The sequence below is a fragment of the Bradyrhizobium elkanii WSM2783 genome, from assembly GCF_000472865.1.
GTDB lineage: Bacteria > Pseudomonadota > Alphaproteobacteria > Rhizobiales > Xanthobacteraceae > Bradyrhizobium > Bradyrhizobium elkanii_A.
The window spans coordinates 57,672-113,848 of record NZ_AXAP01000021.1; the positions used below are offsets into that span (position 1 = coordinate 57,672).

The following is a 56,177-nucleotide window of genomic DNA, read 5'->3' on the forward strand; positions in this document are numbered from 1 at the left end:
TTCATGCCATGATCTGGTGATGGCGCGTGCATCCGAATCGGGCTAGTCGCGCCACGTTCCAAGGCTGGAGACTGTGCGTTGCAGCAAGCGAAGATCCGTCGTGGTGAGATCAGACATCGCCCTTGGCCGTTGTCACAAAGACCTGGGTTCCTGATCCGGCGCCTGCATCAGATCCACGTCGCGCTGTTCCAGGAAGCGTGCGGCGAATTCGAAATAACGCCACTGCAATACAGCCTGCTTTCGGCGTTGGCGGTGCGAGGAACCGCCGATCAGACCACGTTGGCGGGCGATATCGCGTTGGATCGGACCACGACGACCGGCGCGCTGAAGCGGCTCGCTGCCCGCAATCTGGTCGAACGGGCCGTCAACAAGGACGACCGACGCGCTCGGCTCTGCCGGTTGACATCGGCCGGAACGGCCCTGCTCTCCCGGATCGAGGCGTCGGCGCGGGCCGCCCATCGCGCCACTCTTGCCGGCTTGACAGAGAAGGAACGCGGCTTGTTCATCGAAATGATGCAACGTATCGTTGCAGGCAACGCCAGTCGCGACAGCGCGACTGCCCTTTTCGACTAGATGGAACACGAGCCGCTGGCTGTCTTTTTGGCGCGGGCTGCACAATCCGTGATCGCACGCTCGCAATTGCGGTCCCGGCTCTGCTGACGCCCGGACTAGCATGACCAAGCGATGCAACAGCCGGCCTGCACGTCGACATCGACCAAGAGCGATGCCGTCTCGGCCTTGAAAAGACAGCGTCAATTCTTCGAACCACCCGCCGCGTCGGCGCGCGAGCAGCAGGCTTCGCGGCTACACCCTACTTCCATGGCACGATTGTTGCTGCGTCCGCCGATTACGAAGCGTGCTTCGTATTGAACGGGGGATGTCATGACGGATTCCGAGCTTCGCGCCGATATTCATAGCATCGAGCCTATTCCTGATGCTGACCGGGACTCCACCGGACCGCAGCAAATGTGGATCTGGGCAGGCGCCAATATCGCGCCGGTCAACTGGGCCCTCGGCGCGCTTGGCATCATCCTGAAGCTCGGCCTTATGGAAACGATCGCGGTGATCGTGATCGGCAACATCATCGGCTGCGCGATCTTTGCGTCCTTCACCGTGATGGGCCACAGGACCGGCGTCAACCAAATGGTCTTGAGCCGTTCGGCCTTCGGCGTTCGCGGCGCCTATCTGCCGAGCATCCTGATGTTCCTGATGACGCTGTGCTGGATCGGCGTGAACACCTACTTCCCCGTGAAGATCGCAGTCGCCATCCTTGGTCAGTTCGGCATTCCCGACACCTGGCTGGTCGAGATCATCATCATCACGCTGGTGATGGTGCTTCAGGTCGGGATCGGCGTGTACGGCTTCTACGCGATCCGGACCTTCGAGAAGTACACGGTGCCAGCGACGGTTGCCATCATGATCCTGATGAGCGTGCTGGCGTGGTCGCGCCCGGGCGTCGTCAACTGGGGCCTCACCACGTCCCTTTCGGGTGGCGCGCATCTGGCGATGCTGACGCTGCTGATGACAGCGATCGGCGTCGGCTGGGGCATCTCCTGGGTCACCTGGGCTTCGGACTATTCGCGCTTCGTGCCGAAGAGCGTGCCCTCGAGCTCCGTGTTCTGGTACAGCTATGTCGGCATGTTCGTCCCGAGCGTGTGGCTCGCCATCCTGGGCGCGACGATCGCCAGCACGACACTGGATACCGATCCGGCCAAGATGGTCAGCGCGGTGTTCGGCGGTCCGACCAGCATCCTGGTGCTGCTGATGGTGCTGCACGGACCGATCGCGACCAATATCCTCAATGTCTATTCGGCTGCGCTCGCCGCGCTTAGCGCAGGCTTCAGGCTCTCGCGCGTCGCGCTAGCGATCATCGTCGGCATCGCCGGCTATCTGGTCACGCTCTACTTCATCTTCGCACCGTCCTTTGCGAAGGCATTCGACAACTGGATGATCAGCCTGTTGTTGTGGATGAGCCCGTGGGCCGGTGTCGTGCTCGCCGACTTCTACATCAAGCGAAAGGGCCAGATCGACGTCGCCGAACTCTACCGCTCGCCGGAAACCAGCGCCTATGGCGATATCAATTGGGGCGGAATCATCGCCTTCCTGGCAGGTCTCGTTGCAGGCTGGTCGGTCGAAGACGGCCTCGTCAGCGCGTTGCAGGGACCAATCTCGACGGGTCTGCTCGGCGGCGCCGATCTCAGCTGGCTCTTTGGCATCGGCGTATCGGCTGCGGTATATCTGGCGGTCGGCAAGCGGGCGACCGCCACAACGCCTGTTGCCGCGACCAGCGCGAGCCAGTGAAGGGGTAATGGATCGCCACCTGACGTCGCGCCCTGGCAAGGCCAAGCCTGCGTCCGCTTCCGATCGCTGTGGATCCAAGGTCCGCAGATGGAGCAGGCCTGTGTTCTCGCGACAGGCTCGGCTGACCGAGGCTTCCCGTATCGGCTGCCAACTATGCCACGAGCAGCGCGAAGGAAAAGGTAGCGCCACCTTCCGGTTCATTGGCAGCGAATAGTTCGCCGCCATGTTGGCGTACGATGCCGTAACTGATCCACAGGCCGGGCCCCGGATCGGCGACGACGGCACGACCCAGGGCGGCTCACTCGGTGGAAAACTGCGCCATCGTTGCTTTTGCGCTTCTCAGGTCCGAAATCTCGAACCCCTCGGTGAACTTTCCGTACACGGAGGCAAGGATGTGGTGCGCGTTGGCAGGACGGTCCTGAGTGGCTCTCAATCGCGCAAAACTGATTGCCGTCCTCAGCTCCCAAAACAGCGCGCCCTGGCTGCGCGCCACCTGTAGCGATCTGTCGAAGGACTGCTCGGCGGCAACAACCGAACGATGTTCACCGGCGTGGAGCAGCAGCTCGCCTTTGATGCGCAACAGCTCGGCCTGGTACCATTGCTCTTCCCTCGCCTCGCAACGCGCAAGCGCCTCATTGACGGCAATAAGCCCCTGCGCGACGTCGCCTGCCTCGCCGAGACAGATCGCCAATTCGCCAAGAGGAAGCAGGAAGCGCGGCAAAAACCGCGCCTCGCCCGCCAGCTCGAGCGCTTTCCGCAGCACCGGCAATCCCGTCGCAACGCCGCCGCGCCTAGCCATCACCATGCCTCTGAAGGCGCGGGCCCACAAATTCCACAGGCGGATCGGGTGCCGCTCAGTATGCTCGATCAACAGTGCACAGTAGCGTTCCGCCGCATCGAGGTCGCCGGCAAGGAAAGTGATCGGGCAGGCGCCCTGCCCCAGCACGCTGCAGAACGTCAGCGCGTGGCCGCTCGCTCGGCCTTCCTCGATGTTGTGTTCGACCACGCGCAAGGCCTGGTCGGCTAGCCCCATGAGCCACAGGATGCGAGCCTGGAAATAGTGCGCCGATACTCTTAGGTCGAAGCGAAAGCGGATCACCTGCGGCTTTGGCGATAGATCCGAAAGGCGCGACAAGGTCCGCGTGATGTAATGATGCGCGAGGTTCTGGTCGCCGAGGTAGTGCAGCGTGGTAGCCAGCAGCCGATCGGCCATCATCAGGTCGACGGAGTTGCTCGAGCCACCTGCGATTTCGGCGAAGCGGAGCGCAAACTCCAGCGCCTTGCGAAATTCTCCGTTGTTGAACTGATCGATGCACAGTCCCCACAGCGCGCGCAGCAAATAATCGGCGTCGCCGAGTTGCTCTGCGAGTTGCAACGCCAAGGCCCAGGCGGGACCGGCCTCGCGGGCCCTACCGACGCCATACATCAGCGACCAGGCGTGTGCGGCCGAAAGCTGCATGCGCAGGCGCAATGCTTCTGGGCAAGCTTCATCGATCCTTGCCAGCGCCAACTCGGTGCGCTCGCGGCACTCCGCGAGCAGCGACAGTTGTACCCAGAGCGGCACCGCGGCCGCGGTCAATGCCACACCAATCTGCGCATCGCCGCTGGGGGAGAATGCCCAATCAAGGCTGGCACGCACGTTGTCGATATGCCGGCCGTAAATGGCAAGCCACTCCGCCTGCGGCTTCAACTCGCTTTCGGCTTCTGCATTGGCGAAGAAGACGCGATAATATTGCGCGTGACGGCGCGCTGCATCGAAATATTCCCCTGAGCCATGCAGCTTTTCCAGCGCGTAAGCGCGCGTCGTATCCAGCAGGCGGTAGTGCGGCCGGTCGCCACGAATGTCGGCGACGGCAAGGGATTTTGCGACCAGATTGGCGAGGTGGTCGGTGACTTCGCCCTTCTCGTGATCGCCGGCAACCGCAATCACTGCGTCGAGCAGGAAATCGCCGGCGAAGATGCCGAGCCGCCGCAGGACCCGCGCCTCCGCCTCCGGCAGCAGGTCATAGCTCCAGTCGAGCGTCGCGCGCAGCGTTTGCTGCCGGGGCAGCGCTGTGCGCCGGCCCGTCGTGAGGAATTTAAATCTGTCGTCCAGAAGCGCCGCGATCTTGGGCGGACCAAGCATCGCCGCGCGTGCCGCGGCAAACTCAATGGCGAGCGGAATGCCGTCGAGCCGGCGGCAAATAGCGGCGATGGCGCCAAGATTCTCCTCGTCGCGCTCGAAGCTAGAACCCTGCGCCTTCGCCCTGGTCATGAACAGTTCGACTGCGGTGTGTTCAAAGATGGCGTCCGGTGCGAGCAGAGGCTCAGGCGGCACTTCCAGTGGAGGCACGCGATAGACATGTTCGCCATCGATACGCAGGGCCTCGCGGCTGGTCGCGACAATGGTCGTACCGGGGCAGCGGCTGACGATCGTCTCGGTCAGCCTAGCTACGGCACCAATGACATGCTCGCAATTGTCGAAAACGACCAGCAACTCTCGCGCTCCGATGGCACGCGCGATGGCCTCTGCGCAGATATCTTCACCTTCCAGTTTGATGCCGAGCACGCCGGCAACCGCTGAAGGCACGAGTTCGGGATTTGAAAGCGAGGCCAGTTCGATGAGGAACCGGTCGGCCGTCAGTCCGGCCGGCGGCGACCTGGCCGCCTGCAGCGCCAGCGCTGTCTTGCCGATCCCGCCAGGCCCGACGAGACTCACGACTCGATAGGCCGACAGAAGCTCCCATAGGTGAGCGATCGCCGTAGCGCGACCGATGAGATTGAACGTCGCGGCCGTAATGTTGGTCGACGGCGACAGTTCAGGCGCAGCCGGCTGAGCCGGCGCATCGACATGCCGGATCTGCCATGATCCCAGAAGGCGATATCCCCGGCCGACCGTCGTGGCCAGCATGTCGCGATCCGAACCGAGGGCCTTGCGGATCGCCGCGATGTGCACACGAAGCGCGCCCTCCTCGACGAATACCCCCCGCCAGACCCGCTTGGTCAAATCACTCTTGGGAACCAGTTCGCCTTCTGCCTGGACCAATTCCGCAATGATCTCAAAGGCCCGTCCACCCAACGGCACGGCCACTCCCTGAGAGCGCAATTCCCGTCTGGCAAGATCGATTTCCCATCCCGCGCATGCATAGATGGGGCGCAGGCCTGATGCGGCCGTCATTTAGAGAAGCCCCAAGCAGTTGGTAAATTTCCACCCAGGCGACCAGCCTATCATCAGCCCAGTCGAAAGAAACCACCCAGGCGAGAACCAACTGAGGACTGCTTCGCCTGCAGTCTGCCGCACCGGATCGGTTCAGCCTTTTCAAGAACGGAAGCAGGCGCCTGATGAGAACTCCGCGCGCGGCGCATACGTCGACCGTAGCTATCGCACCGCACAACGGCATCCGCGTACGTGGTCCACGGCCATTGAGGTTCCTGGACGGAACCCCATATCTTCGACAAGGGAGTCCTTGCCGTGCAGACCGTAAAGGCGGCCCTCGTTGCGGCGATTGCAATCGTCGCTCTGGTTGTCTCCCTCCTTCCCGGCTTAGCGGAGGAGAACCGCAGTCTTGCACTGACCATTTCGCTCGACGGAGCGATCGGACCGGCGTCGGCAAGTTACGTGAAGGACGCTCTGGCCAAGGCAGCCGAACGACGCGCGGACATTGTCATTCTGCGTCTGAATACACCGGGCGGTCTCACCACCAGCATGCGCGAGATCATCTCGGATGTGCTCGCTTCGCCTGTTCCTGTCGTAGGTTACGTCGCTCCCTCCGGAGCCCATGCCGCAAGCGCCGGGACCTATATTCTCTACGCGACCCATATCGCGGCAATGGCGCCGGGCACCAATATCGGTGCCGCGACGCCAGTGCAGATTGGCGGTCCGATACCGGGCCTGCCGGGCGGTACCCCGGACAAGGACGGCAAAGACAAGAAGGATAGCGACCAACAGCCCGAGCCAAAGGATGCGATGACGGCAAAGGTGACGAATGATGCCGTCGCCCTCATCCGCAGCCTCGCAGAACTGCGCGGCCACAATGCCGACTGGGCCGAGAAGGCGGTGCGCGAGGCCGCGACCCTCTCCGCCAACGGCGCGTTGCAGGAACATGTCATCGATCTCATCGCACGCGATCCGGCCGAACTGCTCGCGAAGGTCGATGGTCGCGTCGTCGAGGTTGCAAGTGGCAAGACGCAACGTCTGGCCACGAAGGACGCGGTCGTCGAAATAATCGATCCTGGATGGATCTCCCGGTTCCTGGCGGTCATCACTGATCCCAACGTCGCGTTCATTCTCCTGATGGTTGGCGTCTACGGGCTCATCTTCGAATTCATGTCCCCCGGCACGGTCGCCCCCGGAGTCGTCGGCACGATCTGCCTGCTGCTGGGCCTCTACGCCCTCAATTTGCTGCCGATCAGCTACGCCGGCCTCGCCTTGATGCTGGTCGGGATCGCGCTTCTTGCCTTCGAGGCCTTCAACCCGACGGTGGTGATCGGGCTCGGCGGAGTCATCGCCTTTGTACTGGGAGCGGTCATGCTCTTCAGGGTCGAAGCGCCCGGCTACCGACTGTCGTGGTGGCTCATCGCCATCGTGACGGCGACGTTCATCGGCTTTGTTCTCGTCGTGCTCGGCTCGCTTCGGCGCGCTCGCAGCGGTCCCGTGCGGGTCGGCGCGCAAGCCATGCGAGGCCTGTCCGCCAAGGTCCTCGATTGGTCCGAGAATGAAGGTCATGTCTTCACGCACGGCGAGCGATGGCAAGCACGCGGCACCGAAACCTTCAGGCCCGGTGAGATGGTTGAGGTCGCCAACATCGTCGATCTGACGCTGGTGGTGCGGCGCGCGCCAGTCCCGACCGGCGAAGGAGGGAAATCATGATGCTTGATTACTTGACCTATGCAGCGCTTGTGCTGGTCGTCATCCTTTTCTTGAGCCAGGCCATTCGCATCCTGCGGGAATATGAGCGCGGCGTCATCTTCACGCTCGGCCGTTTCACCGGAGTGAAGGGCCCGGGCCTCATCATCCTCATTCCGGCCGTGCAGCAACTCGTGAAGGTGGATCTCAGAGTGATGGTGCAGGTCGTGCCGCCCCAGGACGTGATTTCGCGCGACAACGTCTCGGTCAAGGTCAATGCCGTTCTCTACTTTCGCATCGTCGATCCTGAGCGCGCGATCATCAAGGTCGGCGATTACATGGCCGCGACCAGCCAGCTCGCACAAACCACGCTGCGCTCGGTACTCGGCAAGCACGAACTTGACGAGATGCTGGCAGAACGCGACAGGTTAAACGCTGACATCCAGGAGATCCTCGACAAGCAGACCGATGTGTGGGGCATCAAGGTGACGGGAATCGAGATCAAGGATGTCGATATCAACGAAACCATGGTGCGCGCAATCGCCAAGCAGGCCGAAGCGGAACGGCTGCGACGCGCCAAAGTGATCAATGCGATGGGCGAACAGCAGGCCGCCGAGAAGCTCGTCGAGGCCGGCCGGATCCTCGCACAGGAGCCGCAGGCGATGCAGCTACGCTATTTCGCGGCGCTGCACGACATCGCGGGCGAACGGTCCTCGACCGTGGTCTTTCCGCTCCCGATGAATCTGTTTGACCACCTTGCTCGGCGGGAGTCAGCGTGATCTGGCCGTTTTCCTGAAGGAGTACCGATCGTGTGAGGCACGCGCGACGATGATTGTTTCCCAAGATCATCGCGCTTTAGGCTCGACGGCAGGCTCCAGGCTGCGCAGCCAGGCAAGCCGGGCGATGGCACGCTCGGCCAGCATCTGCAGAAGCTCAAGACAGACCGGATCGTCCGTGCGTTCGGCGCCGTCGAGATAGGCGTCGGTCAGAGCCTCGGCGATGGCCTGGGCATCAGTTGCCTGCAGCAGCGCCGGAGAAAAGGATCCGAATCCGGCGGCGCGGGCCGACATCAGTTCGGCCTCTTCGCGAAGCTCGCGAGCGCGGCTGTGCGAACGTCCTTGGACGCGCGCCTTGTGCTCGCAGTGATAGGCGCCGCGGCGTTCCTTGCGCAGGGTCGCCACATGCGCAAGTTCCTCGCGTGCCATGGCTTCGGCCGCCATCCGGATCTCGGGATCTGCGGTGAAGCCGCGACATAAGTCCAGAAGGCAAACGCACGCTCTTCATTGCGCACCGCCATCGCCAGGGCGCGATAGGGGGTCGTCAAACGCGACGCCTTGATCTCCGTCATCGCCTCGTCATCGAAAGTCTCCGGCGCATTCCAGCGCACCAGCGCCGGGTCAGGCGCCTTGCCACGGCGCGAGAGCGACCAACGTGTCACACTATCGCCCGGCCGGCTCACCGCCGGTTCACACCCTCGTCTTCTTGAACGCTGAGAAACTGACGTTGCCTGGCGATCGCAGGATCGCTCGTCGGCGGCCGCCAAGACGCGGGCCGACGAGCCTCCTGCAGATCACTTCGTCTCAACTTCGTTGAAAGCGTCGCGAGCATTGCGGAATGCGTCTATGCCGGCGGGCACGCCGCAATAGACGGCGACCTGTAGCAATATTTCCTTGATCTCGTCCTTGGTAAGTCCATTCTTCAGGGCGCCCTTGACGTGAAGCTTCAGTTCATGCGGCCGATTAAGCGCGCCGAGCATGGCCAGGTTGACGATCGAGCGAGTACGCCGATCGAGCCCGGGCCTTGTCCACAGCGCACCCCAGCAGAACTCGGTCGACCATTCCGCCATCGTCCGGGTGAATTCGTCGGCGCCTGCGATCGATTTGTTGACGTAGTCCTCGCCGAGCACTTCCTTGCGAACTTTGAGGCCCTTTTCGAACAACTCGCTTTTGCTCATAATCGTCCTTTCAGGTTTGGAGAGCATTGCATCAGTTCGGAGATGTCATCGAGCACATCGATTTGCCGGACTGCCTCGATGACGCCGTCCGCGTCCCAATCGCTACCACCGGCCCGCGCGCAGTCGCGTAGCTTGGCTTCGATGTCGCGATCGGTGAGCGGATTGGCCAGACTACCCCGCGGGGACATGACGGTTTCGGTGAAGACTTCGCCGGATGTCAGGCGCACATTCACCCGTGCCGCGCCATCGGGCATCGTGTCGTCACGATCAGCCCTCACCTTCTGTCGCAACTGCACGACGTCGGGTCGGAACACCGTCTCGTGCGCAAATTCCGCAATGCCGGCCGCGCCGATCAGTAGGCCACATGCCACGCAATGATGGATACTCACGCGCGCGTCACGCTCGTTATGTACCGGCCGATTACCTCGCGCCAGTAATAATGCGGAGCCCTGCACCGTCACAGAATCGATTTGATCGGTCCGCCCACCGATCCGATCGCGAAGGCGGAAGCAAGCGTCGATGACGGCATGGAACACGATGCCGGCTGGATAGGGCTTGTAGGTATTTCTTGCGATCTCCCAGGTATTGCCGAGGCCACCAAGCAGACGGTCGAGATCGGGTTCGTCGCCCATGGTGCGCGCCCATCCGAGAGGCCCTTCGATGGCGCGGGGCGCGGCCGCATACCCCTGCTGAGCGAGCAGTGCGGCAAAAAGCCCGTTGCGCGCGGCATTGCCGACGCTCACATTCTTGGCGGCGGTCGGCAGGTTCTCGACATTGCCTGCCGACTGGCTTGCGGCAATCCCGATCGCGTCGGCAATGCCGTCGGCCTGTAGTCTCAGCAGCTTTGCACAGGCGGCTGCCGCGCCAAATATCCCGCAGGTCGAGGTGATATGCCAGCCGCGCGCATAGTGGCGCGGCGAGACCGCATTGCCGATGCGACACTCGACCTCGACGCCGAGGATGAAGGCCGTCAACACATCGCGTCCCGACAGTTTGCGCGCCTGCCCGAGTGCCAGCACCGGAGCTGCAACCGGCGCGGCCGGATGAATGATCGTTTCGGGATGGGTGTCGTCGAAGTCGAGCAGGTTGGCGGAGATGGCGTTGATGAATGACGCGCACAGGGCATCGAGCCGCTCGGAGCGGCCGATGATCGCGGAGGTCTGAGAGCCGCTGAACGGCGACAATGTCTGCAGGGCGGTCGTCACCGCCGGATCGTGGGCCGAACCCAGTGCGGTCGCGAAGAAGTTGAGAATGGACCGTTTGGCGTCGTGACCTTGCCTCGCGACATCCGCCCATGATGTGGCGGCGACAAATTCGCCGAGCGTCCGGCTGACGCTTGAAACCTCGTTTTGTGTCACCTGAGCGGATTCCTCGGTTTTCAAAAACCATAAGCCGACCCGCGGCCAACTGTCGACCACAAAATGTTCTGCTTGACAGATTGACTGACAATCCGAACAGTGAGGACCGCGGGTGCAGGAACTGCTGCCTCGATGACGACAAACGACAACAACAAGAGCGCGTTCGTCCTGGAAACGCGCGGGCACGGGAGTGAACGATGGCGGGAGAGACGCTCGGCGTCCTTGGCACGGGTCGCATGGGCGGCCCCATGGCGGGGCGATTGATGGACGCCGGCTATTCGCTGGTCGTCTACGATACACAGAGCGAAGCGACAGAGCCGCTGGTCAAGCGCGGTGCACAGCTGGCCAAGTCGCCTGCCGATGTCGCCTCTCGCGCGGATATCGTGCTGGCCAGCCTGCCCACTCCAGACGTTGTGAAGGCGGTCGCGCTCGGTCCGGATGGGATCAGCAGCGGGAGCCGCGCGCGAATCGTGATCGATCTGTCCACCACCGGCCCGGGCGCAGCCAAGCTCGTGGCAGAGGGCCTGCAAGCAAAAGGCATGACACTGGTCGATGCGCCCGTGAGTGGCGGCATCAAAGGTGCTGTCAACGGCACGCTGGCGGTCATGGTGTCGTGTCCGCAGACGACCTATGAGACCGTCCAGCCAATCCTGAAGAACTTCGGCAAGCTGTTCTACACCGGCGACAAGCCCGGCATGGCGCAGACAGCCAAGCTCGCCAACAATCTGATGGCAGCAGCGGCTCTGGTCATCACATCCGAAGCCATGGCGATGGGCGTGAAGGGCGGCGTCAACGCCAAGGTCCTGATCGATATCATCAATGCCAGCAGCGGCCGCAACAGCGCATCCGAAGACAAGTTCCCGCGTTCGGTGTTGCCCGGCACTTTCGATTTCGGCTTCACCACCGGCCTCTCCTACAAGGACGTCCGGCTGTGCGTCGATGAGGCCGAAGCCATGGGCGTGCCCATGGTGTGCGGCGCCGTGGTGCGGCAAATGCTCGCGATCACCAATGCCAAATATGGCGCCGCATCCGATTTCACCTCGATCGCCAAGGTGGTCGAGGAGTGGGCCGGAGTGCAAATGCGCGGCTGATCACAACGCTTCAGGGAGCAGCGATTGCGATGACGATCGGCCCGACCGGATCCGGCAAGGCATCGCTCGCGCGGCAGATGGCGCGATCCGCGCTTGCCGTCGATCTCGCGGATTTCGAGCCCGACGTGATCGCGAAAGCAAAGGCCTGCCTGCTCGATTTCCTGTCCTGCGCCTTCGAGGCAGGCACTCACCCCTGGAGCCGTCAGGCTGTCACGATCGCGCACGCCGCTAGCGACGGCGCAACCATCATCGGTAGCTCGCGGCTTGCCTCACCGGCTGACGCGGCTTTCGCCAACGCCGTGATGGGGCATGGGCTGGTGCGAGAAGACATGCATGCCGCCAGCATATCGCATCATGGCGTCGTGATCTGGCCAACCCTGCTCGCGCTATCGGAGCAGGCTCCGCTGCGTGGCACCACCCTGCTCGCCGCCGCCATCATCGGTTACGAGACAGGTGCGCGGATTGGCCGGGCGCTCTTTACGTCCGAGCTCGCACGCTTGTACCGCCCGACGGGGTTGGTTGCACCGCTTGGTGCAGCACTGGCCGGAAGCTTCGCACTCGGGCTGTCCGAGGACGCCGCGACCAGCGCCATGGCCATCGCCGCCAACACCTCAAGCGGCTTGAACCAGTGGCCACACACTGGCGCCTCAGACATGTATTTTCATCCCGGCTTCGCTACAAGCAATGCGGTCAAGGCAATAGGCCTCGCCGCAGCCGGCGCATTCGGGTCGGAGATGATCCTCGAAGGCGAAGCCGGCCTGTTCGCGGCCTATCGGCGTGAGACGGCGCCCATCAGCATCGAACTCTTCGGCGGCGGCGAGTGCGAGATCATGGCCGTCTACAACAAGCCGGCACCGGCCTGTAACTTCGCCCAAACCGCGGCGCAGGCCGCGCTTCGAGCCTCGCACGAACTCGCCGACACGGATGATGTCGATCGCATCATCATTCGCGCTCCGGATGCCGCTGTTCGCTATCCCGGATGCGACTCGAAGGGGCCTTACCGGAACGCACTGCAGGCCAAGATGAGCATTCCGTTCAGCGTCGCAGCGACGCTTGCGCGGGGTGAGATCGAGGAAGACAACTACGCGGAACTGGACGATCCCGAAATCCTCCGTCTCGTTGCAGCAACCAGCCTGCGGAGTGATCCCGGCTTCACCGCTTCTTTCCCCGGCAAGCAAGGCGCGGAAGTGACTGTGTTCCTGCGTGACGGAAGAACGATCAAACACGCCCTGGCCGATGTCGTTCCGGCAACGCCTACAGATATTCGCGCACGTTTTCGAACTGCGGCAACGCGCGTCATCGGCGAAGACCGCGCGCAACGCCTCGAACAACTCGTCGATGGCTGCGAGCAGCTTGGCGATGCCAGCGTGATCGCGGCGCAATGCCGGCTGGACTCGCCGGAGCGGATTTTGCGATCGGCGTCATAGGAAACGCCAGACATTGCGGAGGTGAAATGGCGGACCGGGAGACCAGCGTTGTAGCGACGACAGCGAAGGACGGCCGGCAAAATGGCCTTATCCCTGCGCCGCGGAGATCTTGCTGATGGAAGGATTTCTGCAAGCGCTCGCCGCAGGCCTGCTGATCGGTGCCGTCTACGGCCTGATGTGCGTCGGACTTGGCCTGATCTTCGGCGTCATGCGGGTCATCAATTTCGCCCATGGCGATTTCATGATGCTTGGCATGTATGTCGCCTTCTACCTGTTCACCGCCGCTGGCGTCCAGGCCGTCTTCGGCAATGCTGTCGGACCGTTCATCGCGATCCTGCTGGCCGGCCCTGTGCTCGCGCTGTTCGGCTATGTCGTTCACCTTACCCTGATTTCGCATGTGTCGGGCACACGCACGGCCTCGCTCGAGGGTGAAGGTCACTATGCTCAGCTCATCCTGACGCTTGGCATCGCGCTGATCCTCCAGAATGGCGGCCTCATCATCTTCGGGTCGGTGCTGGCTTCGATCCGCACGCCACTGTCGAGCTCGGCGTGGGAACTCGGCCCGGTCTTCGATATGAGCATCTTCATCAACAAGGCGCGCGGCATCGACGCTGTCGTTTCGCTTTTGATCATGACGCTGCTGTCGCTCTTGATCACGCGGTCGCGAATCGGAAAATCGCTTCGTGCCGCCGCCGACAATCCGACCGCCGCGACCTATATGGGCATTGATGTCGATCGTGCGCACCGTACCGCCTTCGCGCTCGGCTCCGGCATCACGGCCATTGCCGGCGGCCTGCTCGCCACCAACTATCCGTTCCATCCGTTCGTCGGGCTCGAATACGTCATCGTCATGTATGCCGGCGTCGTTCTCGGCGGCATGGGCAGCATCATCGGCGCCTTCTGGGGCGGCATGACGATCGGGCTGGTCCAGCAGATGTCGACACTTATTTTGCCGACGCAGTTGCAGAACGCCGCGATCTTTGTCGTGTTCCTCCTCATCATCTTCTTCCGCCCGCAAGGCTTCTTCGGGCGCATGGTCGAGAGGACATGACCGTGCACCAATTGCGCTCGCTGGTCCCTGCTCTCGTCTTCACGATCACTTATGCGGCGATCTCGCTCAGCGTCACCAACTCGTACTATCAACTGGTTCTGACGCTGGTCCCGGTATGGGCGGTGTTCGGTTTGTCCTGGAATCTGCTGAGCGGATACACCGGGCTGATCTCGTTCGGGCACGCCGCCTTTTTCGGGATCGGCGCCTATACGACAGCGCTCGGACAAATCTACTTCGACCTGTCGCCTTGGCTCCTGATTCCGGTCGCCGCAATGCTTGGTGGCATTGCCGGGCTGCTGATCGGATTTCCGACCTTTCGTCTGCAGGGCCACTACTTCGCGCTGGCGATGCTGGCCTATCCGCTCGCCATTCTCTACGTGTTCGAGTGGCTCGGCTTCCAGGAAGTCACGCTCCCGATCAAGCGCGACGCCCCGATCGCCTATATGCAGTTTGCCGATCCCCGGCTCTACACCTTGCTGGCGCTGGCGATCATGCTTGCCACGATCCTGCTGACGCGGGTCATCGAACGTTCCCGCTTTGGCATGGCGCTGCTGGCAATCAAGCAGAACGAGGCCGCAGCCGAGGCCGCCGGCATCAATACGCTGGCCTGGAAGCTGCGCGCGATCACGCTCAGCGGCGCGATAGCTGCCGCCATCGGTGCGTTCTATGCGCAGGTGCTGCTGGTGGTCACCCCGCAATCGGTGTTCGGCATGCTGGTGTCGGCGCAGGCGCTGACGGTTGCGATGTTCGGCGGCGTCGGCACCGTCTGGGGTCCTGTCATTGGCTCTGTGATCCTGATCCCGCTGGCCGAGATCCTGCATGCCGAGGCCGGAGCACGTTTCCCTGGCATCCAGGGCGTGATCTTCGGATTTGCCATCGTCTGCGTCATCCTGGTCGCTCCGGAAGGACTGTTCTGGAAATTGCGAGATCTCCTGCGCAAGCGGCTGGCGCCAAAAGCGGCCGCGATGGTGGATGGATCGCAAGCTCCGGCGACAACCGTGATGTCGCCGCGGCCCGCCCGACAGCGAGCCGCAACCGGCGAAGTTGTGCTTGAGGTCCGGAACCTCTCTCGCTCTTTCGGCGGCTTGAAAGCCGTCCAGAACGTCAGCTTCAAACTGCACAAGAACGAAATCCTCGGGATCATCGGCCCGAACGGCGCCGGCAAGACGACGCTTTTCAATCTCCTGAACGGCTTCCTGCGACCGAACCAGGGCGAAGTGCTGATCGATGGCCGCAACATGTCCGGCGAGCGCCCGCATACGATCTGCGAGGCCGGCGTCGGCCGCACTTTCCAGGTCATGCGTCCATTCCTGCGCATGTCGATCCTCGACAGTGTCGTGGTCGGCGCCTATGTGCGCGCACGAACTGACGAAGAGGCGCGAAAGCTTGCCGCCGACGCGGTCGCGCGCGTCGGCCTTTCTGCGGTGGCAGACCGCGTCGCCGGCGAGCTCTCGACCAAGGAACTGCGCTTGATGGAGCTCGCGCGCGCACTCGCGGGCCAGCCGCGCATCCTGTTGCTCGACGAGACGCTCGCGGGCCTCGGCCATGGCGAGGCGGATGAGGTCGTCGCCGTGATCCAGCAGCTTGCGCGCGACGGCATGACGATCGCCATCATCGAGCACACGATGCAGGCGATGGTTCGCCTGGTCGACAGCTTCCTCGTGCTCGACCATGGCGCCGTCATCACGGAGGGCGAGCCGGAGGTGGTCACGCGCGATGGCCGCGTGATCGAGGCCTATCTCGGCAAGAAATGGATGGCCCATGCTCCGCATTGAGGGATTGAGCGCGGGCTACTCGGCAAAGCCTGTCTTGAACGGTGTGTCCATCAATGTCGATGCAGGCCAGTTCGTCGCCATCGTTGGACCGAACGGCGCCGGCAAGACGACCCTGTTCAAGACCATTTCCGGCATCTTGAGGCCGAGCGGCGGCGGGATCTTCTTTAACGGTGTCGATCTCCTCGCAGTACCACCTGCGCAGCGCGCCCACCTTGGCATCGCCCACGTCCCGGAAGGCCGCCAGGTTTTTCCTTCGCTCACCGTGATGGAGAACCTGGAAATGGGCGCGATGACAGAGAGCGGCCGGCGCGACTGGGCGGCGAACATCGAACGCATCTTCGCGTGGCTACCGGTGCTCGCGGAGCGCCGCAGCCAGTTCGCAGGCACCCTGTCCGGCGGCCAGCAGCAGATGCTCGCGATTGGACGCGGCCTCGCCTCCTCGCCGAAACTGCTGATGCTGGACGAGCCTTCGATGGGGCTTGCGCCATCGACCGCGGATTTCGTCTTCGAGCGGCTGATCGAGATCCGCCGGCAGTCCGGCCTGACCATGCTGCTGGTCGAGCAGCGCGTGGCGGAGGCGCTGGAGTCCGCAGATCACGGCTATGTCCTCGAGGCCGGACGCGTCGTCCTCGAAGGCAACAACGAAACCCTGCGCGCCGACGACCGCGTGCGCAAGGCCTATCTCGGCATGTGACGAGCCAACGAACAATGGGGAGGGAGAAAACAAGATGAACAAGAGGACCAACGGATTGACCCGCCGCACCGTGCTGTCGGGTGTCGCCGCTGTCGGCCTTACGCAGGTGGCGCGCGCACAGCAACCGGCTGAGGTCAAGGTCGGCCTGATCGTGCCGCTGTCCGGCATCTATACCCGGCCAGGCCAGGTGATGAAGATGGGCGCCGAGATGGGCATCGAGCACATCAATGCGCAGGGCGGCATCAAGGCGCTCGGCGGCGCGAAGCTGAAGCTGGTGGTGATCGACTGCGGCGATACCACCGAGAAGGCCAAGAACGCGGCGCAGCGCATGGTCGCGCAGGAGCCCGACCTCGTCGCCGCCACCGGCGCCTATCTCTCCTCTTTTACTCTGGCCGTCACCGAGGTAACCGAACGCGCCGAGTTGCCGGTGCTGACATTATCCTATTCGGATCTGCTGACCGACCGCGGGTTCAAGTACATCTTCCAGACCGCCGCAACGGCGAGCCGTCAATCCGAACTCGGATTGCCGACGCTGATGAAGCTCGCAGAAGCTGCCTCTGGCAAGCGGCCGAAAACGGTGGCGATGTTGATGGACAACACCGCGACCTCGGTCGCCACAGCCAAGGCGCTCAAGGAGAAGTTGTTTGCACAGGAAGGATTGCAGCTCGTCGTCGAGGAAGTCTGGACGCCACCATTATCCGATGCCACTCCCCTGATCCAGAAGGTCCGCTCCGCGAAGCCCGACCTGCTGCTGTTCATGCCTAACGCCGTCTCGGACGCGAAGCTCGGGCTCGAAAAAATCAGCGAATTCGGCCTCGGCCAGGGCAAGATCCCGACCGTCTCCTTCAGCATCACCATCGCCGAACCGGACATGCTGCAAAGCGTCAGCCCGGAGGTCGTGCAAGGCATCATGACGATCGTCGCCAACTGGGGGTCAAAGGGTCATGAGGACCTGATCGCGGAGCTCAAGGCCAAATACAAGGAGCCCTGGATGACGCAGAACGTCATCTCGACATATGGCGATATGTGGCTGATGAAGGAAGCGCTGGAGAAGGCCGGCAAGGCTGATCGCCAGGCCGTGGCGCAGGCCTTTCGCACACTGGATGCCGGCCCGTCGAAATACTATCCGGGCGGCCAGCTCAAATTCGACGACAAGGGCCGCCGCGTCGGCGCCGGCGTCGTCATCGTGCAGTGGCAATCGGGCGTGCCGGTCACCGTCTATCCGCCCGAACTCGCGCAATCGCAGCCGTTCTGGCCGAAGAAATCCTGACGGCAGCCTCGTGACCATTCGCGGAAGAGAATCGTCATGACTGGAAGGAACCGAACCACAGTGACGCGGCGAACGCTGCTTGTGGGCGCGTCCAGCACGCTGATCGCATCCCGCGCGTGGGCACAGCAGCCACCGGAGGTGAAGGTCGGCTTGCTGGTGCCGATCTCTGGGCTCTATGCCCGCCCGGGCACGGTGATGCGTGAAGGCGCCGAAATGGCTGTCGATCACATCAATGCCCAAGGCGGCATCAAGGCGCTCGGCGGCGCCAAGCTGAAACTGGTGGTGCTGGATTCCGGCGACACCACGGAAAAGGCCAAGAATGCCGCCCAGCGCATGGTGGCCCAGGAGTCCGATCTGGTCGCGGCGAGCGGCGCCTATCTCTCCTCGTTCACGCTCGCGGTCACCGAGGTCACGGAGCGCGCCAATCTGCCCGTCCTCACCCTCTCCTACTCGGACCTGATCACCGATCGCGGCTTCAAATACGTTTTCCAGACCTCGGCAACGGCGGGCTCGCAGGCTCGCCAGGCGCTGCCGCAGATCATCAAGCTGGCGGAGACGGCTTCCGGCAAGCGGCCGAGGTCAGTTGCGATCCTCACCGACAATACGGCGGCTTCCATCGCATCCGCGAAATCGATGCGCGAGGGCCTTTTGGCGGAAAACCAGTTGCAACTGATCGTCGACGAGACGTTCACGCCGCCACTCGCGGATGCGACGTCGCTGGTGCAGAAGATACGCTCCGCGAAGCCCGATCTTCTATTCTTCCTGCCGACCGTGATTTCGGACGCGAAACTGCTGCTGGAAAAGATGAACGAGTTCGGCCTCGGCCAAGGCAAGGTGCCGACCATCTCGTTCGGCATCGCGATCGCCGAACCGGACATGCTGCAGACTGTCAGCCCGGAGCTGCTTCAAGGCGTCCTCACCTGCGTCGCAAGCTGGGGCGCCAAGGGACACGAGGCGCTGATCGCCGAGCTGAAGAGCCGCTACAAGGAGCCATGGATGACGCAGAACGCGATCTCCACCTATGGCGACATGTGGGTGATCAAGGACGCACTGGAGAAGGCCGGCAGCGCTGACCGCGTCGCCGTCGCCGAAGCCCTGCGCAACATGGATGCCGGTCCCTCGAAATACTACCCGCTGGGCGAGATCAAGTTCGACGACAAAGGCCGCCGCGTCGGCGCCGGCATGACCATCGTACAGTGGCAGTCTGGTGTGCCGGTGACGGTGTTCCCGCCGGAGCTTGCACTGGCGCAGCCCTTCTGGCCGAAAAGCTAATAGGGGAAACGCCGCGCGATGAAGGACAAATGGGCACTCGTGACCGGGGCAACCGCGGGCCTGGGATTGGCAGTGGCGGAAAGCCTTGCTGGCGCGGGGGCCAATATTGTCCTGCATGATCTCGTCGCGCCGGACGAATCCGCTGACCGGTTGCGCGCGCAATTCGGCGTCGACGTGATCACTGCGGGAGCCGACCTGTCGCAGCGCTCCGCCATCGAGGCCATGCTGGCCGACCTGCTTCGCCGCTGCGGCGCGATCGATATCCTCGTCAACAATGCCGTGGTCCGGCATTTCTCTGATCTCGAGCACTTTCCACCGGATCAATGGGAGCACGCGCTGGCGGTGAACGTGTCTGCGCCCTTCCACTTGATCCGCCTTACGCTACCCGCCATGAAGCAACGCGGCTGGGGCCGCATCATCAACATGGCCTCCATCTATTCGACCCGCGCGGTCGAAGATCGCATCGACTACGTCACCACCAAAACTGCAATCCTCGGTATCACCCGCGCCGTCGCGCTCGAAACCGCGCGCACCGGAATCACTTGCAATGCGGTCTGCCCAGGGACGCTGCCGACCCCCGCCATCCAGAGCAAGATCGCCTCCATTGCTGCCAAAACCGGCGAGTCCCTGGAGCGCGCCACGGAAAAATACCTCGCGGAGCGCCAGCCGTCCGGCCGGTTCATCGGGATGGAAGCCGTTGGCGCGCTGGTGGTGTTCCTCTGCGGCGCAGCCGCACAGGACATCACCGGGGCCAGCCTGCCGATCGATGGAGGCTGGTCAATCGCATGAATAAAGCCGATTTCGAGAGAGCGACAAATGCTGATTCTGCCGGTAAATCGCTGGTGAACCCGCGATAGAACGAAGGCATCTCGCAAATGGACCGACGCGCCGAACTGCAGTCCACGCTTCGCATCGAAGCCGTCCCGACCGTCAGGAAGATGGTCGCGCAAAAGCTGCGCGAGGCGATCATGTCCGGTACGCTTAAACCCGGCCAGCGGCTGGTCGAGCGCGAGCTGTGCGAGATGATGGGCGTCAGCCGCCCCTCGATCCGGGAGGCGCTGCGGCTGCTGGAAGCTGACGGACTGGTCAACACGGTCCCCCACCGCGGCCCGGTCGTCAGCAGGATCAGCCTCGAGGAGGCCCGGCAGCTCTACGCCGCACGTGCGGTGCTGGAAGGGTTTGCAGGCCGCGAATGCGCCCGTCTGCATGATCCCGAAGTGGTGCGCCGGATCGGCGATGCCTTGACTCGGCTGAAAACCGCGGCCTCGAAACAAGACCTCACCGGCTGTCTCGAGGCCAAGACCGACTTCTACGGCGCGCTGATCAGCGGCTGCCGCAACGCCTTTATCGAGCGCATGCTCAAGCCGTTGCATGACCGGATCACGCTGCTGCGGATCACCTCGATGTCGCAGCCGAAGCGGATCAACAAGAGCTTGCGCGAGGTCACGGCGATCTGGCGCGCGATCCAGAGCGGCAACGAGGAACTCGCCGAACGCTGCTGCGTCGATCACGTCAACGCCGCGGCTGTCGCCGCGCTCGACATGATCGAGCGGACATCAGCCAAGGAAATGACGCTTCCCGACCCATAGGCGAAGCGCAAAGGGAGGGAGTGCGTGATGATGTCTTTGGTACGCTCGCTGGTCTTGCTTATGCTGCTGTCGCCGTGCGCAACGGCATTCGCGCAGGACTATCCCTCCCGCCCTATCACCATGATCGTGCCCTTCTCGGCCGGCGGTCCCGGTGACGTGATTGCGCGAATTCTCGGCAGCGCGATGAGCGCAACGCTGAAACAGTCGATCGTGATCGAGAATGTGGTCGGCGCCGGCGGTACACTCGGCACCAACCGCGTCGCCAAGGCGGCACCTGATGGTTACACGCTGCTGCTGATGCATGTCGGTCAGGCGACCGCCCCGTCGCTCTACGCCAAACTGCCGTTCGATCCGGTCGGCGACTTCGCCATGATCGGCCTCGTCACCGACGTGCCGATGATCCTGGTCGCGCGGCCGAACTTTCCCGCCAAGGATCTGAAGGAATTGGTCGGGCGGATTCGCAGCGACGGCGACAAGGTCACATTCGGCAATGTTGGCCTCGGCTCCGCCTCGCAGCTCTGCGGCCTGATGTTCATGAGCACGACCGACACCAAGCTCACGTCGGTCTATTACAAGGGCGGCGGGCCGGCGCTCAACGACGTCATCGCGGGCCATATCGATGTCTATTGCGATCCGGCTACGGGGCCGACGCCCTATATCCAGTCTGGCACCATCAAGGGCTATGCGATCACCAGCAAGAAGCGCGTCGCCACGCTGCCGGACGTTCCGACTTCAGCGGAAGCCGGCGTTCCCGCCTTCGATGTGACCACCTGGTATGCCCTCTATGCGCCCCGTGGCACTCCGAAGCCCGTGGTCGACGTGCTGGGCAGTGCTCTACAGACGGCACTCAAGGACCCGCCACTCGTCGGCCGCTTTGCGGAGCTGAGCATGACCCCGGTCGAGACCGAACGCGCAACTCCCGAAGCGCTGGAAGCTTTCCTGAAGACCGAAATCGACAAATGGGCGCGGATCATCAAGGCCGCGGGAATCGAGCCGCAATAGGACACTTCCGCTCACGAGGTGGGAATTGCGAGGCGCTCGATGGTTTGGATGTGACGGGCGAGCAAACCACAGGCCTGATCGAGATTACGCGCTCGCAGCGCTTGCAGGATCAAGCGGTGATCCTGATTGGACCGCGGTCGCCAGCCGGCGTTACGGGCCATTGCAAACACCAAGCGAGAATTTGCGAGCTGCAAACCGTCGAGGCTGGCGAGCAGGCGCGGCATCGCGCAAGGAGCCACCAACGCGTGGTGAAAGGCGCGGTTGGCAGCCTCGAAGTCCTGGATCGTCTCGGCGTTGTCTCCCTCGATCAGCGCCAATTCGATCCGCGCCAAATGGGCTGACGTCAATTTCGGCGCCGCGTTCCGCAACGCGACGACTTCGAGCGCCGCACGCATCTCGGCAATTTCCTTCACCGAGTTGGTATCAAGCGGCGCAACGCGCACACCGCGACGGGGCACAGCGACGACAAGATGTTGAGCTTCCAGTTGCCGAAACGCCTCGCGTACCGGGACGTGGCTTGAACTGAATTCCCGCGCAATGTGGTCCTGCCGGAGCGGCGCATCCGGCTGCAGTGCGCCGCTGATGATGCGCGCGCCGATTGACTCGGCAATGCGTCCCGCTGTCGTTGTATTCTCGTCGGACATCATAGATTATCTATCATAAAATCAGGTGCACACGTCCGCGGCCTCAGCTAGCATCTGCTTCTAGGTCGGAATCATAGATAATTTTTCAGATTATCTATAATATGGGTTCCAAGAGAGGGCAAGTCTTATGGTCCATGCCGTGGAAGCGAAACAAAGCAATACCTGCGATATCGAAGCGGTCCGCACCGACTGGGACCGCGCTGAGGCCGAAGCGCTCTACGCCCTTCCCTTTCCCGACCTGATCTTTCAGGCCCAGAGCATTCATCGCGAGCGTTTCGATCCGAACCATGTCGAAACGGCGAGCCTGCTCAGCATCAAGACAGGTGGCTGTCCGGAAGACTGCGGCTACTGCTCACAGAGCGCGCATTACGACACCGGCCTGAAGGCCACGCGCCTGATGGACCACGCGGATGTGATCGCAACCGCTGAGCGCGCCAAGGAGGCAGGCGCGACCCGCTTCTGCATGGCCGCCGCCTGGCGCAATCCGAAAGACCGGGACCTCGAGAAGGTCTGCGATATGGTCAGCGCGGTGAAAGGCCTCGGCATGGAGACCTGCGTCACGCTCGGCATGCTGATGCCCGACCAGGCCGCGCGGCTCGCCGAAGCCGGGCTCGATTTCTACAATCACAATATCGATACGTCGCCCGAGTTCTACGACAAGATCATCACGACCCGCACCCTGGAGGATCGCATCGATACGCTGGCACATGTACGCGACGCCGGCATCAAGGTCTGTTGTGGCGGTATCATCGGCATGGGTGAACACGTTGATGACCGCCTGGGCATGCTGGTTCTGCTCGCCAATCTACCCGTTCATCCCGAGAGCGTGCCGATCAACCTCTGGAACGAGGTCAAGGGCGTTCCGGTCAACGACACCGCGGAGCGGCCAGATCCGATCGCGCTGGTGCGGCTGATCGCGGTCGCCCGCATCCTGATGCCGAAGAGCGTGGTGCGGCTTTCCGCTGGACGGCAATACATGACCGACGAACTCCAGGCGCTGTGTTTCCTTGCTGGCGCGAACTCCATCTTCATCGGCGATGTCCTCCTGACCACCAAGAACCCGCAGCGCGATCGCGACGCGAGTTTGCTGCAGCGACTCGGCATGAGATCCCAGCTTGGCCAGAGCCACGTCGCTTAGTCCGCTCTCACACTTCCATGTAGGGTAACCAATGCAAATCACCTTGATGAAAGGCAAAATCCATCGCGCGTCAGTGACCGAGGCTGATCTGCACTATGAGGGCTCGATATCGATCGATCGCGCGCTTATCGATGCGGCAGGCCTGCTGATCAATGAACGCGTCTCAACGGCGCGGCCGCAAGACTAGCGATGATTGGCGACAAGGTAATCATCGTTGCATATGCCGCCTTTGAGGAGGCCGAAGCGAGAGCGTTCACACCGCACGTCGTGCTGGTTGACGACAAAAATCGCATGTTGAAGGGTTGAAAGCGACGAGGCTGATGCCGATGCTCTTCTTGAGCTGTCTGTCTCTAGTGCAACTGATACTCGCCTGAAAATAAGCAATGAACTTAACCCATGTCGACAAGACTATTAGTTACGTCAGCGCCTTGCAGACCTTGAAGAACGATGACCGGCTGCGCGGCCTCAAGCCGCGCGCAGGCATCGATTTCGCGTCGAACGACTATCTTGCGCTGGCGAGCGCGCCGCGCATGAGGAACGCTGTCGCTGCCGCACTCGAGGCCGGCACACCGATCGGAAGCGGCGGGTCACGGCTTCTGCGCGGAAACTGCGCGGAGCACGAACAGCTCGAAGCAGACGCTGCCAGGTTCTTCGGAACCGAGACGTCGCTATTTTTCGGCGGCGGATATGTGGCAAACTTTGCGCTTCTGACAACATTGCCGCAACGGGGCGACCTGCTCGTGCTCGATGCTCTCGTTCACGCGAGCATTCATGAAGGAGCGCGCGCTGGCCGCGCTGAGTATTGCGAGAGCGCCCACAATGACCCGAAGTCGGTTGAGGACAGGATTCGCGACTGGCGAGCGAAGCGCGGAACGGGCCGCGTTTGGATCGTGGTCGAAAGTATCTACAGCATGGACGGCGATTTCGCGCCGCTTGAGGAACTCGTCGCAATCGCAGACCGGCACGATGCATTCCTGGTCGTGGATGAGGCTCATGCCACCGGCGTCTACGGTGCGCAGGGTCGAGGACTGACCGCCCCCTATGAGGGGCGCGAAAACCTGATTGTCATTCATACTTGCGGCAAGGCGCTGGGTGCAGCCGGTGCAATCGTCACTTTGACCCGCGTGCTGCGCGACTTCATGGTCAATCGTTGCCGTCCGTTTATTTTCGCTACCGCTCCCTCCCCCCTGATGGCTGTTGCTGTGCAGGAAGCGCTATCAATCCTGCAGCAGGAACCTGACCGACAGCAACGTCTGGCCAGCCTGGTCGCGTTCACGCATCGAGAGCTCTCCGTGCGCGGCAGCCAAAGTCCTTCACGCTCGCAGATCGTGCCGTATATCGTTGGCGACAACGCCCGTGCGATGGCTCTGGCGGCTGCGTTGCAGGCTCGAGGCTTCGACATCCGTGGCGTCCGACCGCCAACCGTACCCGCAGGCACGGCACGGTTGCGGATCTCGATAACTCTCAACGTCGGCGAAGATGATGTGCGGGCAATGCACGATGCCCTGTCCGAAGAGACAAGGGCCACGTCACTATGAGCGAGCGGATCGTGGTGACTGGCACGGACACCGGGATCGGCAAGACAGTCTTCGCGGCAGGCCTCGCCGGTTTCCTCGGCGCCAAATATTGGAAGCCTGTTCAAGCGGGTCTCGACGCGGAGACCGATTCTGAGCACGTCGCGCGGTTGGGAGCCTTCTCCTGCGATCGCATCGTGCCAGAGCGTTACCGTCTCAGAACACCGGCCTCGCCCCATCTGGCTGCTGAGATTGACGGGGTTGGTATCGACACGGAGTCACTCCACGTGCCCGATACCGGTGCGTGCCCGCTTGTGATAGAGGGGGCGGGCGGGCTGATGGTGCCGCTTAGCCGCAGCACATTGTACATCGACATCTTTGCGCGCTGGCAGATTCCGGTCCTTCTTTGCGCGCGCACTTCGCTCGGCACCATCAATCATTCGCTGCTGTCGATCGAAGCGCTGCGACATCGCGGGATCGGTATTCTCGGGATTGCATTCATTGGCGACGAAAACGTCGATACCGAGAACACGATTTGTAGGATCGGACGGATACGGAAGCTTGGACGATTGCCCTGGCTTTCTCCTCTCAGCCCGGACGCGTTGCGGACCGCCTTCGAAGGCTCATTCAACCGCGATGATTTCAAGCCATGATGCACGAGAAGCAGCCGCGAATCTGGCATCCATTCACCCAACATGCGCTGCAAGGCGTGATGACAAAGATTGTCCGCGGCGAAGGCGCCTATCTTTATACCGCAGACGACCGTCGTATCATCGACGCAATCGCATCCTGGTGGGTGGTGACCCACGGCCACTGCCATCCGCAAATCGTAAGCGCCATTCAGAAGCAGGCGGAGCAGCTCAACCAGATCATCTTCGCTGGCCATACTCACGAACCGGCCGAAGAGGTCGCTGACCTGGTTCTGAAATTGGCCCCCCGTGGCCTCGACTACGTGTTCTTTTCCGACAGCGGCTCGACCAGCGTAGAGGTCGCGCTTAAAATGGCACTCGGCTATTGGCACAACGTCGGCGAGCCGCGCTCGCGCATTGTCGTGATGCAGCACTCCTACCATGGCGACACGGTGGGTACGATGTCGGTCGGCGCGCGGAGTGTCTTCAACGCGGCATACGAACCATTGCTCTTCGATGTCACCTCAGTGCCGTTTCCGGAGCGCGGCCACGAACAGGTAACGCTTGACGCACTTGAAGCTGCGTGCCGCAACGACAATCCGGCAGCCTTTATTGTGGAGCCGCTGATCCTGGGCGCAGGCGGGATGCTGATGTATCCAGCGTGGGTGCTGAGAGAGATGAAGCGGATTTGTGAGGCTTCTAATGTCTTGTTCATTGCCGATGAGGTCATGACCGGTTGGGGCCGGACCGGAACATTGTTCGCGTGTGAGCAGGCTGACGTGTCGCCCGACATCGCCTGCCATTCCAAGGGTCTCACCGGCGGATCGCTTCCGCTCGCGGTGACACTCTGCCGCGCCGACATCTTTGACGCACATTATTCGAAAGATCGTACGCGGACCTTCTTTCATTCGAGCTCATATACGGCCAACCCGATCGCCTGTGCCGCAGCGAAGGCGAACCTGGATCTTTGGCAAGATCCGGACGTTCGAAAGCGCATCGCATCCGTGGCGGAAATGCAAGAAAACGGAATTGAACGATTTCGCGCGGACGCGCGCTTCAAGAACGTTCGCCGGATCGGCACCATCACAGCCCTTGATTTGGCCGTACCCGACAGCGGCTACCTCGCTGACATTGGCCCGAAGCTCCAGACCTTTTTCCGCGATCGCAATCTCTTGCTGCGGCCACTCGGTAACACGATCTACGTCATGCCGCCGTATTGCGTTACAGCGGCGGACCTCAATGAGATCTACGCCGGCGTGAGCGATGCCGCAGATGCGCTAGTCCCCGAGAAACCGGGTCTGATCTCCTGAGAAGACCGGCAAGGGTCTATCCACCCAGACCAAGGTCCGGCCACATAGCGTCGACTCGTGCCGTCACGGCGGGGTCCATAGCCAGCACTTCACCCCAGGCCCTCTCGGTCTCCGGCTGCATCTTTGTCGTCGCGTCGATGCCGAGTTTGCCGCCAAGACCGGGCTTTGGCGAGGCGAAATCGAGGTAATCGATCGGGGTATCGGCAAGCGTGACGAGATCGCGTGAACTGTCGCTTCGCGTTGCGACCGCCCACATCACCGCTCGCCAGTCGCGGATATCGATATCGCCGTCGACGACGATGAGAAACTTGGTGTAGGTGAGCTGGGGCAACATCGACCATAGCCCGAGCATCAGGCGCCGCGCCTGCCCTGGATAACGCTTGGAGATCGCGACAACCGCGATCCGGTAAGAACACGCCTCCGGCGGCAGCCAGAGGTCGATGACTTCCGGAAACTGCTGCTGCACCAGCGGCAGGAACAGATGATTGAGCGCCTCGCCGATGCGCGATGGCTCATCCGGCGGACGTCCGGTGAAGGTCGAGAGATAGACCGGGCTGCGCCGCCGCGTCAGCGCCGTCACGCGGAACACCGGAAACTCCTCGACGGAGTTGTAATAACCGGTGTGGTCGCCATAAGGCCCCTCGGGCGCCGTTTCCGTCGCGGACACATAACCTTCGATGACAATTTCGGCCGTGGCGGGCACCGAGAGCGGAACGGTGATGCAGCGGACCAGATCCAGCCGCTGCCCGCGCAGCATGCCGGCCAGCCGCAGTTCGGAAATGGCTTCCGGCGCAGGTAAGACTGCAGCCAGCATGGTCGCAGGATCGGCGCCGATGACGACGGCAACCGGCATGTCCCGGCCAAGCTTTTTCCACTGATCGTGATGACGGGCACCGCCGCGATGCGGCAGCCAGCGCATGATGGCGCTGTCGCGGCCCAGCACCTGCATCCGGTAGACGCCCATGTTGTCCTGGCCCGAAGCGGCTGGCTCGGGCGGCGCAGTCATGACCAGCGGCCACGTGATCAGGGGCGCCGGCTCTCCGGGCCAGCAGACCTGGGTCGGCAGAATGCCGAGGTCTATGGCGTCGCCGGTTGCGATACATTCCTGCACCGGCGCCGCTGAAGTCGTGCGCGGCCGGGTCGCCAGCGCGGCCCGCGCAAGGGGAAGCTTGCGCCAGGCATCGATCAGGTTCTGCGGCGGTCGCGGCGCGCGCAGTTCGGCCATCAGTTCGCCAAGCTCTCTCAGCCGGTCGGGCCGCACGCCAAATCCCCAGGCCACCCGTTCGATCGTACCGAAGAGATTGGTCAGCAGCGGTATATCCGAAGGAGCCCCATCCGCCCTGATCGGCCGCTCGAACAAAAGAGCCGGTCCTTCCTGGCGAAGAACGCGACGATGAATTTCCGTGATGTCGTGCACCACCGAGACCTTCTCGCGAATGCGTCGCAATTGCCCCTTAGTCTCGAGAAAAACCAGAAAGTCGTGCATTTCCTGAAAATGCGGCACGTCGCGGCGCAGCAAGAGGCTTCTCCTTAAGACACAGAGACTCCTATGCAGCAAAATTCCAGCTCTTCTTTGTTCTTGCGCAAACGATGCCCGGGATCATCGCTCTATTCTGACACGATGAATTTTTCGAAAGTGCCCCCGCCTGCGCCGTCACCGTTGCCGGTGCCTCCATTGCTGGCGCTTGCTGTGCGCCCGTTGCCGCTGCTGCCGCTTCAGGCCGTACTCACGGTCGTGCTGCTTCGCATTTGCGGGGAACATCCGAGGATCTTCGACAGGCTAGGCGAGCATGCCCGAAAACGATTTGGCATCAAGCCGACCGATCTGCCCTTTGGCTTTCTGCTCGAGCCCGCCCCTTCCCGCCCGCGCCTGTCGGTGGTGCGCAGCCTGCCGGATGATGTTGATGCTCGGATTTCCAGTCCGTTGGCCGGGTTATTTGGTCTGGTCGAAGGCCACCTTGACGGCGATGCATTGCTGTTTTCCCGCGACCTTGTGGTGGAAGGCGATGTCGAGGCGGTGCTCGCGCTTCGCAACGCGATTGATGACGCGCAACTCGACCCGATGGCGGAGATCGCCAGCATATTCGGACCACTGGCCGAACCGTTGAAACGCACGTTGCAGATTGCTCGAACGGTGGCCAGCGCCTCAAATAGATCGCACAAAGGTATTTGACGATGGAGCTGATCTGTCCCGCGGGCACACCAGCCGCATTGAAGACCGCGATCGATGCCGGAGCCGATGCGATCTATTGCGGCTTCAACGACGAGACCAATGCACGAAACTTTCCAGGCCTGAATTTCAGCCGCGACGAGCTCCGCGAGGCGATCGCCCTTGCCCATCGCCGCAGCGTGAAGGTCCTGGTTGCCATCAACACATTCCCGCGCGCGGGCGCCGTCAGTCTCTGGCATCGGGCGATAGACGACGCCGTCGCGGCCAAGGCCGACGCGCTGATCCTGGCCGATGTCGGACTGCTGGAATATGCAGCGCGCCGCCATCCTGGCCAACGCCTGCACGTCTCGGTGCAGGCAGCCGCCGCCAACGCGGATGCCATCGCTTTTTACACCGAGACATTCGGCGCCCGCCGCGTCGTCTTGCCCCGCGTCTTGAGCGTTGCGGAAATCGCCGGCATCGTCCGCGAGACGACCTGTGAGACGGAAGTGTTCGTCTTCGGCGGCCTTTGCGTGATGGCCGAAGGCCGTTGCTCGCTGTCATCCTATGCCACCGGCCAGTCGCCGAACATGCAGGGCGTATGCTCTCCCGCGAGCCATGTCGCTTATGAACAGGTGGACGGCAGGACGAAGTCGAGCCTCGGCGGATTCACAATCAACAGCTTCGAGATCGGTGAAGCTGCCGGCTATCCGACGCTTTGCAAGGGCCGCTTCACGACCAAACACGGCACCGGTTATATTTTCGAGGATCTCGTGAGCCTTGACGCGGCAACATTGCTTGCCCGTCTGCGCGACGCCGGCGTTACGGCGCTCAAGATCGAAGGGCGCCAGCGCGGCCGGGCCTATGTCGAGGGTGTCGTGCGGCATTTTCGTCAAGCTCTTGACGCGCTGGACTCCGGCCTGCCGATCGATGCCGGGCAACTTGTACCATTCACCGAGGGTCAGGCCACAACTGTGGGTGCCTATCACAAGACCTGGAGGTAAGTGCCCGGGGCCTCTCTCGTTGAACGACTAAAGAAAACCGATCGGAGGAATGGTTTCATGCAGCTCAGCCTCGGCCCAGTTCTTTACAATTGGGCGCCCGAACGCTGGCGCGACTTCTACTTTCGCATTGCGGACGAGGCGCCGGTCAACACCGTCTTGATCGGAGAGATCGTCTGCTCGAAGCGATCGCCCTTCATCGCTCCATATCTGCCTGCGGTCATTGAGCGGCTCCGTACCGCCGGAAAACAGGTCCTGCTCGGCTCCCTGATCCTGACCTCGTTGCCGCGCGAGCGTCGCCAGATGGCCGAACTCGTCGACACGGCAGAGCTCCTGGTCGAGGTGAACGATCTGACCTGTCTCAAGCCACTTGTCGGTCGCCCTCATGCGATCGGTCCGTTCATCAACATCTACAACGAAGCCAGCGCCGCGTTCCACGCCCAACGCGGAGCGACACGAATCTGCCTGCCCCCGGAGCTGCCGCTGTCGTCGATCGCGGCGATTGCGGCCGCACTTCCCAACGTCCTGATCGATATCTTCGCCTTCGGCCGGGTGCCTCTGGCGATCTCTGCCCGCTGCTATCACGCACGCCTTCACAAGCTGACAAAAGACAATTGCCAGTTCGTTTGCGAGCAGGACCCGGATGGACTGATGCTGAAGACGCTCGATGGCGCCGAGTTCCTGACGGTCAACGGCGTTCAGACCCTGTCGTCCACCTGCGCCAACCTACTGGGCGACGCCGAAGCCTTGCGCGAAGCCGGCGTCGGGTCATTCCGCCTCTCGCCACAGGATTGCGACATGGTCGCGGTCATCAGCATCTTCCGCGCGGTCCTTGATGGCCGCGAGCATGTGGAGAGCGGAACGCGACATCTCGCGCAGCTTTATCCGGACGTGCCATTTTCCAACGGGTTTCTCCACGGAAGAGCCGGCTTTCTCTCCGTTGCACCCGATGCCCGGTCCGGCCAGCCACACCAATTCCGCGAACCGATTAAACCGCACATGCTCTAGCAACCTTTGGGGCCTCATATGGCGATTGCAGCACGGCGCCTACCGCAGGACGGAACCATCGATGTCGTCAACCGGCTGCGGCATGTTCTCACGCAGGTCAACCTGGACTGTACGTGTCAGGATTCTCTGGCTGGGGCCCTCGATCGATTTGCGACGCTTGAAAAGCGCCGCTTCTCCCGGCGGCAGCTTGTCCAGGCACGCGAGTGCAGAAATCAAATCGCTGCCTTTCTATCGCTTCTATCCGAGCTTGACGCGCTTACCGAGAGCGAACCCGACCGAACCGTGTTCAGAGAGATGGAGCTTGTATTTTCCGAAATCGTCGATTGCGCCTTCGCCGGGGTCTTGGCATTGCGGCAAATCGCGACGGAGTAGGTAGTCACGCGCCGCAATGGGACACGCTGGTTTCGGACTCGGAGCCTGAACTATTCTTCCTCCTCGTCTGCGATGGCCACGAGAGCATGCGGCTTGCACAGGACCACGCGGCACCGCCCGCAACTGACGATGCCCCGCTCCTCCCAGGCGCTGAGCGTCCTGCTGACGGTATGCAGGGTGGTTCCGACCATTTCGGCGAGGTCACGACGGGATAGCGGAAAGGCGATCTCGATGCCGCGCGCAGTTCGGCGACCCGACTGATGCGCCAGGCGAAGAAGGGTATGACCAATCCGACGCTCGACACGTTCGGTCGACAGTTCACGCAGACGGATCTGCATCTCGTGATACCGGCGGCCTAACAGCGTGAGGGCGTTGATGGCAACAATGGGATAACGCTCCATGATCTGTCTGACGATGGCACTCGTCCAGCCGATCAGATGGCTATCGTCCACCGCGGTCACCGTGCCGGGATGGGTATCACTGCCCACAAGTGCCGCATAGCCTGCGACCTCTCCCGGACCAATATAGCGGATGATAATCTGCTGACCGTCCTGGGCCATCTGCGACGCCCGCAACCGGCCCGCGATCACGACAAAAAGGGATGTCGTGCGGTCGCCCTGTTGAAGCAGGATGTCGCCGGCGGCGAGCCGCCTTCGTCCCGCTGACGCCTGAAGGAATCGGAGCGCTTCCGGAGAAGTCCCCTGAAACAGTTCGGTCCGGGCGAAAAGATCGAGGTCCGGAGAGTAATCCATGCCGCCGACTTCATGCTGCACATCTGGCGGTGTACCTCCGCTGTCACATAGTAGTGTGGGGCAATGCCCTCCAATTTGAGCCAGCGCAAATAGTTGGAAAGCCCCTGCCCGCCGACCCAGAGACGGGGCGACTGATGCCGAGGCGTGCCCCAACACGGGATCGAAAATGCTGCTCGTCAACAAGACGGATCTGTTTCGACATCACGTACCAGACACTCTGGCTGACCGGATTGCGCTGGGCATCGTGCGCGCGGGCGCATCGATGGCCGGCGCCCTCTTTGGCGGTCGATACGGCCATCGTGTCGTTGTGCTCGAAACCGTGGCCGCGGTCCCGCCGATGGTCGCCGCAACGTTGCTGCATCTCAAATGCCTGCGCCTAATGCTCGACGATCGCGGCTGGATCCGGACCTTCATGGACGAGGCGGAGAACCAGCGCGTTCATCTGATGTCGTTTATTGCGCTGGCTCAGCCTCGCGCCTGGGAACGTATCCTGATCGCCATCGCGCAAGCGGCGTTCTACAATGCTTTTTTCATTCTCTACTTGATATCCGCCCGGACAGCCCATCGCCTGTCCGGATATTTCGCCGAGCAAGCGGTCCGGGGTTACTCGGAATACCTCATTCGGCTCGGATCTGATGATCGCAGCAGCGACGCGGCACCCGCATCGGCCATCGCGTATTGGAATCTACCGCCGGATTCGGATGTCACTGACATGATCCTCGCCATGCGCGAGGATGAGGCCATCCACCGCGACCTGCACCATGCCTTCGCCGACGCGCTGGCGGCAGGTCAGGCATTTCCACGCGGCAACGCCTGAGGCGATTTTTCTGGCTCAATTGGTGACCTGCGACAAGGAACGGCAAATGGCGCGACGAACCGATCTGCCCCTGGTCTATTCCTGCTCTGGCTGTTCAAGCGCCGCTCAGCTGGCCAACCATCTCGCGATCCGACTGGATCGAACCGGGAAAGCGGAAATGTCCTGCATCGCGGGGGTCGGAGGCGACGTTCCTTCGCTTGTACGAGTTGCGACCTCGGGGCGGCCAATCGTCGCGATCGATGGCTGCGCGCTCAAATGTGTTCAGAGTTGCCTGGCGCGACACGGTGTCCAACCAGCAAGCCATTACGATCTCACGCAGTTCGGCGTAAAGAAACGATTCAGGATGGACTTTGATCCTGCTCAAGCTGACCAGCTATTCGAACGCATCGCCGACGCTCTGCCAGAGCGATTCACCGAAATGGTCGTCGAGAATCGTACATAGTTCCAGGCCATGCACGATCCGTCATCGACGGCATCCGGCCGTATACCCAGCAGCTCTGGCGCGAGCTTCCACCTGCTTCCAAGTGGCGCTTCCCGCGTCGATCCGCTTTGCATCGGCATCGAGACCGGCGCCGATTGTGCGATCGTCAATCGCGACGGCGTTCCGTCCCGGCGGCTATTCGCCGTGGGTCCACTCGCCCGCGCCGCCTTCCGGGAGATCATTGCACGCTGGCTGCCCTGCTTGCCGCCCAAGACGAGGAACGGCAGTTCGAGCGTATCGGCGCGCAATCGCCTTAGCTGGTGAATTCATCCGCACGACGGACTGTGGTCTGCCACACGCGTCAGCACTTTCGAATAAGCACGACGCTTGCGCTGAAGCGCCGGTGCATTCGCTTTATCGCTCAGCACGCTGCTACTATACTGACGTGGCGGAAGGGCGTGTGTCCGATACCTGCGCTGGAGCAATAGAGCATGCGAAAAGTCGGAATTGTCGGGGCTGGCGCGGTCGGCGCCGCCTGCGCAATGGCGCTGGGTCTTCGGCGCAGTGCGGACGAAGTCGTCCTCGTGAACAGGACACAGGCGAGGAGCGTCGGGATCGCCACGGATATTACGTATGGAGCGGCGATGGGGGACGTGACCGCCGTTCGAAGCGGCGACATCGCGGATCTGACCGGTTGCTCGGTCGTTCTCCTCACTGCCGGCGTCAACGAAAAGGCCGGAGGCGCAACCGATCGGAGCGACAAGGAAGGCCGGCTGAAGCTCCTCACCGCCAACGCCAAGATTTACCGGGAACTCGTTCCCGCCATCGTCGCTGCTGCGCAGGACGCGGTGATCATCGTCGTGACCGATCCACCTGACCCGCTCACCGATATCGCCCGCGCTGCTGCCGGGCATGAGCGCGTGTTTGGCACCGGGACGTTCCTTGACAGCCTGCGCTTCCGGACGCATCTCGCCCGTCACTTCGGCGTTGCTCCGACCGCCGTAGATGCCTTGGTGCTTGGCGAACATGGCACTTCAAGCGTCTTTCTCTGGTCCTCCGCGCGAATTGCCGGCAGTCCGGTCGAAGCACTTCTCGATCGGCCGGCGGAGACGAAAGAGCAGATTGAACGGGATGTCCGGCAGGCCAATATCACGATCATCGAGGGCATCGGTGCCAGCCAGTACGGGATCGGAATCGTATCCGCGCGGATCGCCGAGGCGGTTCTGCGGGATGAGAAGGTTATTCTTCCGGTATCGAGTCCCCAAAAAGCATTTGCGGTCAGCCTCTCCCTGCCCTCGGTGATCGGAGCAGCCGGCGTCGAGCGCGTTCTCACGCCGCAGATGAGCCAGCAGGAAGAGGCAGCGCTACACGCAAGCGCCCGGCGCATCGCGGACGCGTCCACTCGTTTGAAGCAGTAGGACGATCGCTTCCGGCCGCGCGTTCGTTCGGACAAACCTGCGTGCGGATCGGAAATACAGGCCACCGCCACACGTTTACCGCAATAGCGGTGCCTTGCGAATGCCGAAGGGACGGCCGACCGCCCGCAAGGCCATGCCTCGCCTCCTCGCGAGGACGAAGTTGCCCTGAATCCACCTTCTTTGGAATATCTGCTCAGCGCAACGGCAAAGGCATATCGGATGCGCGCCACGTCATTCGCGGCCTTGTTACTCCTGTTGCCTACGCTGTCGGCGACTGCGGCTTCGACCGTCAGCGAAGATACCAGCTTCGGACCACCGCCGGCGCTGGAGCCAGGCAAGGCGCCCCCACCGCCCCAACCGCGGCCGCTCGCTGAGCCCCGCTCGTCAAATCAGGTCGGCTTTCCCGCGGCGCTGACGGCATCGGCTATCCCACCAGCCAGCCCGCTTACGCCTGCCGCGGTTGCGTTGGGTGAGAAACTGTTCTTCGACGCCCGCCTGTCGGATGACGGCACCGTCGCCTGCGCTACATGTCATGATCCGGCACGCGCCTTCACCGATGGGCGGCCTGTATCGATCGGGATCCATGGCCGCGCCGGTCAACGCAATGCGCCAACGATTCTGAATGCGCTCTATAACAAGACGCAGTTTTGGGATGGCCGGGTTGATACGCTGGAGCAGCAGGCGGCCCTGCCGATCACCAACCCGTTCGAGATGGGTTCGTCCAGTATCTCCGCTGCCATATCCCGGATCGCCGGCGATAAGGACTATCAGGTGCAGTTCATGCGGGCCTTTGGCCGGGACGTGAACGAACAGGATATGCTGCGCGCAATCGCGACCTATGAACGGACATTGGCGTCTTTCGATTCTCCCTTCGACCACTTCATCACCGGAGACGCCGGCGCGATCAGTGACTCCGCCAAACGCGGCTGGGAATTGTTCAATACCAAGGCCCGCTGTAACCTCTGCCACGCCTTGGCGGACGATAAACGCGATGTGACTGTTTTCACCGATAACGATTTTCATAACATCGGCATCGGAATCCTCCGGCACCGCGTTGGCCCCCTGGCGCAGCAGGCGGAACGCGAGCTTGCACAAGGACGCCTGCCGGATGTCGACACCGCCGCGATCGCGAGCGATATGTCTGTCCTTGGGCGTTTTCTGATCACGAAACGGCAGAACGACATCGCCGCATTCAAGACACCTGACTTGCGCAATATCCTGGTGACGGGACCTTACTTCCACGACGGATCGATGCAAACGTTGTGGGACGTCGTCGATCACTACAACAAGGGTGACGGCCTCACCGATCCCTGGCTCGACGAAGACATCCAGCCGTTGGCCATGACGGAGGCAGAGATTGATGATCTGGTCGCATTTCTTGCTTCACTGACAAGTTCTCCCTACAAGGAGGCCGGCGACCACGAGTACGCGCGGCAACTCGCGTTATCCAGGGTTGATCGCCCACAGCGGGACACTGCGCGGGCTTTCAGCCCGAAGCCGTCGCAGCCGAAGCCGCCACCATTTTGATGGGATCGCAAGTTTAGCGTACCAGGATTGATCAGCGCATTGTGTCGAAAGAGGCCCTGTGACAAACCCTGCCCTATCGAACGATCCCGGCGAGGCGGCAGCGTTCGCGCACGCGCCCGGCCAAGGCGAGAACCGTCCCAAGCCAGGAATCGCGATGCTCGAGACCAGGCATTTGTCGCGGAGCGTCGGACAGCGGCTGCTCGTCAATGATGTCAGTGTGCAGGTCTCGGCTGGTGAGATTCTCGCCGTCGTCGGCGCGAGCGGAGCCGGGAAGTCGTCCTTCCTGCGGCTGCTCAACCGGCTGGACGAACCCACGGCCGGCACGGTTCTGCTGGCGTCCACCGACTACCGGTCAATTGCGCCGCAAGAGTTGCGGCGGCGGGTCGGCATGGTCATGCAGACGGCCTTTCTATTTCCCGGCACAATCGCTGCGAACATCGCTTTCGGACCGCGCCAGCGCGGGGAAGTCATGGCCCCGACGCAGATCGCAACGCTGCTCGAGCGGGTCGGCTTATCCGGATTCGCTGACCGTGACGTCGGCAACCTTTCCGGCGGCGAGGCCCAGCGCGTGGCACTGGCTCGAACGCTGGCAAATGCTCCTGAGATTCTGCTGCTCGACGAGCCGACCTCCGCGCTCGATGAGACGTCCGTGCGCGGGGTCGAGGAGCTCATTCTCGGTATCATCCGAGAACGGCGAATGGCCTGCGTGATCGTCACGCACAACCGTGAGCAGGCCATCCGTCTCGCAGACAAAACCACGATCATGGAAGCAGGCCGACTTGTCGCGATCGGCGCAACCAGGGAGGTGCTGCATGCTGACTGAGCTGGAGAGCAGCATAGGAAGCGACGTTCTGATGGGCCTTGCCCAGGCCGCCGGCGCCATCGCGCTATGCGCAGCCGTGGTGGCGCTTTGCCGGTGGCACGCCGTCCGCGTCGAGCGCGAGGCTGCCGTGTCGATGGCGCGTGGCCTCGTGCAGATGGTTCTCGTTGGGATGGTGCTGGCGGTGTTGCTGCATGGCAACTTGCTGATCGGCACGCTGATCTTGTTGATGATGACGGTCGCCGCGGCATTCACGGCTGCTCGCCGCCTCCAGGGATTAGAAGGCGCGCTGTTGCTGTGCTTCTGGGCAATCACCGCCGGCGCCGGAACCGTGATCGCGGCGATGCTTGCGACCCGGAGTCTTCGGGCCGACATTGCGATCCTCGTCCCTGTCGGCAGCATGATCATCGCCAATGCGATGAATGCATGCGCGCAAGCCGCAGAGCGCTTCCGGGCCGAGATCGTCGCCCATGTCGGACAGATCGAGGCAGGCCTCTCGCTGGGCGCGGAGCCCCCCGTTACGGTTACGCCTTATCTTCAGAGCGCCGTCTATGCGAGCCTTCTGCCTCGACTCGATATGCTGAAGTCTCTCGGTTTGGTGTGGATCCCCGGAGTCATGGCCGGCATGATGGTCTCCGGCGCGAGTCCGGTCTATGCCGCCATCTACCAATTCGTGGTCGTAGCCATGATCCTGGCTGCGTCTGGGATTACCGGTCTCACGGCTACCCTCCTCATGCGGTCACGCGTGTTCACCTCGGCAGCGCAGTTGGCGCTTCGGCCTGCGGAAGCGTCAACGTCGGGCCCGGCGGCGACGCGGGCTCATCCATAAGTCGGACAGGCTCGGTCATCACACGCCCTGCGCAAACCCGTTCGGACTTGTCGGCGCGAGCTGGTCGAACTGCTCGACTAGATCAACTCATGCTGCCAGGCATGAAGCATCGCGGTTTCGGATGACCATCTTGATAATAGGGCCACACCATGGTCCGACCCGAGAGGTTCGGCCCATCTACGACAGCTTCCCTGGGAACGTCGACCCATTCGCCATCGATGCGCACCCGATAGTGACCATCCTTGCTTTCCCAATCGGCGTCATCGACGCGCTTGGCATCTGTGCCGTCACAGCATGGGCCCTTGCCGCTGTGCAGGCTCTCATACCAATGGTTCAACTCGGGGTGTCCAGAATCGTGAGCGCGGGCGGACCCGAATGTAAAAATTGACAGCACGACAGCAAGAATAAGAAGCGCTGGCCGCCTGCAATCCGTACTCATTCCAAGACTAATCCGTGCTGTGATCATATCCGATACCCAACTCCAGTATGCTGGTCGCGAGGCTCGCAAATCACGTGCCACCAGGTCACTGGTGCAGCACTAATTTTGATCTCCGCGATGATTATTTTGCGGGCAGGCCGATCGCATTCAGAGTCTCCTCGTTGCGATCGAAAACAATCGCTGCGCAACGATCGGTGACGAACGTTGCGAGCGCCTCCCTATGCCAGCCACATCATTGTTCTGCTCTTCGTGGAGATATGACCGACGTTGTCTACGTCAATTATATGATTTCTCTCATACCATCACGTTGCCGAGAGAAGTCACACTCATCGCGCCTGACTTCGCTGGGTTGTCAGCGGATACGGCGATGTTCGTAGTCGCTCGCGATCGATTGATCGTTCGGGTCCGACATCATCACGCCTGTGTCACCGCGAGAACGAACTTCTCGAAATAAATGTGCCGTCGACCAGCCAAACGTAGCGACATGCCTGCGACCGCGATCAACCGTTTCGGATGGCCTGCACACATAACGGTCGACGTCGCCATTTTTCGGTGCGTCGGAAAATAGATGTCCTGGATAGAGTCCCGCGTGCCGCGCGGCCTACGAAGGGCCAGCGCCCTCTTCGCCTACATTCCCAGTCCCGCCGCGGCGGACGATTTCCGGGAAGCACGCTTGGCGCCTTGCGGCAAGTCTGACAGCGAGCGTCCCGGCCAAAAGTTCCGTGGCGATGACATCGATGGCAACTTCAGATCGAGAAGGCGACGCATTCGCGGTATGCAGACCTGCTCTGCGTCATAGTGATCGATAACGAAGCGGCGGGCGGCCTGTCTCATTGACGAGAACTTGGCGGGTTCCTGCAACGCCTCAATCACGCGCTCGGAAAGTTCATCGACCGCAAAAAAAGGAACCAGCAGCCCGTTCTCGCCGGAACTGATGACCTCGCGCACTGGCGGCGTATCAGACCCAATCACCAGGCAACCGGCGCTCATCGCTTCCAGCGCCGACCAGGACAGCACGAAGGGATAAGTCAAATAGACATGTGCCGATGATACCTGGAGCGCGGAAATGAACGTCTGATATGGGACGCCCCCCATGAAATGAACACGCGACAGATCCAACTGATCGCGGACCTCATCGAGGAAGATCGACTTCCAGGTCTTGCCAGCCGGCGGAGGAAGTCCATACGACAATCCATCCCTGCCGATGATGACGATCTGCGCGTTGGGTCGCCGCCTGAGGATTTCGGGGAGAGCACGCATAAAGACGTGATAGCCTCTGAGCGGTTCGAGATTGCGTACGACAAACGTCACAATCTCGTCCGACGATCCCGCTTCCCGGCCGTTCGGCAGCATAAGGCGCGTCTGCGGATTCGGTCGCACCCGCGATGTATCAATTCCTTCATGAATCACTTCGATCTTGCTTTGATAATGCGAGGGAAAGGTCGATTGCTGCCAAGTGGTAGGCGAGATTCCAAGGTCGCAATCTGCCAGCGCTAGCAATGTCGTCGCATTCTTCAACTGCAGTCCGATATGACCATCCAATCCGGACATCGGAAATTCCGGATCGAATCCGATGTCCCGCCCCTCGGCCCCGTAAAAGAACTCGCAATAGACCAACAATCTTGCCTTGGGGAACATCGTGCGCAGTGGCAGGGTCTCTCCCCATCCCGGATGGGCCAGAATCAAGTCGGGTGCGAAGCCCGACGCCGCCAAGGTCGAAAGACTGTAAAGCACTTGCTCAGCGCGGCGGCACTCAAGGTCGAATCGCCTGGCGAAGGGATGGGTTCCGGAAACATCTGCTTCGGGGAGCATATATTTAATCAACTTAACCGAAGGCATCGGCTGCGCGCTCGATGCACCGACAGCAACGAGCTCGAAGCCGGGTTCGTTAGCCAATGCGGCCGCCAGATTGCGGTACTGTGCCGGGAAGTTATTGTGAACGAATAAAATCTTCATCGACGATGCTGTGGCCTGTCTGCTTCAAGCTGTACGATCAATGTAGAACGAACTGAAGCTTGCGCGTCGTGGTTATAGCAAGAATTTTCTGTAGCGAAGGCATCAATCGCTAATCGCCGAACGATAGTTCGGCATTCGCACTATGTAATGACAAAGTTCCCTATGATTAGAATGCTGCAATTCTGCATCAGCAAAAAGCTTTCGTTCGATCTGACATCTTCCTGCCCCAAAATTCGTCGATTAGTCGCAACTCCATGCAACTTTTGGTTTTGCTTTGGGCATCCAAATGTTGAAACTCAGTGTAGTCTCAGGAATGCAAGGGCAAGCGTGTGGGCAACGCTATGAAATTCAAACGACCTCCTTCCGACTGCCAACCGCAAATCCAGCATCTCGATCTGAGCAGCGCTGAGAACATCGCCGACTCCATCGCACTGCTGAGAGATGAAAACGACAGGCTCCGGCGGATGGTGGCATTATTGAGTGCAGAAACTGAGTATATCCGTCGCTCTCTCTCGTCATCAGTATCCACTCATTGGCGCTCGTCCTCACGCTTGAGGGCACTTCCTTGACTTGCCGTTGCTGACGGAGCACGTGTCTTGCTGTGGATAACCAGCTTCGCGCTTCGGCAAAGTCGAGTTGGCAGTCACATCATTCTCGCCTCAAGCGTCTTGGATGGCTCTCTCCGCTGCGTTTCGGCGCGCCGGGGTACGTCCGGCTGCAACACCCAAGACTGAAACGCGAAAGGACATGAATTGCGATCTGTGGTTGCATGGCCTGCTTAGCCGTTTGCCCGAAGTTTGTTGAGCTCGCGATATCAAACATGTCTAACTTTTGGGCGACGACATATGATATGCTCGCTAACAGAAGTAGATTACAATTGTTACGATTTGTTCGGGGGTGTTGATGAGCGACGCTGAGCAGCAAAAAGTGGTGAACCTCGACCGCGGACTGTTCTTCGTGAATTACAGGAGTGCGGAAGACTCCCTCTCTCCACCTCATGTTACGGTCGCACCGGCGCTGGGCCACGAAAGGCGGATGGAGATCGTCCTGCATCCTGACGCGACCGAGCCGACCCTTTGGGAGCCGAATTCCGGCTTGGTTGTCCGAGTCAACACGCCCGGCACTTTGCAGGTCCAAGTCCAGCCCATGCGACTTGGAGGATCGCAAGCCGCCGTGGTTCGCATCGAACCGATCCAATCCGGCCGAGCCCGCGTCGTCACGGCGCAAAGCGAAAGCCTGGGCTTGCATGCCAATGCCACGACGGAAGGCCTGAAGGTGCTTGGCCATGTGGCGGGTCGCGGCGACGTCACTGTCGGACCCAACGCATGGATTGCAGGTCCAACGGCACCGTCCCGCGTGGAAGGGGTGGCCCTGGAATGGCCGGAGAAGCCGGTCGGTCTTGATATCCGCTATGCGGTTCAGTTCGCCAACGGTCAGGCCGGGAGCGGCAGAATGGTCCCGCTCGGCGCCTACGCCGGTACACGCGGGCGGGCCCTGCCCATTACGGGCGTGGTCCTGGAAATGAGCGGCACCGACGAATTGGAGTTCGTCGCGGAGGCAGGGTTCCTGAACGCACCGACCTTGCGCGCAGTCGGCAAACGCGTGGTGCTGTCGGGTCCGACCAATCGCGAACCTCTGGTTGGCATTCGCATTGGCATCGAACGGATTGCAGCCGCGGAACAGGTCGCGGCGCCTGTGAAGCCGCGAAAGCCTGCCGGTTCGGGGCGGGTCCGTGTGTTCCGCAGCCGGCCGCGCCAAGAGAGTCCGGTTACCTGAAGCGATCCGGACACTCAGACTTCGGAGCGCCGGCAAGCGACCGCAATCGGTCAGGGCACGGTTAAATGGTTCTCGGCACCATCATTGGCGCCCCAGCGCTCGTCGGACCTCGCTCACATATCGCGCTCGAGCGCCTGGCGGCGCAGGCGCTAACCGCTCAGGACTTTATCGCAGCATTCAAATATGCGGATCGACGCTGCCGTATTGAACCGCCGCCGGCCGCCCATTGCTTCATTCTCCGCGCGGAGGCGAACTGGAAGCTGGGACGCGGCGAAGCGGCGCTTGCCGACCTCACCGAAGCGCTTCTTGTCGATCCTTCCGACGTCGGCGCCAACCGTCGAATGCTTGCCTGGGCCACTGACGATCGGCGGCGGGTCGCGGCTGCCAGTCTGATAAGCCGTGACGGCAATCCGGCGATCCTGCGAGCTGCCATCGCTGAGCTTCGGCGTGCCGGGAATCGGCACTGGGCCGCCTGTTCGGTGTTTGACAATCATGTGACAGGTTGGATCGCCTGGACCAAGGCGGGCACGATCGAAGCGAGCCTTGCAACCGAAGACGGCACGTTAACGAGCCTTCTCGAGCCCAATTCATTTCATCCCTTGGCCAGCAGGGACGTTCAGGCGACCGCCTTTCTCGTTAGGCGGCCACCATCCAGGACCCCTCAGACGCTGACATTGAAATTCGACGGCGAGATCTTCCAGATCCGGCGGCTCGCCCCCAACCAGTCTCCGCAGGCGCGGGTCCGAGCACACGCGCGTCCCTCCGCTCCGCCAAGGCCACGCACCTCCGCCCCCACCGTCATCGTTCCTGTCTATCGGGACGTCCAAGCAACGATCGACTGCTTTGAAAGCCTCGTTAAGGCAAGAGCTTCGCGAGCGTCAAGAAAAGAGCCGTTCCGCATTCTGGCCGTCGATGATGCCAGCCCCGAGGTGGAGTTGCGACGCTATCTCCAAGAGCTTGCTGCGGCCAACACGATCGACCTCGTTGTGAACGCGGTAAACCTTGGCTTCGTCGGAGCGATCAATCGTGCGCTGGAGGAGCTGCCGACGGGCGACGTCGTGTTGCTGAACTCCGACACCGTCGTAGCACCCGGCTTTGTTGATCGATTGGCGGCGGTGGCGCGTTCGGCACCGAATATCGGGACGGTCACGCCGCTTTCCAATAATGGCGATATCTTTTCGTTCCCGATGCCGAATGACGTCAATCCGATGCCGAGCTATGAGCAAATACTCGAGATCGATCGCATCGCGGGCATTACCGGCGCCGGCGATGCAATCGACGTCCCAAGCGGCATCGGGTTTTGTCTCTATATCACGCGCGCCTGTCTCGATGCCGTAGGCGGGCTGTCGGAAACGTTTGAGCGCGGCTATCTCGAAGATGTCGATCTCTGCCTTCGCGCGCGCGCCAACGGCTTTCGCAACGTTTGCGCGCCGTCGGTCTATGTCGGGCATCACGGCTCTAAATCCTTCCAGCACGAGAAGCGAAGCCTGGTGCTTCGCAACCTGGGCGTTCTGGACCAGCGATTCCCGAACCATCGGAACGAAAGCCGCGCGTTTGAGAGCGCCGATCCGCTACGACCAGCGCGCGCAGCACTCGAGCGCGCGCTGCCCTGGTCGTCAGAACCGTCCGTGCTGATCGTCGGCAATCAACGCTCCTGCGCAGCCATAGCTGAGGAGCGAGCGCGCCACCTCCGGCAGCATGGCGAGCGCGTGCTTCTGCTCTTGCGAGAGCGCGATGTCTTCCATCTCAAGGCCGCGGACGGCACGAGCCCGCAATCGATTCATTTGAGGCTCGGCACGGAAACGGACATCGCCGACGCCGCCGAGCTCTTTAGACGGCTGCATGCAAAACGCGTCGACATCGTCGAGCCGAATCCGTTGCTGGAACTGATCGATCTGATGCGGGCACTCAACCTTCCGCTCAATTTCTGGTTGGTGAGAGGAAACCTTGGCGAAGCGGCCGTCTCGCTTCCCGGCGGGACGCCCCTCCTCGTTCCCAGCAAAGCGGCCAAGGCTTTTGCCCAGGCTCGGTGGCCCAAACGCAACATTGTCCTCCAGGATTGGCCAACTCCCTCGCTCGACCTGCCGCCGTTTTCCGGCTCGCGAAAATCGCTTGTGATCGTTCCCTCTGCGCCCTCGCCCGTATCCTTGCGCATCATGCGGAGCCTGGCGGATTGCCTGCAACGGCGGAAACCATCCCGATCGATCGTTATCGCTGGCACGACCTATGACGACGATCGCCTGATGTCGTATCCAAATGTCTTCATAACCGGCGCGGTTGCAGCCGGCGAGCTTGGCGATGTTCTGGCACCGCATGATCCGGGCTGGCTGCTCACCGATTTCGAAGAACCAATATTCGGCCATCCGCTGATTGAGACTGCAAAGCAAGCTTTAAGACCTGTCGCATATCGCGACTGGTCGGGCGGATCGCCCTGCCCGCGCAAAGGTGACCTTGCCCTTCCTGCCAATGTAGACGAGGCAGGACTTGTCGATGCGGTAGTCGATTGGGTCGAACACTCATGAGCATCGCGCGCGTCATCCACACCGCACCGGCGGCCAAACCGAAACTGATCAGCCGGCTCGCGCTCGCTCACGACGGTACTGTGTCGGGCTTCGTGTTCGATCCCGAGGCTCCCGAGCGCCGCTTCACCGTCGATATCCTGCTCGATGGTCTGGTCCTGAGAACGACCTACGCCGATTCCCTCGTCCCGGAGCTCTTTGAGCAAGGACTGGATGGCGCTTACGGATTCGCGGTGACACTCGAACCGGACCTGCTGCGCGCCGCGAGCGTCCTTGAGGCACGCCTCGCCAATCTTGGAACTTCCATCGGCCATCCCATCGACCTGGAGAATGACAGCGCACTTGTCGATCTTCGACCGACCAGCGAATTGCGCTGGCTGGGTGGTTTGCATTTCGAAGGCTGGATCGACAGCGAAATCGTCGCCCCCCTTGAAGCGATCGTCGATGGAGAAACCGTCGCACAGGTCCGCGCGACGGCCTGGACGCACATCGGCGACAATGCCAATGGGCAAGGATCCCGCAACGCCCGCGCTTTCGATTTCCATGTCCCGCAGCGCTTGGCCGACGGACGTGTCCATAGGATTGGATTGCGCAAAGAGGACGGCGAGCAGGTCCCGGCAACGGCAGTCTTTGTCGCGTTTCCCGATGGCCTTGCCAGAATGATTGACGCGATCGGAGGGCACGGAGCCGAGCGCCTCCGCGGCAAATTATACGATCAGCTCATTCCGGCCTCGCTTCCCCTCGCCGACTATGCGAATTGGCGCGATCGCTTCCCGTTGCCAGAACCGCAGACGAGCCGGCTTCAACTGGCTGTCGTCATCGCCGGCACCGACGGAACTCAGCAAACGCTCTCCACCCTGGAAACGCAGAGCCACGAAAACTGGACCGCAGGCGTGATCGACGGTCAGCCGCTTTGCATCGACAGTGACGCCCTCCTGGAGTTTCTCGAAGACGCCGCATCCGATGCGCAACACGTCGTCGTCACCATGGCGGGCATGTCGCTCGAACCGAACGCGCTGGCTCGCATCGCAGCCGCATTCGACGCCTATCCGGATGCTACGGCCGTGTACGGCGATCTTGACTTCCTCGCCGGCGATGGCCGGCTGTGGCCGCTTGCGTTTCCGGCGTTCGACTACGAGAGGATGCTCGAGCAAGGGTATTGTGCGCACCTGTTCGCGGTCCGACGAGAAGCGCTGCTTGCCGGGCTTGAGGCTCGTCCCGACAATCTCTATCGACTTTTCAACTGCCTGCTCGACCATACCGATCCACGACAGGCGAACATCCTGCACTTGCCGGGAGCCTTGGCGACGCTACCGAAATTCAATCGGGTGAATGCCGCCTCTCGGCTTTCAGCCGCGAGCCACGTGCATCTGCGCGCGCGCGGCATCGGGGCGGAGGTGAGCCAGCAGCAAGGCAATCTCTTCCCCGCGGTCCGAATCAAACGGTCGATCGCGCACGAGCGGGCGACCGTGATCATCCCGACCCGCGACCGCCTCTCGTTGTTGCGCACCTGCCTTGACAGCATTGCGCCGGCGGTCGAGCGCTGCCGTGCCGATATCCTCGTCGTCGACAATGATAGCGCCGACCCGGAGACGATCGACTATTTCGCAGATCTGCGCCGACGCGGTATCCGGACTTTGCGGATTGAGGGGCCGTTCAACTTCGCACGGCTCAACAATCAAGCTGCCACGATGCTCGACAGTGACGTCTTATGTCTGCTCAACAACGATATCGAGGCAAGCTCGGACGACTGGCTTGAGGAGATGCTGACGCGGCTGGCCGAACCGAACGTCGGTGCCGTCGGCGCGCTCTTAACCTGGCCCGGCGGCGTTGTGCAGCATGGCGGCGTCGTCTTGGGAATGAACTTCGCGGCGACCCACGCATACACCGACAGATTTGGCGATGATCCCGGTTTTGTTGATCAGCTACTCGTCGCGCACGAATGCAGTGCGCTAACCGCGGCCTGCCTCGTGACCCGACGAAACGACTATCTTGCCGTCGGCGGAATGGACGAAGCTCGCTTCGCGGTCGCATTCAACGATGTCGACTATTGTCTCCGCCTGCGCCAAACCGGAAAGCGCATTGTCTTCACGCCGCACGCGAAGCTGGTCCACGCGGAATCCGCCAGCCGAGGCAAGGACGATCGGGCGGACCGCCGAGACCGGTTCGAGCGTGAGCTCAGTCTGCTTCGCGCGCGCTGGGGCGAGTTGCTCAATGACGACCCGACCTACAATCCGCAGCTCTCACGCGATGGAATCCCCTATAGCGGCCTGGCTTGGCCCCCGGGACCGCGCGACCCCAGGTTCAACAATCTTCCTCCTGCACGCGACATACCGCCAGGATTTTAGCGGCATCGCAGGCCACAGCATCAAGTTCGCCCTAGAGCGCGATGACTTTTCTTATCGTCATCCCGCTCTAGCTCTTGGTTTGAGCGTGATCTTTTTCGGAAAACCGGTCTCCACTTTTCCGGATCACGCTCTAACCGCCGCCCCGACGACGTCGGCGAAAGGATATCGCCCTTTGCACGGACGGGTCGGACGGCGGCCGTCTTGTCTCGATCAACGTTGAGGCTTCAACAAATCCTACGCCACCTCGACGGCAGTTTGGCTGGCGCCGATCGCTTGCACCCGGGCGGCAAGCATAGTGCGCGTCCGAACGGGCACCTGACGCTGCGACTTCGCGCGCGGGTATGGCAACTCTCTGACCGATTTACCGTTTGGATAAAGGGCTTCGTGCTCCGCCCAATTGTCGAAATGCAACCGCTCGATGTTGTCGACGAACGTCTCGGCTGGCGTGCTCTCGGCGAGAATCAACGAGTGATCCTCGACCTCCACATGATAATAGGCGAAGGTCGTCGGTACATTGTGCTCTCGGACGATGGACGTGCCGTTGACTAGCGCGCTCGCCTGAATCAGAGCACCATCGACGAGGACCGCATGGTCCGGCGAAATCAGGAGATCCCGGGAGGGCACGCCCTCAGCCAGTGCGCCGGCCTTGATGCGGATCGGCAGGACGCGCATCTTGTCGGCGAACCTCGTCGAAACCGTCTGAATGCCGAGCCAGTCGACCGTCGCCACTCCACCATCCTGAGTTAAGACCTGGTCACCGCGCGTCAAAGTCTCGACAGGTACTTCGCCAGCCGGCGTGCCAATCAGAGTACCGGCCATGAAGCAGATGGTCGTACTGCCGCTGGTAATGGTCACATCACCGTTATGCCCGTTCAGCTTGCCCGAATACTGGGTGTCGGTCAAAAAAAACGAACGTCCATCGCCGTCCAGGATGATAATCCCGCTGATCGTGTTGCCGTGATCCTGAACGGTCGCTGCGCCAACGAAAGTGTATTTTCCCGTCTCAAGATCACCCAAATCAGCGCCAATCTTCGCGACCTTGATCTTGTCGCCGGCAAAGATCTCACCGCCGTTCGGATCTTTGACCTTCACGCCGCCTGCCACGTAATCCACAAAATCGGTCTTCGGATTGGCATCGTCAATTCGGTAGCTCGCCTTACCGCCGTAGGCCAATGCATAGGCGTAGTGAAACGTCTCGCTAGTCGCCATCGAACCCCTCACTCTGAATGTTATGGATAAGTTAACATTATAAAGACACGTTAGCGTTCCGATAACCTTTGCGCAATCCGGAAAGGGGCCGCTGAGACGGTTCGGCAAAATATTGCGATAATCTGCAAATTCGCTTATCGATCATCACTGATAATATCAGCATTGAAAGATAATTGGGAATGATGATTAGATCGTACCGGTGGAAGCCAGCCGGTGATCAGGAAGAAGCGCAGACATGGCTCGCCACCTACCATCCCATTTATCTAAGTAATAAAGTCCCCCTCCTCGGCCCCGGAGGATCGCAAGAGATTTGGGCCGGTCGAATCTTTGTGCTTAGCCAGACTAGCTGCGCGCATGCCGAGCTGGTCCGGGGGGCAACGGCGGTCTCAGGCCGCGCAGTCGATCACTTCGCCCTCCAAGTCGTGATGGGCGGCTTTGTTGAAATGCATCATCATGGAGGCACGGTGACTGCCCGCGCCGGGGATTTGCTTTTGTTGGACCTTCAGGCGCCGGTTCGGCTCATCCGCGGCACCGATAACGGTCCCAGTGCTGACCTGACGCTCTGGATACCGCGAGCGAGCCTGCCGGCGAAGTTCGCGGATCTGACCGCCAGACATGGCACGCTGGCCAAGGCAGCCGCCCCGGGCGCCTCCGTGGTCTCCGCAGCCTTGCAGGCCATGCTTGCACAGGTCCACCTTGTCACTGCCGCGGAGATGGATGAAATCGCGTCGGGCATTGCGTTGCTGGCGGTACAGATACTGACCTTGGAGGCGAGACGCAATTCAGCCGTTGAGCCTTCGGATTCGCTGCCTCTCGACAGCTTTGTCATCATCAGTCGCTACATTGAGAATCATCTTGCGGCGAAGGACCTGAGCGCCGACAGTCTGGTCAAGACGTTCGGCCTATCCCGAGCCTCTTTATATCGTCTCTTTGAACCAACTGGCGGTGTTGCATCCTACATCCGCGCACGCCGCCTCGCCCGCGTTCAACAGGAGATCACGGCTGGGGGACTCGGCAACAGACGGATAGCCCCGATCGCCTACGGCTACGGATTTCGTAGCATTCCCGCATTCAATCGGGCCTTTAAGAGCACGTACGGCCAAACGCCCCGCGAGGCGCTCACGGCGAAACGATCAAGCTTACCCTCCCCCGCTGGTTCGTCTCACGCGTTGGGACAACTTGCGCAATGGCTCTTGGACGTTTCGTGACAATCTTGCCGCGATAAATCCGGCCGTTGACAATTCCTCTTTGCGGGACGACGACTGCAGCAATAGCCCGCGCAACCGATGTCGGTTCATCTACGCCGGCGGTTAATGAATTGCGTCGCCCTCCACGATTAAGCCGTCTTTTTGAGCTGCTTTTAACAAACGGTCGTTGTTGTTTTAGCCGCCCGATCGTAGGCATGCACCCGTCGTTTAGCTGATTATCTGTCGCTTTTCTGTCATGTTTGATCTTGAAGACCGTTTCGCTTGGCTGATGCGCTCGATCTGTCCAATTCAAACGCTGGAGTCACACCCAGCATGAATGACGGACAGCCGGCAAAAATGCTTATCGAGCAAGGCCGGCGAATTCGAGCGACGGGCGATCGCACAGCTTCACTCGCCGCATTCCTCAGGGCGACGGAGAGCGACCCTTCCAACGTCATTGCAACCGTTGAAAGCGGCTATGATCACCTGCATCTGGCACAGATCCCTCAGGCACGCTCCATGTTCGAGCGCTCGCTCGCGCTGGATCCAGATAACAAGCCGGCCTTGATCGGCCTCGGTCATACCCTGCGACATCTGCGGGAGTTCGAAGGTGCCGCGCAATCGTTCCAGCGAGTCCTGCAACTTGAGCCTGGCCATGCCGGTGCCAACGAAGGACTGGGCTATGCGCTGAAATCCTTGGGCAGGAACGAGGATGCGCTCGCAGCATTCCAGGCTGCAGCCCGCGCCAATCCGAGAGACATCAGACCACATATTGAAGTTGCGCACATGCTGCGCGATCTCGGCCAGAACAAGGAGGCCGTCACCGCGCTGCGTGATATAGTCGCGCAAGACCCCAATAACACTGCCCATCTGTTGACGCTTGCGCGTTTGTTGCGGCAAACTGGCGCGGCAGTCGAAGCACTCGACACTTTCCGAAAGCTTGCGGAACTCGATTCCGCCAATCTCGGCTTCAGAATCGAGCTTGGGCATCTTCTTCGTGAAACCGACCTCATCGACGAGGCGCGGGACGTCCTTGAAAAGGTTCTGCAGGAGGCGCCTCTCAATATCAGCGCGCTGAATGCTCTCGGGTGGACGCACCGCAAGGCAAATTCTCTTGAAGCTGCCCAGGTCTGCTTCGAGAAAATTCTTGAGATCGAACCAACCAACGTCGGAGCTTTGCACGCGCTCGGTCTCGTCGAACGGCAGCGCGGCGGCCATGAAAATGCGCTCGTGCTGTTTACTCGCGCGAAGGAAGTCAGCCCAAAGGCCTTCCATATTCGCCTCGAGGTTTGTCACTGCCTTCAGAACTTGAAACGCTTCGGCGATGCCATCGACGAATTCAGAGAGGTTCTGCGCGAGTGGCCCCGAAGCCGCGAAGCTCATCTTGGCCTCGGTTATGCCATGCGCGCTTCCGGCAAGGTCGAGCAGGCCCTGGACGCGTTCGACGAAGCCGCCCGCGATGATCCCTCCCACCCAAACGGCTTGATCGAAGCGGGACATACTCTGCTCCGTCTTGGTCGACCAGCCGAGGCCGAGCAGCGGTTTCGCGGCGCGCTCGATCGATCGCCAGGCAACGCGGCCGCGTTGGTCGGTCTGAGCTATGCCCTCCGCCGCCTTAGGCGCGCCGGCGAGGCGGAAGAAGCTTTACGTCAAGCTCTTCGCCGGGAGCCTGGCAATCACGGTGCGCGTATCGCGCTGGCGCACCTTTTGGAGGCTGGATACCGCCTCGAAGAAGCCGCCGAACTTTTGCTAGAACTCATCTCCAGACAGCCGGAGCATGCCGACGGTCTCGCCGCGCTGGGCAATATCCGTCGGCGTCAGGGCGATCGCGAGCAGGCTTTGGCGTTTTTCCGCCGAGCTTCGAAGGCGGATCCGACGAATATATCTCGCCTGACCGACATCGCGATCGAGCTTCGCGACGTCGGGCGGTTTGAAGACGCCGAAATGCTGCTCGATAAAGTCCTCGCCGTCAGCCGGGCCGATGCGCGGGCATTGCTGCAGCGCGGGCAACTGCTGCGTCGCCAGGAACGCCGATCTGAGGCTCTTGCCGCCTTTTCGGAGTTGCTGAGGCTTGACCCAAACAGTGCGCAGGCGATGGTCGAAGCTGCCGCCGAAGAGCGTGCCCTCGGCCGCCCGCACGTGGCCAGGCAAGGGCTGGAAAAGGCATTGGATATCGAAGTCGATCACCTCGACGCGCTGCTTGCTCTGGCCGACATCGCCTCGCAGAGTGACGATGCCGATACGGCGCTTGCGCTGTATCGGCGGGCTGGCAAGTCGCATCCGACAAGCGTCTGGGCTCGGCTGGGCGAAGCGCGCGTCTGCTTTGAGCTTGGCGAGCGCGATCGGGCGTTCCAGGTCGTGACGGCGGCGCGCGAGTGCCTTGGCCCTCACCCTGAAATTGCGGGCGTCGAGGTTGAGTTTCTCAGGCATATGCGCGACTGGACGAGGGCTCAGGAAGTGCTCGATGAGGCGCTCGCCGACGCATCGCGGCCGAATTTCTGGTTGTGGTCCCACAAAGTGCAGATTGCGACGATGACCGGCCAGTACGACGCTGCCGCGCGTCTCCTGCAACAGGCGCCGGCATCGGACACGGTCGCTGAGGCCCGCGTGGCCCTGCTCGGCGGACAGCTTGCCGAGGCGCAGTTCCGCTACGAAGAGGCGATTTCGCTTTACCAGCAGTCGATCCGTTTGAATTCCGGAGATGCCTGGTCGCACTTCGAGCTCGCCCGCGCCGCCCTCATGAATCTCGACGTCGATGTCGCCCGTGCCGCGCTCGGCGCCTTCATCCAAGTCAGCCAATCGTCATTGTTGCTGCGCGGGCAGTCGCTCAGCCCATCGCAGAACCATGTCGGCCAGCTGCTCGATGAATTTCTGCTCGATAGTGAGGCTCTGGCGACGCTGCGCCGCATCCGCCTTCGTCCGCCCGATTCGCAATTCGAACCGTTGAGCGAATTGATCAGGCAACACCCGGACTATACGCCCGCAGCGCTCATCGCCGCGATCGCGCTGCGCCAGACCGGCCAGTTTCAGCAGGAAGCAACTGTCCAAAGCTCCCTGAAACGTACCATTCCCTCTACGATCGCGCAGTTCTGGGATGTTACGCCCCCGGAGGATGTCCGCGACCTAATGAAGTCATGGCAAGAGCTTCATCCGACGTATCAGTGGACATGTTTTGACGACCAGAAGGCGGTTGCGTTCCTGAACGAACATTACGGACGCGAGATCGTAGACGCCTATTTTCGCGCGCCACTCCCTGCACAAAAGGCGGACATCTTCCGTCTGGCATTCCTGGTTGCTCGTGGCGGAATCTATGCCGACGCGGACGATCGTTGTCTGATGCCGGTCGACAGCTTCATTCGACCCGATGCGACGCTGGTTGTTCATCAGGAAAATTACGGTTCCATCGGCAACAACTTCATCGCGGCAACGCCCGAGCATCCGGTGCTGGCTCGGGCGCTGGAGCTTGCTGCGGCGGCTATACGCCGCGGTGATCGCGACCTCATCTGGCTATCGACCGGTCCCGGACTGTTGACTCGTGCGTTTGCTCAAGAGTGGGCGGCGCAGCGGCCGGTAGGCCTACTCCGAAGAACGCAGGTGATGAACCTCGGAGAGCTGCAGCGCTCGGTCGGAATCCACTGCCCGGTCCGCTACAAGTCGACCGAACTGCACTGGAGCCGATCGGCCTTCGCACAGAAGGCCCTCCGCCGGCGAGGGTAAATCAGTCGTCAGCGGCTCGCCGGTGCTTGTAGCATGACCGCGAACTCCTCGAGCTCCGCTGTCAAGGCATCCTGCCAGGCCGGCGTGGTCACTCCGAACTGATCTTTCAGGCGCGACAGATCGAGCCGAGAATTGCCGGGCCGCTTGGCCTTGGTCGGGAAATCGGCGGTCGCGATCGGAACGATGGTCTCCACGGCGAGCTCCACACCGCGCGACTTCAGGCCGGCGACGATGGCGCTCGCGAAGCCATGCCAACTGGTCTCGCCGGTGCAGACAAGGTTAACCACACCACTGTTGCGCACAAGGAGCCCGTTCAAGTCCGAAAGGTTTGGCAGCACGATGCCGGCGATCGCGTCGGCAATCGCGCTCGCCGACGTCGGGGCGCCGATCTGGTCGGCGACGATGCGCAGCTCTTTGCGCTCGCCGGCCAGCCGCGCGATCGTACGCAGGAAGTTGGCTCCCTTGGCGGCATAGACCCAGGACGTGCGCGCGATCAGATGCGGCCCGCCGGCCGACTGGATCGCCGCGTCGCCGGCCAGCTTGCTGGCGCCATAGACCGAGAGCGGGTTCGTGGGGCTGTCCTCGCGCCACGGCTTGTCGCCAGAGCCGTCGAAGACATAGTCGGTGGAGAAATGCACCAGCGGCACGCGATGCTGTGTCGCCCATTTCGCAATCATCTCCGGCGCCTTGGCATTGACGAGGAAGGCGAGTTCGCGTTCGTCTTCGGCGCGATCCACTGCGGTATAGGCCGCAGGGTTGATGATGAGATCTGGTCGGAAACTGCCGAGCCTCTCAGCGAGCGTCTCAGGCTTAGATAGATCAAACTCCGCGCGGGGCGGCGCGATGGTCGTGCCATGCTTCGCCAGCAACGGCAGCAATGCGCCGCCCACCTGGCCGTTGGTGCCCGTCAACAAGATCCGCATCAGATTTGCCCATAGACTGGAAGGTTTTTGACGTCGGCTAACAGCGGTGCCACCGCGTCCTTGGCCGACAAAGACGGCTTTTCGACGCCCCAGTTGATGCCGATCGCGGGATCGTCCCAGCGGATCGAGACCTCATCCTTGGGACTGTAAAGATCGTCGCATTTGTAGAAAAAATCGGCGGTTTCGGAGAGAACGACAAAGCCGTGCGCGAAGCCACGGGGGACCCAGAGTTGTCGCCTGTTCTCTTCGCTCAATTCGACGGCAACATGGCGTCCAAAATTCGGGCTGCCGACCCGCACGTCGACGGCGACATCCAGCACCTTGCCGCGCAGCGCGGTGACCAGTTTGCCCTGCGTAACCGGATTCTGCAGATGCAGCCCGCGCAGCACGCCAAAGCTCGAGCGTGACATGTTGTCCTGCACGAAAGGCCGCGCGATCCCGTGCTCCGCGTAACGGAAGGACTGATAAGTTTCGAGGAAAAAGCCGCGCTGATCGCCGAACAGCTTGGGTTCGATGATGAGGACTTCAGGAAGCTCGGTCTGGATGACATTCATTTTACAACACTTCGAAATTGCTGGCTCACGATGCTATCACTGCATTGATAACAACCTTGTGCACTTCACATTATATGTTATGTTTTGTGATGGCAAAACGTGAGGGGCTATGAAGGGCATTATCCTCGCCGGCGGGACGGGCTCACGCCTTTACCCAGTGACGACGGTCGTATCAAAGCAGCTTCTGCCCGTCTTCGACAAGCCGATGATCTATTATCCGCTGTCGACGCTGATGTTGGGCGGAATTCGGGACATTTTGATCATTTCGACGCCGCAAGACAAGCCGCTGTTTCAGCGGCTGCTCGGTGACGGCGACGAGATCGGCTTGCGCTTCGCCTATGCCACGCAGGAGACGCCCCGTGGGCTTGCGGACGCATTCATCGTAGGCCGCGACTTCATAGGCTCGGACTCGGTCGCGCTTGTGTTAGGCGATAACATTTTCTACGGGCACGGATTGCCGGAGATGCTGTCTGCCGCTTCGTCCCGCAACCAGGGCGCGACCGTGTTCGGCTATATCGTCAATACGCCCGAGCAATACGGGGTGGTTGAGCTCGATCACACCGGCCGCGCGCTCTCGATCGAAGAGAAGCCGAAACAGCCGAAGTCGAACGTAGCCGTCACTGGGCTATACTTTTATGACAACGACGTCGTCGAGATCGCGGCTCGGATCAAGCCGTCGGCCCGCGGCGAGATCGAGATCACCGACGTCAATAACGCCTATCTCGAGCGCGGTGATCTCTATGTCGAGGTGCTCGGCCGCGGCTTTGCCTGGCTCGATACCGGTACGCATTCCTCGCTGGTCGAGGCGAGCCATTTCGTCCAGATCCTTGAGCAACGCCAGGGTTTGCGCATCGCCTGCCCCGAAGAGATCGCGCTGCGCCAGGGTTATATCTCGCTTCAATCGTTCGAGAAGGTCGCCGAGAAGACCGCGAAAAGCAGCTACGGCGAGTATCTGAAGTCCGTTGCCCGCTCGTATCAGGGCTGATTCCACTGCATGGAGGCGATAGATCATGCGCTTTAAGGGCTCGACTATTTTTGTCACCGGCGGCGCCGGCTTCATTGGTTCAGCCGTGGTGCGTCATCTCCTGCGCGACAGTCACGCCCGCGTGGTCAACATCGACAAGCTCACCTATGCCGCCAATCTCGACTCGCTGCCGGCAGCGAAAGAGAACCTGAACTACGCCTTCGAGAAGCAATGCATTTGCGATGGCGCCGGGCTCCGCCGCCTGTTCGAGAAATACCAGCCCGACGCGGTGATGAACCTCGCCGCCGAGAGCCATGTCGACCGCTCGATCGATGGCCCCGGCGAATTCATCCAGACCAACATCGTCGGCACCTTCACCATCCTGCAGGAAGCGCTGCGCCATTGGCGCACGCTCTCGCCCGAGAAGCGTGAGCAATTCCGCTTCCTCCACATCTCGACCGACGAGGTGTTCGGCTCGCTCGGCGACGANGGCTTCTTCACGGAAACCACGGCNTATTCGCCAAACTCGCCCTACTCCGCGAGCAAAGCCTCCTCCGACCATCTGGTGCGCGCCTGGCGCGAGACCTACGATTTGCCGACGCTGGTCACCAACTGCTCGAACAATTA

At 61.6% G+C, this 56,177-nt stretch carries 47 protein-coding genes and 1 pseudogene; 36 read left to right on the forward strand and 12 right to left on the reverse strand.

Going from position 1 to position 56,177, the window contains the following annotated elements:
• Positions 1–78: 78 nt before the first annotated feature.
• Together YY7_RS0119630 and YY7_RS52230 are read left to right on the forward strand one after the other, a co-directional pair.
• Positions 79–573 carry a MarR family winged helix-turn-helix transcriptional regulator gene (locus YY7_RS0119630; protein WP_245287332.1) on the forward strand — a complete coding sequence of 165 codons (495 nt, stop codon included), beginning with the start codon at positions 79–81 and terminating at the stop codon, positions 571–573.
• A 309-nt stretch (positions 574–882) separates the two neighbouring features.
• The gene (locus YY7_RS52230; RefSeq protein ID WP_035690468.1) at positions 883–2,301 is read left to right on the forward strand and encodes a cytosine permease; all 1,419 of its coding nucleotides are present in this window, start codon (positions 883–885) and stop codon (positions 2,299–2,301) included.
• A 298-nt stretch (positions 2,302–2,599) separates the two neighbouring features.
• Here YY7_RS52230 and YY7_RS0119640 read toward each other — a convergent pair whose 3' ends face one another.
• Positions 2,600–5,365, reverse strand: coding sequence for an ATP-binding protein (locus YY7_RS0119640; RefSeq protein WP_245287333.1), 2,766 nt, complete (start codon positions 5,363–5,365; stop codon positions 2,600–2,602).
• A 387-nt stretch (positions 5,366–5,752) separates the two neighbouring features.
• On the opposite strand from YY7_RS0119640, the gene YY7_RS0119645 reads away from it, so the two are divergent.
• Both YY7_RS0119645 and YY7_RS0119650 read left to right on the forward strand, forming a co-directional pair.
• Positions 5,753–7,150: an NfeD family protein gene (locus YY7_RS0119645; protein WP_028164703.1), complete on the forward strand. Its 1,398-nt coding sequence runs from the start codon at positions 5,753–5,755 to the stop codon at positions 7,148–7,150.
• The gene (locus YY7_RS0119650) at positions 7,147–7,905 is read left to right on the forward strand and encodes a slipin family protein (protein WP_028164704.1); all 759 of its coding nucleotides are present in this window, start codon (positions 7,147–7,149) and stop codon (positions 7,903–7,905) included. Before YY7_RS0119645 ends, YY7_RS0119650 begins: the two co-directional genes overlap by 4 nt.
• 66 nt (positions 7,906–7,971) lie before the next feature.
• Here YY7_RS0119650 and YY7_RS64770 read toward each other — a convergent pair whose 3' ends face one another.
• From YY7_RS64770 to YY7_RS0119665, 3 genes are all read right to left on the reverse strand, one after another.
• On the reverse strand, positions 7,972–8,346 hold the full coding sequence (locus YY7_RS64770; protein WP_051396808.1) for a hypothetical protein: 375 nt from the start codon (positions 8,344–8,346) through the stop codon (positions 7,972–7,974).
• A gap of 350 nt (positions 8,347–8,696) precedes the next feature.
• Complete coding sequence (locus YY7_RS0119660) at positions 8,697–9,080, reverse strand: carboxymuconolactone decarboxylase family protein (RefSeq protein ID WP_028164705.1); 384 nt, start codon at positions 9,078–9,080, stop codon at positions 8,697–8,699.
• Positions 9,077–10,438 (reverse strand): MmgE/PrpD family protein, encoded by a 1,362-nt coding sequence (locus YY7_RS0119665; protein ID WP_028164706.1) that lies wholly within the window; start codon positions 10,436–10,438, stop codon positions 9,077–9,079. Before YY7_RS0119665 ends, YY7_RS0119660 begins: the two co-directional genes overlap by 4 nt.
• Before the next feature lie 197 nt (positions 10,439–10,635).
• Here YY7_RS0119665 and YY7_RS0119670 point away from each other — a divergent pair, with 197 nt between their 5' ends.
• From YY7_RS0119670 to YY7_RS0119715, 10 genes are all read left to right on the forward strand, one after another.
• Positions 10,636–11,529 carry an NAD(P)-dependent oxidoreductase gene (locus tag YY7_RS0119670; protein WP_028164707.1) on the forward strand — a complete coding sequence of 298 codons (894 nt, stop codon included), beginning with the start codon at positions 10,636–10,638 and terminating at the stop codon, positions 11,527–11,529.
• 29 nt (positions 11,530–11,558) lie between these two features.
• Complete coding sequence (locus YY7_RS0119675) at positions 11,559–12,956, forward strand: MmgE/PrpD family protein (protein ID WP_028164708.1); 1,398 nt, start codon at positions 11,559–11,561, stop codon at positions 12,954–12,956.
• Between the two features lie 115 nt (positions 12,957–13,071).
• On the forward strand, positions 13,072–14,007 hold the full coding sequence (locus YY7_RS0119680; RefSeq protein ID WP_028164709.1) for a branched-chain amino acid ABC transporter permease: 936 nt from the start codon (positions 13,072–13,074) through the stop codon (positions 14,005–14,007).
• The gene (locus YY7_RS0119685) at positions 14,004–15,782 is read left to right on the forward strand and encodes a branched-chain amino acid ABC transporter ATP-binding protein/permease (protein ID WP_035690469.1); all 1,779 of its coding nucleotides are present in this window, start codon (positions 14,004–14,006) and stop codon (positions 15,780–15,782) included. The genes YY7_RS0119680 and YY7_RS0119685 overlap by 4 nt, the downstream gene beginning before the upstream one ends.
• Positions 15,769–16,476: an ABC transporter ATP-binding protein gene (locus YY7_RS0119690; protein ID WP_028164711.1), complete on the forward strand. Its 708-nt coding sequence runs from the start codon at positions 15,769–15,771 to the stop codon at positions 16,474–16,476. Before YY7_RS0119685 ends, YY7_RS0119690 begins: the two co-directional genes overlap by 14 nt.
• A gap of 34 nt (positions 16,477–16,510) precedes the next feature.
• Complete coding sequence (locus YY7_RS0119695; protein ID WP_028164712.1) at positions 16,511–17,746, forward strand: ABC transporter substrate-binding protein; 1,236 nt, start codon at positions 16,511–16,513, stop codon at positions 17,744–17,746.
• A 36-nt stretch (positions 17,747–17,782) separates the two neighbouring features.
• Positions 17,783–19,018, forward strand: coding sequence for an ABC transporter substrate-binding protein (locus tag YY7_RS0119700; RefSeq protein WP_028164713.1), 1,236 nt, complete (start codon positions 17,783–17,785; stop codon positions 19,016–19,018).
• Positions 19,019–19,036: 18 nt separating this feature from the next.
• Positions 19,037–19,807, forward strand: a complete 771-nt coding sequence (locus YY7_RS0119705; protein WP_028164714.1) for an SDR family oxidoreductase — start codon at positions 19,037–19,039, stop codon at positions 19,805–19,807.
• Positions 19,808–19,893: 86 nt separating this feature from the next.
• Positions 19,894–20,607 carry a GntR family transcriptional regulator gene (locus YY7_RS0119710; protein WP_051396809.1) on the forward strand — a complete coding sequence of 238 codons (714 nt, stop codon included), beginning with the start codon at positions 19,894–19,896 and terminating at the stop codon, positions 20,605–20,607.
• 27 nt (positions 20,608–20,634) lie between these two features.
• Positions 20,635–21,609 (forward strand): tripartite tricarboxylate transporter substrate-binding protein, encoded by a 975-nt coding sequence (locus YY7_RS0119715; protein WP_028164716.1) that lies wholly within the window; start codon positions 20,635–20,637, stop codon positions 21,607–21,609.
• 11 nt (positions 21,610–21,620) lie between these two features.
• Here YY7_RS0119715 and YY7_RS0119720 read toward each other — a convergent pair whose 3' ends face one another.
• On the reverse strand, positions 21,621–22,253 hold the full coding sequence (locus YY7_RS0119720) for a GntR family transcriptional regulator (protein WP_433994513.1): 633 nt from the start codon (positions 22,251–22,253) through the stop codon (positions 21,621–21,623).
• A gap of 127 nt (positions 22,254–22,380) precedes the next feature.
• Between YY7_RS0119720 and bioB the strand changes: the two genes are divergently transcribed.
• From bioB to YY7_RS0119745, 5 genes and pseudogenes are all read left to right on the forward strand, one after another.
• The gene (gene bioB / locus YY7_RS0119725; RefSeq protein ID WP_035690470.1) at positions 22,381–23,391 is read left to right on the forward strand and encodes a biotin synthase BioB; all 1,011 of its coding nucleotides are present in this window, start codon (positions 22,381–22,383) and stop codon (positions 23,389–23,391) included.
• A 31-nt stretch (positions 23,392–23,422) separates the two neighbouring features.
• Positions 23,423–23,697, forward strand: a pseudogene (locus YY7_RS52240) (aspartate 1-decarboxylase).
• A 77-nt stretch (positions 23,698–23,774) separates the two neighbouring features.
• Positions 23,775–24,929 carry an 8-amino-7-oxononanoate synthase gene (locus YY7_RS0119735; RefSeq protein ID WP_028164719.1) on the forward strand — a complete coding sequence of 385 codons (1,155 nt, stop codon included), beginning with the start codon at positions 23,775–23,777 and terminating at the stop codon, positions 24,927–24,929.
• Positions 24,926–25,558 (forward strand): dethiobiotin synthase, encoded by a 633-nt coding sequence (gene bioD, locus YY7_RS0119740; protein ID WP_028164720.1) that lies wholly within the window; start codon positions 24,926–24,928, stop codon positions 25,556–25,558. Before YY7_RS0119735 ends, bioD begins: the two co-directional genes overlap by 4 nt.
• Complete coding sequence (locus YY7_RS0119745) at positions 25,555–26,844, forward strand: adenosylmethionine--8-amino-7-oxononanoate transaminase (protein ID WP_028164721.1); 1,290 nt, start codon at positions 25,555–25,557, stop codon at positions 26,842–26,844. The genes bioD and YY7_RS0119745 overlap by 4 nt, the downstream gene beginning before the upstream one ends.
• Positions 26,845–26,860: 16 nt before the next feature.
• Here the strand turns inward: YY7_RS0119745 and YY7_RS0119750 are convergent, their stop codons facing one another.
• Entirely contained in the window at positions 26,861–28,363 is a 1,503-nt protein-coding gene (locus YY7_RS0119750; protein WP_035690471.1) for a UbiD family decarboxylase, read from the reverse strand.
• Between the two features lie 102 nt (positions 28,364–28,465).
• Here YY7_RS0119750 and ubiT point away from each other — a divergent pair, with 102 nt between their 5' ends.
• From ubiT to YY7_RS0119770, 4 genes are read left to right on the forward strand one after another with little or no spacing between them, the layout of a single operon-like run.
• Positions 28,466–29,017, forward strand: a complete 552-nt coding sequence (ubiT, locus tag YY7_RS0119755) for a ubiquinone anaerobic biosynthesis accessory factor UbiT (protein ID WP_028164723.1) — start codon at positions 28,466–28,468, stop codon at positions 29,015–29,017.
• 2 nt (positions 29,018–29,019) lie between these two features.
• Positions 29,020–29,997 carry a ubiquinone anaerobic biosynthesis protein UbiU gene (gene ubiU, locus YY7_RS0119760; RefSeq protein ID WP_028164724.1) on the forward strand — a complete coding sequence of 326 codons (978 nt, stop codon included), beginning with the start codon at positions 29,020–29,022 and terminating at the stop codon, positions 29,995–29,997.
• A gap of 57 nt (positions 29,998–30,054) precedes the next feature.
• The gene (gene ubiV / locus YY7_RS52245) at positions 30,055–31,002 is read left to right on the forward strand and encodes a ubiquinone anaerobic biosynthesis protein UbiV (protein WP_035690472.1); all 948 of its coding nucleotides are present in this window, start codon (positions 30,055–30,057) and stop codon (positions 31,000–31,002) included.
• 18 nt (positions 31,003–31,020) lie between these two features.
• Positions 31,021–31,374 carry a hypothetical protein gene (locus YY7_RS0119770; protein WP_035690473.1) on the forward strand — a complete coding sequence of 118 codons (354 nt, stop codon included), beginning with the start codon at positions 31,021–31,023 and terminating at the stop codon, positions 31,372–31,374.
• Between the two features lie 50 nt (positions 31,375–31,424).
• On the opposite strand, the gene YY7_RS52250 is transcribed toward YY7_RS0119770, so the two are convergent.
• Positions 31,425–32,147: a Crp/Fnr family transcriptional regulator gene (locus YY7_RS52250; protein ID WP_245287334.1), complete on the reverse strand. Its 723-nt coding sequence runs from the start codon at positions 32,145–32,147 to the stop codon at positions 31,425–31,427.
• 145 nt (positions 32,148–32,292) lie between these two features.
• Between YY7_RS52250 and YY7_RS0119780 the strand changes: the two genes are divergently transcribed.
• From YY7_RS0119780 to YY7_RS52255, 6 genes are all read left to right on the forward strand, one after another.
• Positions 32,293–32,943 (forward strand): alternative oxidase, encoded by a 651-nt coding sequence (locus YY7_RS0119780; protein WP_028164726.1) that lies wholly within the window; start codon positions 32,293–32,295, stop codon positions 32,941–32,943.
• A gap of 46 nt (positions 32,944–32,989) precedes the next feature.
• Positions 32,990–33,385 (forward strand): putative zinc-binding protein, encoded by a 396-nt coding sequence (locus YY7_RS58270; protein WP_080663785.1) that lies wholly within the window; start codon positions 32,990–32,992, stop codon positions 33,383–33,385.
• Positions 33,386–33,855: 470 nt separating this feature from the next.
• On the forward strand, positions 33,856–34,782 hold the full coding sequence (locus YY7_RS0119800) for a lactate/malate family dehydrogenase (protein ID WP_028164729.1): 927 nt from the start codon (positions 33,856–33,858) through the stop codon (positions 34,780–34,782).
• Positions 34,783–34,962: 180 nt separating this feature from the next.
• Positions 34,963–36,309, forward strand: coding sequence for a cytochrome-c peroxidase (locus YY7_RS0119805; protein ID WP_245287336.1), 1,347 nt, complete (start codon positions 34,963–34,965; stop codon positions 36,307–36,309).
• A gap of 154 nt (positions 36,310–36,463) precedes the next feature.
• A complete protein-coding gene (locus YY7_RS0119810) occupies positions 36,464–37,132 on the forward strand; it encodes an ABC transporter ATP-binding protein (RefSeq protein ID WP_035690482.1) in 669 nt (222 codons plus the stop codon).
• Positions 37,122–37,958, forward strand: coding sequence for an ABC transporter permease (locus YY7_RS52255; RefSeq protein ID WP_051396810.1), 837 nt, complete (start codon positions 37,122–37,124; stop codon positions 37,956–37,958). Before YY7_RS0119810 ends, YY7_RS52255 begins: the two co-directional genes overlap by 11 nt.
• An 82-nt stretch (positions 37,959–38,040) precedes the next feature.
• On the opposite strand, the gene YY7_RS58275 is transcribed toward YY7_RS52255, so the two are convergent.
• Both YY7_RS58275 and YY7_RS0119825 read right to left on the reverse strand, forming a co-directional pair.
• On the reverse strand, positions 38,041–38,397 hold the full coding sequence (locus YY7_RS58275; protein ID WP_080663782.1) for a hypothetical protein: 357 nt from the start codon (positions 38,395–38,397) through the stop codon (positions 38,041–38,043).
• Between the two features lie 627 nt (positions 38,398–39,024).
• Positions 39,025–40,353, reverse strand: a complete 1,329-nt coding sequence (locus tag YY7_RS0119825) for a glycosyltransferase family 4 protein (RefSeq protein WP_028164733.1) — start codon at positions 40,351–40,353, stop codon at positions 39,025–39,027.
• A gap of 903 nt (positions 40,354–41,256) precedes the next feature.
• Between YY7_RS0119825 and YY7_RS0119830 the strand changes: the two genes are divergently transcribed.
• From YY7_RS0119830 to YY7_RS0119840, 3 genes are all read left to right on the forward strand, one after another.
• Entirely contained in the window at positions 41,257–42,129 is an 873-nt protein-coding gene (locus YY7_RS0119830) for a hypothetical protein (protein ID WP_035690474.1), read from the forward strand.
• Positions 42,130–42,194: 65 nt separating this feature from the next.
• Positions 42,195–44,651 (forward strand): glycosyltransferase, encoded by a 2,457-nt coding sequence (locus YY7_RS0119835; protein ID WP_028164735.1) that lies wholly within the window; start codon positions 42,195–42,197, stop codon positions 44,649–44,651.
• Complete coding sequence (locus YY7_RS0119840) at positions 44,648–46,996, forward strand: glycosyltransferase family 2 protein (protein ID WP_035690475.1); 2,349 nt, start codon at positions 44,648–44,650, stop codon at positions 46,994–46,996. The genes YY7_RS0119835 and YY7_RS0119840 overlap by 4 nt, the downstream gene beginning before the upstream one ends.
• A 234-nt stretch (positions 46,997–47,230) precedes the next feature.
• Here the strand turns inward: YY7_RS0119840 and YY7_RS0119845 are convergent, their stop codons facing one another.
• A complete protein-coding gene (locus tag YY7_RS0119845; RefSeq protein WP_028164737.1) occupies positions 47,231–48,205 on the reverse strand; it encodes a Hint domain-containing protein in 975 nt (324 codons plus the stop codon).
• A 179-nt stretch (positions 48,206–48,384) separates the two neighbouring features.
• Here YY7_RS0119845 and YY7_RS56665 point away from each other — a divergent pair, with 179 nt between their 5' ends.
• The gene (locus tag YY7_RS56665) at positions 48,385–49,413 is read left to right on the forward strand and encodes a helix-turn-helix domain-containing protein (protein WP_028164738.1); all 1,029 of its coding nucleotides are present in this window, start codon (positions 48,385–48,387) and stop codon (positions 49,411–49,413) included.
• Positions 49,414–49,725: 312 nt separating this feature from the next.
• Entirely contained in the window at positions 49,726–53,109 is a 3,384-nt protein-coding gene (locus YY7_RS58285; protein WP_080663784.1) for a tetratricopeptide repeat protein, read from the forward strand.
• A gap of 8 nt (positions 53,110–53,117) precedes the next feature.
• On the opposite strand, the gene rfbD is transcribed toward YY7_RS58285, so the two are convergent.
• Together rfbD and rfbC are read right to left on the reverse strand one after the other, a co-directional pair.
• Positions 53,118–54,032 (reverse strand): dTDP-4-dehydrorhamnose reductase, encoded by a 915-nt coding sequence (gene rfbD, locus YY7_RS0119880; RefSeq protein WP_028164742.1) that lies wholly within the window; start codon positions 54,030–54,032, stop codon positions 53,118–53,120.
• Positions 54,032–54,586: a dTDP-4-dehydrorhamnose 3,5-epimerase gene (gene rfbC / locus YY7_RS0119885; protein WP_028164743.1), complete on the reverse strand. Its 555-nt coding sequence runs from the start codon at positions 54,584–54,586 to the stop codon at positions 54,032–54,034. Before rfbC ends, rfbD begins: the two co-directional genes overlap by 1 nt.
• 109 nt (positions 54,587–54,695) lie before the next feature.
• On the opposite strand from rfbC, the gene rfbA reads away from it, so the two are divergent.
• Both rfbA and YY7_RS0119895 read left to right on the forward strand, forming a co-directional pair.
• Positions 54,696–55,571 (forward strand): glucose-1-phosphate thymidylyltransferase RfbA, encoded by an 876-nt coding sequence (rfbA, locus tag YY7_RS0119890; protein WP_028164744.1) that lies wholly within the window; start codon positions 54,696–54,698, stop codon positions 55,569–55,571.
• Between the two features lie 25 nt (positions 55,572–55,596).
• The coding region (locus YY7_RS0119895) for a dTDP-glucose 4,6-dehydratase (RefSeq protein ID WP_028164745.1) at positions 55,597–56,177 on the forward strand (581 nt) is incomplete at its 3' end.

What these genes read in the sequence shown, in the direction of transcription:
- YY7_RS52230 (WP_035690468.1), top strand. Translation starts at nt 883, where the DNA reads ATGACGGATTCCGAGCTTCGCGCCGATATTCATAGCATCGAGCCTATT.
- YY7_RS0119650 (WP_028164704.1), top strand. Translation starts at nt 7,147, where the DNA reads ATGATGCTTGATTACTTGACCTATGCAGCGCTTGTGCTGGTCGTCATC.
- YY7_RS64770 (WP_051396808.1), bottom strand. Translation starts at nt 8,346, where the DNA reads ATGGCGGCCGAAGCCATGGCACGCGAGGAACTTGCGCATGTGGCGACC.
- YY7_RS0119660 (WP_028164705.1), bottom strand. Translation starts at nt 9,080, where the DNA reads ATGAGCAAAAGCGAGTTGTTCGAAAAGGGCCTCAAAGTTCGCAAGGAA.
- YY7_RS0119670 (WP_028164707.1), top strand. Translation starts at nt 10,636, where the DNA reads ATGGCGGGAGAGACGCTCGGCGTCCTTGGCACGGGTCGCATGGGCGGC.
- YY7_RS0119675 (WP_028164708.1), top strand. Translation starts at nt 11,559, where the DNA reads ATGACGATCGGCCCGACCGGATCCGGCAAGGCATCGCTCGCGCGGCAG.
- YY7_RS0119680 (WP_028164709.1), top strand. Translation starts at nt 13,072, where the DNA reads ATGGAAGGATTTCTGCAAGCGCTCGCCGCAGGCCTGCTGATCGGTGCC.
- YY7_RS0119685 (WP_035690469.1), top strand. Translation starts at nt 14,004, where the DNA reads ATGACCGTGCACCAATTGCGCTCGCTGGTCCCTGCTCTCGTCTTCACG.
- YY7_RS0119690 (WP_028164711.1), top strand. Translation starts at nt 15,769, where the DNA reads ATGCTCCGCATTGAGGGATTGAGCGCGGGCTACTCGGCAAAGCCTGTC.
- YY7_RS0119695 (WP_028164712.1), top strand. Translation starts at nt 16,511, where the DNA reads ATGAACAAGAGGACCAACGGATTGACCCGCCGCACCGTGCTGTCGGGT.
- YY7_RS0119700 (WP_028164713.1), top strand. Translation starts at nt 17,783, where the DNA reads ATGACTGGAAGGAACCGAACCACAGTGACGCGGCGAACGCTGCTTGTG.
- YY7_RS0119705 (WP_028164714.1), top strand. Translation starts at nt 19,037, where the DNA reads ATGAAGGACAAATGGGCACTCGTGACCGGGGCAACCGCGGGCCTGGGA.
- YY7_RS0119710 (WP_051396809.1), top strand. Translation starts at nt 19,894, where the DNA reads ATGGACCGACGCGCCGAACTGCAGTCCACGCTTCGCATCGAAGCCGTC.
- YY7_RS0119715 (WP_028164716.1), top strand. Translation starts at nt 20,635, where the DNA reads ATGATGTCTTTGGTACGCTCGCTGGTCTTGCTTATGCTGCTGTCGCCG.
- YY7_RS0119720 (WP_433994513.1), bottom strand. Translation starts at nt 22,253, where the DNA reads ATGTCCGACGAGAATACAACGACAGCGGGACGCATTGCCGAGTCAATC.
- bioB (WP_035690470.1), top strand. Translation starts at nt 22,381, where the DNA reads ATGGTCCATGCCGTGGAAGCGAAACAAAGCAATACCTGCGATATCGAA.
- YY7_RS0119735 (WP_028164719.1), top strand. Translation starts at nt 23,775, where the DNA reads ATGAACTTAACCCATGTCGACAAGACTATTAGTTACGTCAGCGCCTTG.
- bioD (WP_028164720.1), top strand. Translation starts at nt 24,926, where the DNA reads ATGAGCGAGCGGATCGTGGTGACTGGCACGGACACCGGGATCGGCAAG.
- YY7_RS0119745 (WP_028164721.1), top strand. Translation starts at nt 25,555, where the DNA reads ATGATGCACGAGAAGCAGCCGCGAATCTGGCATCCATTCACCCAACAT.
- ubiT (WP_028164723.1), top strand. Translation starts at nt 28,466, where the DNA reads ATGAATTTTTCGAAAGTGCCCCCGCCTGCGCCGTCACCGTTGCCGGTG.
- ubiU (WP_028164724.1), top strand. Translation starts at nt 29,020, where the DNA reads ATGGAGCTGATCTGTCCCGCGGGCACACCAGCCGCATTGAAGACCGCG.
- ubiV (WP_035690472.1), top strand. Translation starts at nt 30,055, where the DNA reads ATGCAGCTCAGCCTCGGCCCAGTTCTTTACAATTGGGCGCCCGAACGC.
- YY7_RS0119770 (WP_035690473.1), top strand. Translation starts at nt 31,021, where the DNA reads ATGGCGATTGCAGCACGGCGCCTACCGCAGGACGGAACCATCGATGTC.
- YY7_RS0119780 (WP_028164726.1), top strand. Translation starts at nt 32,293, where the DNA reads ATGCTGCTCGTCAACAAGACGGATCTGTTTCGACATCACGTACCAGAC.
- YY7_RS58270 (WP_080663785.1), top strand. Translation starts at nt 32,990, where the DNA reads ATGGCGCGACGAACCGATCTGCCCCTGGTCTATTCCTGCTCTGGCTGT.
- YY7_RS0119800 (WP_028164729.1), top strand. Translation starts at nt 33,856, where the DNA reads ATGCGAAAAGTCGGAATTGTCGGGGCTGGCGCGGTCGGCGCCGCCTGC.
- YY7_RS0119810 (WP_035690482.1), top strand. Translation starts at nt 36,464, where the DNA reads ATGCTCGAGACCAGGCATTTGTCGCGGAGCGTCGGACAGCGGCTGCTC.
- YY7_RS52255 (WP_051396810.1), top strand. Translation starts at nt 37,122, where the DNA reads ATGCTGACTGAGCTGGAGAGCAGCATAGGAAGCGACGTTCTGATGGGC.
- YY7_RS58275 (WP_080663782.1), bottom strand. Translation starts at nt 38,397, where the DNA reads ATGAGTACGGATTGCAGGCGGCCAGCGCTTCTTATTCTTGCTGTCGTG.
- YY7_RS0119825 (WP_028164733.1), bottom strand. Translation starts at nt 40,353, where the DNA reads ATGAAGATTTTATTCGTTCACAATAACTTCCCGGCACAGTACCGCAAT.
- YY7_RS0119830 (WP_035690474.1), top strand. Translation starts at nt 41,257, where the DNA reads ATGAGCGACGCTGAGCAGCAAAAAGTGGTGAACCTCGACCGCGGACTG.
- YY7_RS0119835 (WP_028164735.1), top strand. Translation starts at nt 42,195, where the DNA reads ATGGTTCTCGGCACCATCATTGGCGCCCCAGCGCTCGTCGGACCTCGC.
- YY7_RS0119840 (WP_035690475.1), top strand. Translation starts at nt 44,648, where the DNA reads ATGAGCATCGCGCGCGTCATCCACACCGCACCGGCGGCCAAACCGAAA.
- YY7_RS0119845 (WP_028164737.1), bottom strand. Translation starts at nt 48,205, where the DNA reads ATGGCGACTAGCGAGACGTTTCACTACGCCTATGCATTGGCCTACGGC.
- YY7_RS56665 (WP_028164738.1), top strand. Translation starts at nt 48,385, where the DNA reads ATGATGATTAGATCGTACCGGTGGAAGCCAGCCGGTGATCAGGAAGAA.
- YY7_RS58285 (WP_080663784.1), top strand. Translation starts at nt 49,726, where the DNA reads ATGAATGACGGACAGCCGGCAAAAATGCTTATCGAGCAAGGCCGGCGA.
- rfbD (WP_028164742.1), bottom strand. Translation starts at nt 54,032, where the DNA reads ATGCGGATCTTGTTGACGGGCACCAACGGCCAGGTGGGCGGCGCATTG.
- rfbC (WP_028164743.1), bottom strand. Translation starts at nt 54,586, where the DNA reads ATGAATGTCATCCAGACCGAGCTTCCTGAAGTCCTCATCATCGAACCC.
- rfbA (WP_028164744.1), top strand. Translation starts at nt 54,696, where the DNA reads ATGAAGGGCATTATCCTCGCCGGCGGGACGGGCTCACGCCTTTACCCA.